This window comes from Pseudomonas sp. SWRI179 (assembly GCF_014268705.1).
In the GTDB taxonomy this organism is placed as follows: Bacteria; Pseudomonadota; Gammaproteobacteria; order Pseudomonadales; family Pseudomonadaceae; genus Aquipseudomonas; species Aquipseudomonas zanjanensis.
The window spans coordinates 111,549-161,226 of the sequence record NZ_JABWRA010000008.1 but is presented as its reverse complement, the minus strand read 5'-3'; the positions used below and the strand labels follow the sequence as shown (position 1 = coordinate 161,226).

General features: G+C 61.9%; 47 protein-coding genes (1 of these 47 running past the window's edge). 33 read left to right on the top strand and 14 right to left on the bottom strand.

From position 1 onward, the window contains the following. Window positions 1–197: 197 nt before the first annotated feature. On the bottom strand, window positions 198–1,439 hold the full coding sequence (locus HU767_RS07105; protein ID WP_186728980.1) for a transporter associated domain-containing protein: 1,242 nt from the start codon (window positions 1,437–1,439) through the stop codon (window positions 198–200). Between the two features lie 12 nt (window positions 1,440–1,451). Beyond that, window positions 1,452–2,264, bottom strand: a complete 813-nt coding sequence (gene ccsA, locus HU767_RS07100; protein ID WP_053118690.1) for a cytochrome c biogenesis protein CcsA — start codon at window positions 2,262–2,264, stop codon at window positions 1,452–1,454. 196 nt (window positions 2,265–2,460) lie between these two features. Here ccsA and ffh point away from each other — a divergent pair, with 196 nt between their 5' ends. The 11 genes from ffh to HU767_RS07045 all read left to right on the top strand — a co-directional run bounded on the left by ffh (window position 2,461) and on the right by HU767_RS07045 (window position 13,016). Further along, window positions 2,461–3,837: a signal recognition particle protein gene (ffh, locus tag HU767_RS07095; protein ID WP_003198085.1), complete on the top strand. Its 1,377-nt coding sequence runs from the start codon at window positions 2,461–2,463 to the stop codon at window positions 3,835–3,837. 251 nt (window positions 3,838–4,088) lie between these two features. Further along, window positions 4,089–4,340: a 30S ribosomal protein S16 gene (rpsP, locus tag HU767_RS07090; protein WP_003198088.1), complete on the top strand. Its 252-nt coding sequence runs from the start codon at window positions 4,089–4,091 to the stop codon at window positions 4,338–4,340. A 5-nt stretch (window positions 4,341–4,345) separates the two neighbouring features. Continuing rightward, window positions 4,346–4,882, top strand: a complete 537-nt coding sequence (gene rimM / locus HU767_RS07085) for a ribosome maturation factor RimM (RefSeq protein ID WP_186705437.1) — start codon at window positions 4,346–4,348, stop codon at window positions 4,880–4,882. After that, window positions 4,864–5,637: a tRNA (guanosine(37)-N1)-methyltransferase TrmD gene (trmD, locus tag HU767_RS07080; RefSeq protein WP_170845966.1), complete on the top strand. Its 774-nt coding sequence runs from the start codon at window positions 4,864–4,866 to the stop codon at window positions 5,635–5,637. Before rimM ends, trmD begins: the two co-directional genes overlap by 19 nt. 45 nt (window positions 5,638–5,682) lie before the next feature. Beyond that, window positions 5,683–6,033: a 50S ribosomal protein L19 gene (gene rplS, locus HU767_RS07075; protein ID WP_003175895.1), complete on the top strand. Its 351-nt coding sequence runs from the start codon at window positions 5,683–5,685 to the stop codon at window positions 6,031–6,033. A 133-nt stretch (window positions 6,034–6,166) separates the two neighbouring features. Next, window positions 6,167–7,063 (top strand): site-specific tyrosine recombinase XerD, encoded by an 897-nt coding sequence (gene xerD / locus HU767_RS07070; RefSeq protein WP_186705438.1) that lies wholly within the window; start codon window positions 6,167–6,169, stop codon window positions 7,061–7,063. A 312-nt stretch (window positions 7,064–7,375) separates the two neighbouring features. Next, window positions 7,376–8,107 (top strand): DsbC family protein, encoded by a 732-nt coding sequence (locus tag HU767_RS07065; protein WP_186705439.1) that lies wholly within the window; start codon window positions 7,376–7,378, stop codon window positions 8,105–8,107. 132 nt (window positions 8,108–8,239) lie between these two features. Further along, window positions 8,240–9,544, top strand: coding sequence for a homoserine dehydrogenase (locus HU767_RS07060; RefSeq protein WP_186705440.1), 1,305 nt, complete (start codon window positions 8,240–8,242; stop codon window positions 9,542–9,544). A gap of 103 nt (window positions 9,545–9,647) precedes the next feature. Next, complete coding sequence (thrC, locus tag HU767_RS07055) at window positions 9,648–11,057, top strand: threonine synthase (RefSeq protein WP_186705441.1); 1,410 nt, start codon at window positions 9,648–9,650, stop codon at window positions 11,055–11,057. Window positions 11,058–11,177: 120 nt separating this feature from the next. After that, window positions 11,178–12,566: a transporter substrate-binding domain-containing protein gene (locus tag HU767_RS07050; protein ID WP_186705442.1), complete on the top strand. Its 1,389-nt coding sequence runs from the start codon at window positions 11,178–11,180 to the stop codon at window positions 12,564–12,566. 162 nt (window positions 12,567–12,728) lie between these two features. Continuing rightward, entirely contained in the window at window positions 12,729–13,016 is a 288-nt protein-coding gene (locus tag HU767_RS07045; RefSeq protein ID WP_186705443.1) for a DUF3509 domain-containing protein, read from the top strand. A 474-nt stretch (window positions 13,017–13,490) separates the two neighbouring features. Here the strand turns inward: HU767_RS07045 and HU767_RS07040 are convergent, their stop codons facing one another. Further along, the gene (locus HU767_RS07040; protein ID WP_186728972.1) at window positions 13,491–14,690 is read right to left on the bottom strand and encodes a CaiB/BaiF CoA-transferase family protein; all 1,200 of its coding nucleotides are present in this window, start codon (window positions 14,688–14,690) and stop codon (window positions 13,491–13,493) included. A 146-nt stretch (window positions 14,691–14,836) separates the two neighbouring features. On the opposite strand from HU767_RS07040, the gene HU767_RS07035 reads away from it, so the two are divergent. From HU767_RS07035 to HU767_RS07025, 3 genes are all read left to right on the top strand, one after another. Next, on the top strand, window positions 14,837–15,379 hold the full coding sequence (locus tag HU767_RS07035; RefSeq protein ID WP_122568769.1) for a YaeQ family protein: 543 nt from the start codon (window positions 14,837–14,839) through the stop codon (window positions 15,377–15,379). A 157-nt stretch (window positions 15,380–15,536) separates the two neighbouring features. Further along, window positions 15,537–17,246 (top strand): single-stranded-DNA-specific exonuclease RecJ, encoded by a 1,710-nt coding sequence (recJ, locus tag HU767_RS07030; protein WP_186705445.1) that lies wholly within the window; start codon window positions 15,537–15,539, stop codon window positions 17,244–17,246. A 356-nt stretch (window positions 17,247–17,602) separates the two neighbouring features. Then, window positions 17,603–18,709, top strand: coding sequence for an NADH:flavin oxidoreductase/NADH oxidase (locus HU767_RS07025; RefSeq protein ID WP_186705446.1), 1,107 nt, complete (start codon window positions 17,603–17,605; stop codon window positions 18,707–18,709). A gap of 202 nt (window positions 18,710–18,911) precedes the next feature. Here HU767_RS07025 and HU767_RS07020 read toward each other — a convergent pair whose 3' ends face one another. Next, the gene (locus HU767_RS07020) at window positions 18,912–20,540 is read right to left on the bottom strand and encodes a glucan biosynthesis protein D (RefSeq protein WP_186728970.1); all 1,629 of its coding nucleotides are present in this window, start codon (window positions 20,538–20,540) and stop codon (window positions 18,912–18,914) included. 363 nt (window positions 20,541–20,903) lie between these two features. Between HU767_RS07020 and HU767_RS07015 the strand changes: the two genes are divergently transcribed. From HU767_RS07015 to HU767_RS07005, 3 genes are all read left to right on the top strand, one after another. After that, window positions 20,904–21,089 carry a hypothetical protein gene (locus HU767_RS07015; RefSeq protein ID WP_186705448.1) on the top strand — a complete coding sequence of 62 codons (186 nt, stop codon included), beginning with the start codon at window positions 20,904–20,906 and terminating at the stop codon, window positions 21,087–21,089. A gap of 160 nt (window positions 21,090–21,249) precedes the next feature. Continuing rightward, window positions 21,250–21,495 carry a type II toxin-antitoxin system PrlF family antitoxin gene (locus tag HU767_RS07010; RefSeq protein ID WP_186705449.1) on the top strand — a complete coding sequence of 82 codons (246 nt, stop codon included), beginning with the start codon at window positions 21,250–21,252 and terminating at the stop codon, window positions 21,493–21,495. After that, entirely contained in the window at window positions 21,495–21,896 is a 402-nt protein-coding gene (locus tag HU767_RS07005; RefSeq protein WP_186705450.1) for a type II toxin-antitoxin system VapC family toxin, read from the top strand. The genes HU767_RS07010 and HU767_RS07005 overlap by 1 nt, the downstream gene beginning before the upstream one ends. Before the next feature lie 63 nt (window positions 21,897–21,959). On the opposite strand, the gene HU767_RS07000 is transcribed toward HU767_RS07005, so the two are convergent. From HU767_RS07000 to HU767_RS06970, 7 genes are all read right to left on the bottom strand, one after another. Further along, the gene (locus tag HU767_RS07000) at window positions 21,960–23,384 is read right to left on the bottom strand and encodes a gamma-aminobutyraldehyde dehydrogenase (RefSeq protein ID WP_186705451.1); all 1,425 of its coding nucleotides are present in this window, start codon (window positions 23,382–23,384) and stop codon (window positions 21,960–21,962) included. A gap of 147 nt (window positions 23,385–23,531) precedes the next feature. Beyond that, the gene (locus HU767_RS06995; protein ID WP_186728968.1) at window positions 23,532–24,350 is read right to left on the bottom strand and encodes an ABC transporter permease; all 819 of its coding nucleotides are present in this window, start codon (window positions 24,348–24,350) and stop codon (window positions 23,532–23,534) included. After that, window positions 24,340–25,287, bottom strand: a complete 948-nt coding sequence (locus tag HU767_RS06990) for an ABC transporter permease (RefSeq protein ID WP_186705453.1) — start codon at window positions 25,285–25,287, stop codon at window positions 24,340–24,342. The genes HU767_RS06995 and HU767_RS06990 overlap by 11 nt, the downstream gene beginning before the upstream one ends. Window position 25,288: 1 nt before the next feature. Beyond that, on the bottom strand, window positions 25,289–26,326 hold the full coding sequence (locus HU767_RS06985) for an ABC transporter ATP-binding protein (protein WP_186705454.1): 1,038 nt from the start codon (window positions 26,324–26,326) through the stop codon (window positions 25,289–25,291). Between the two features lie 220 nt (window positions 26,327–26,546). Beyond that, entirely contained in the window at window positions 26,547–27,698 is a 1,152-nt protein-coding gene (gene ydcS, locus HU767_RS06980; RefSeq protein WP_186705455.1) for a putative ABC transporter substrate-binding protein YdcS, read from the bottom strand. Window positions 27,699–27,788: 90 nt separating this feature from the next. Next, window positions 27,789–29,246 carry a gamma-aminobutyraldehyde dehydrogenase gene (locus HU767_RS06975; RefSeq protein WP_186705456.1) on the bottom strand — a complete coding sequence of 486 codons (1,458 nt, stop codon included), beginning with the start codon at window positions 29,244–29,246 and terminating at the stop codon, window positions 27,789–27,791. A gap of 201 nt (window positions 29,247–29,447) precedes the next feature. After that, window positions 29,448–30,362 carry a LysR family transcriptional regulator gene (locus HU767_RS06970; protein ID WP_186705457.1) on the bottom strand — a complete coding sequence of 305 codons (915 nt, stop codon included), beginning with the start codon at window positions 30,360–30,362 and terminating at the stop codon, window positions 29,448–29,450. Between the two features lie 181 nt (window positions 30,363–30,543). Between HU767_RS06970 and HU767_RS06965 the strand changes: the two genes are divergently transcribed. The 15 genes from HU767_RS06965 to HU767_RS06895 all read left to right on the top strand — a co-directional run bounded on the left by HU767_RS06965 (window position 30,544) and on the right by HU767_RS06895 (window position 47,096). Next, complete coding sequence (locus HU767_RS06965) at window positions 30,544–31,254, top strand: tellurite resistance TerB family protein (RefSeq protein ID WP_186705458.1); 711 nt, start codon at window positions 30,544–30,546, stop codon at window positions 31,252–31,254. A gap of 238 nt (window positions 31,255–31,492) precedes the next feature. Then, window positions 31,493–33,115 (top strand): methyl-accepting chemotaxis protein, encoded by a 1,623-nt coding sequence (locus tag HU767_RS06960; protein WP_186728966.1) that lies wholly within the window; start codon window positions 31,493–31,495, stop codon window positions 33,113–33,115. Next, window positions 33,115–33,651, top strand: a complete 537-nt coding sequence (locus HU767_RS06955; protein ID WP_186705460.1) for a chemotaxis protein CheW — start codon at window positions 33,115–33,117, stop codon at window positions 33,649–33,651. Before HU767_RS06960 ends, HU767_RS06955 begins: the two co-directional genes overlap by 1 nt. Further along, the gene (locus HU767_RS06950) at window positions 33,648–34,913 is read left to right on the top strand and encodes a protein-glutamate O-methyltransferase CheR (RefSeq protein WP_186728964.1); all 1,266 of its coding nucleotides are present in this window, start codon (window positions 33,648–33,650) and stop codon (window positions 34,911–34,913) included. The genes HU767_RS06955 and HU767_RS06950 overlap by 4 nt, the downstream gene beginning before the upstream one ends. Continuing rightward, the gene (locus HU767_RS06945; RefSeq protein WP_186705462.1) at window positions 34,910–35,581 is read left to right on the top strand and encodes a chemotaxis protein CheW; all 672 of its coding nucleotides are present in this window, start codon (window positions 34,910–34,912) and stop codon (window positions 35,579–35,581) included. Before HU767_RS06950 ends, HU767_RS06945 begins: the two co-directional genes overlap by 4 nt. Beyond that, complete coding sequence (locus HU767_RS06940; RefSeq protein ID WP_186728962.1) at window positions 35,578–37,842, top strand: hybrid sensor histidine kinase/response regulator; 2,265 nt, start codon at window positions 35,578–35,580, stop codon at window positions 37,840–37,842. Before HU767_RS06945 ends, HU767_RS06940 begins: the two co-directional genes overlap by 4 nt. Then, a complete protein-coding gene (locus tag HU767_RS06935; RefSeq protein WP_186728960.1) occupies window positions 37,839–38,849 on the top strand; it encodes a chemotaxis response regulator protein-glutamate methylesterase in 1,011 nt (336 codons plus the stop codon). The genes HU767_RS06940 and HU767_RS06935 overlap by 4 nt, the downstream gene beginning before the upstream one ends. A 45-nt stretch (window positions 38,850–38,894) precedes the next feature. Next, a complete protein-coding gene (locus tag HU767_RS06930; RefSeq protein WP_186728958.1) occupies window positions 38,895–39,896 on the top strand; it encodes a diguanylate cyclase in 1,002 nt (333 codons plus the stop codon). Window positions 39,897–40,170: 274 nt separating this feature from the next. After that, window positions 40,171–41,266, top strand: a protein-coding gene (gene prfB, locus HU767_RS06925; RefSeq protein WP_095963568.1) for a peptide chain release factor 2 whose coding sequence is annotated in 2 segments (ribosomal slippage) — window positions 40,171–40,242 and window positions 40,244–41,266 — 1,095 coding nt in all. Because the reading frame shifts where the segments join, the coding sequence is not laid out codon by codon here. A gap of 108 nt (window positions 41,267–41,374) precedes the next feature. After that, entirely contained in the window at window positions 41,375–42,877 is a 1,503-nt protein-coding gene (gene lysS, locus HU767_RS06920; RefSeq protein WP_186705466.1) for a lysine--tRNA ligase, read from the top strand. Between the two features lie 101 nt (window positions 42,878–42,978). Then, the gene (locus HU767_RS06915) at window positions 42,979–43,695 is read left to right on the top strand and encodes a TetR family transcriptional regulator (RefSeq protein WP_053118752.1); all 717 of its coding nucleotides are present in this window, start codon (window positions 42,979–42,981) and stop codon (window positions 43,693–43,695) included. A gap of 150 nt (window positions 43,696–43,845) precedes the next feature. Then, complete coding sequence (locus tag HU767_RS06910; protein ID WP_186728951.1) at window positions 43,846–44,400, top strand: hypothetical protein; 555 nt, start codon at window positions 43,846–43,848, stop codon at window positions 44,398–44,400. Window positions 44,401–44,436: 36 nt separating this feature from the next. After that, the gene (locus HU767_RS06905) at window positions 44,437–45,714 is read left to right on the top strand and encodes a flavohemoglobin expression-modulating QEGLA motif protein (RefSeq protein ID WP_003185001.1); all 1,278 of its coding nucleotides are present in this window, start codon (window positions 44,437–44,439) and stop codon (window positions 45,712–45,714) included. A gap of 150 nt (window positions 45,715–45,864) precedes the next feature. Further along, entirely contained in the window at window positions 45,865–46,770 is a 906-nt protein-coding gene (locus tag HU767_RS06900; protein WP_186705468.1) for an alpha/beta hydrolase, read from the top strand. Continuing rightward, window positions 46,767–47,096, top strand: a complete 330-nt coding sequence (locus HU767_RS06895; RefSeq protein ID WP_030139524.1) for a hypothetical protein — start codon at window positions 46,767–46,769, stop codon at window positions 47,094–47,096. The genes HU767_RS06900 and HU767_RS06895 overlap by 4 nt, the downstream gene beginning before the upstream one ends. A 192-nt stretch (window positions 47,097–47,288) precedes the next feature. Here HU767_RS06895 and HU767_RS06890 read toward each other — a convergent pair whose 3' ends face one another. The 3 genes from HU767_RS06890 to HU767_RS06880 form a co-directional block, all read right to left on the bottom strand. Beyond that, complete coding sequence (locus tag HU767_RS06890) at window positions 47,289–48,077, bottom strand: OmpA family protein (RefSeq protein ID WP_186728987.1); 789 nt, start codon at window positions 48,075–48,077, stop codon at window positions 47,289–47,291. A 51-nt stretch (window positions 48,078–48,128) separates the two neighbouring features. Continuing rightward, window positions 48,129–48,542 carry a DUF4398 domain-containing protein gene (locus tag HU767_RS06885; protein ID WP_186705469.1) on the bottom strand — a complete coding sequence of 138 codons (414 nt, stop codon included), beginning with the start codon at window positions 48,540–48,542 and terminating at the stop codon, window positions 48,129–48,131. A gap of 285 nt (window positions 48,543–48,827) precedes the next feature. Continuing rightward, window positions 48,828–49,172, bottom strand: a complete 345-nt coding sequence (locus HU767_RS06880) for a pilin assembly protein (protein ID WP_186705470.1) — start codon at window positions 49,170–49,172, stop codon at window positions 48,828–48,830. A gap of 180 nt (window positions 49,173–49,352) precedes the next feature. On the opposite strand from HU767_RS06880, the gene ppc reads away from it, so the two are divergent. Further along, on the top strand, window positions 49,353–49,678 hold the beginning of the coding sequence (gene ppc, locus HU767_RS06875; protein ID WP_186728949.1) for a phosphoenolpyruvate carboxylase. It continues 2,305 nt past the right edge of the window; 326 of the gene's 2,631 nt are visible here — the first part of the coding sequence; it begins with the start codon at window positions 49,353–49,355; its stop codon lies beyond the right edge, outside the window.

Sequence of the window (49,678 nt, the reverse complement as noted above, 5' to 3'; positions counted from 1 at the left end):
TCAGCCAGGTGCTGGCGTGGCATAACAGCTCGGTGCCGGCAGTCCTCTAATTACCCACCGTGGCGAGGGAGCTTGCTCCCGCTGGGCTGCGAAGCGGCCCTGAAACCATATCACTCGGTGTATCAGGTAAGTTGGGGGCTGCTTTTGGGGCTGCTGCGCAGCCCAGCGGGAGCAAGCTCCCTCGCCACGGTGGGTAATTAGAGGACTGCCGGCACCGAGCTGTTATGCCACGCCAGCACCTGGCTGACGCGGTTGTCCACGGTTTCGATGATTTCCAGCCGATAACGGCCGATCTTCAGGCAGACCGGACTTTCGGGAATGGTTTCCAAGGCTTCGGTCACCAACCCATTGAGGGTCTTGGGGCCGTCGCAAGGCAGGTGCCAGCCCAGGGTCCGGTTCAATTCGCGGATCGACGCCGCGCCATCGATCATCAGGCGGCCGTCGGGCTGGGGATGAACGTGGGGATTGTCGAGGCTGTGCTCGCTCTCGAATTCACCGACGATTTCTTCGAGGATATCTTCCAGGGTGACAATACCCAGCACTTCGCCGTATTCGTCCACCACCATGCCCAAGCGCCGCTGCTGCTTGTGGAAATTCAACAGTTGCAGCTGCAGTGGCGTGCTTTCGGGCACGAAGTAAGGCTCGTGGGAAGCGGTCAGCAGCGCTTCCTTGGTCAGGCTCGCGTCCGCCAGCAAATGACGGATCTGGCGGGTGTTGAGCACCGCTTCGACCTGGTTGATGTCACTGTGAAACACCGGCAGGCGGGTACGCCGGTTCAGGCGCAGCTGTTCGATGATGTCGCCGATGGGGTCGTCGAGGTTGATCCCATCGACCTCGCTACGGGGTACGAGGATATCGTTGACGGTGATGTTGTCCAGGGCGTGGATGCCGGAAATCGGATGCAGCCGGCTGCTGCCGTGCTCGGATTCCTGCTCGCTACGCGGTGGCGCGGGCATTTCGTCGTCGCTCTGCTGCACCATGCCGGGCTTGCGAGCGAAGGGGCGCAGCAACAACTGGCTGGCGCTATTCAGCAACCAGGCAAACGGGTAGAGGATCTTCAGCGGTATGCCCAGCAAGGTGTTGCCCAATGCCAGCACCGCGTCGGGCTGACGGCTGGCCAAGGTCCGCGGCAGGTAGTCGGCGAACACCAGCAGGGCGGCGCTGGTGCCGAGCCAGGCGACCCACGGGCCGTTTTCCAGCCAGGTAAAAATGGCCAGCAACGTGCCGATGACCACGGCCAGGGCGCGACAGAGGGTATTGCACAGGATCAGGCTGGCCAGCGGGAAGGTCAGCGCCGCCAGCGGTCTGTCACTGGCGCGCGAGGCTGTGCGCTGGGCCAGCAGGTATTGCTGGGCGGCTTCGATGGCCGTGAACAGGGCCGACCAGAGGATCAGCACCACCAGCACGGCGAACAACGGCGCTACGGGCAACGTATCCATCAGGGCCGTCCGTCAGATATGCAGGATGTATTCACGAACCAGCTTGCTACCGAAGTACGCCAGCATCAGCAGGCAGAAACCGGCCAGGGTCCAGCGAATCGCTTTGTGTCCACGCCAGCCGAGGCGGTTGCGGCCCCACAGCAGCACGCTGAACACGACCCACGCCAGGCACGCCAGCAAGGTCTTGTGCACCAGGTGCTGGGCGAACAGGTTCTCGACGAACAGCCAGCCGGAGATCAGCGACAGCGACAGCAGGGTCCAGCCGGCCCAGAGGAAGCCGAACAACAGGCTTTCCATGGTTTGCAGCGGCGGGAAGTTGCGGATCAGCCCGGACGGGTGCTTGTGCTTGAGCTGGTGATCCTGCACCAGCAGCAACAAGGCCTGGAACACGGCGATGGTGAACAGGCCGTAGGCGAGGATCGACAGCAGGATGTGGGCGAGGATGCCTGGCTCTTCGTCGATGATCTGCACGGTGCCCGACGGCGCGAACTGCGCCAGCAGCACCGTGGCCAGTCCCAGCGGGAACAGCAGCACCAACAGGTTCTCCACCGGGATGCGCGAGCAGGCCAGCAGCGTCAGGGCGATCACGGCGACGGCGATCAGGCTGGCGGCGTTGAAAAAATCCAGGCCCAGGCCGATCGGCGTCATCAGGTGAGTATAAAGGCTGGCCGCGTGGCCGAGCACGGCCAGCACGCCAAGCGTGACCAGCAGGCGTTTGTTCGCCTTGGCGCCGGTGGCCAGGCGTGTGCCTTGATAGAGGGTCGCAGCGGCATAAAGGCAAGCGGCGGCGAGGGTGGCAAGCAAGCTGGGTGACAAGGGGAGCATAAATCCTGTTAGGCAAGCCCGAAAGGCGCTGAGTTTGGCATAGAACCCCCTCCACACGAAAGACCACTGCAAGGTGTACGCCGCACGCTTCTTCGCTATAATCCGCGACCTGCCCACGCCGCAGGCTCGCCGAGCACATTTTTCACGGTCTGGGCCGCCATTATCCCGGTCTCATCTGGGCCTGAAAGGATCGCGCATGTTTGAAAACCTAACCGACCGTCTCTCGCAGACGCTGCGCCATGTCACCGGCAAGGCGAAACTGACCGAGGACAACATCAAAGACACCCTGCGCGAAGTGCGCATGGCGTTGCTCGAAGCCGACGTCGCCCTGCCGGTGGTCAAGGACTTCGTCAATTCGGTCAAGGAACGCGCCGTCGGCACCGAAGTGTCGCGCAGCCTGACGCCGGGCCAGGCGTTCGTGAAGATCGTCCAGGCCGAGCTCGAAAGCCTGATGGGCGCCGCCAACGAAGACCTGAACCTCAGCGCCGTACCGCCAGCGGTCGTGCTGATGGCCGGCCTGCAAGGCGCGGGCAAGACCACGACAGCCGGCAAGCTGGCGCGCTTCCTTAAAGAGCGCAAGAAGAAGTCGGTGATGGTAGTGTCGGCGGACATCTACCGTCCGGCGGCGATCAAGCAACTGGAAACCCTGGCCAACGACATCGGCGTGACGTTTTTCCCGTCCGACCTGAGCCAGAAGCCAGTGGACATCGCCCAGGCGGCTATTAAAGAAGCAAAACTGAAATTCATCGACGTGGTCATCGTCGATACCGCCGGTCGCCTGCACATCGATGAAGAGATGATGGGCGAGATCAAGGCGCTCCATGCCGCGATCAACCCGGTGGAAACCCTGTTCGTGGTCGATGCCATGACCGGCCAGGACGCGGCCAACACCGCCAAGGCGTTCGGTGACGCGCTGCCGCTGACCGGCGTGATCCTGACCAAGGTCGACGGTGACGCCCGTGGCGGTGCCGCGCTGTCGGTACGTGCCATCACTGGCAAGCCGATCAAGTTCATCGGTATGGGCGAGAAGAGCGAAGCGCTCGAGCCGTTCCACCCCGAGCGTATCGCCTCGCGCATCCTCGGCATGGGCGACGTGCTCAGCCTGATCGAGCAGGCCGAGCAGACCCTCGACAAGGACAAGGCCGACAAACTGGCCAAGAAACTGAAGAAGGGCAAGGGCTTCGACCTCGAAGACTTCCGCGACCAGCTGCAACAAATGAAGAACATGGGCGGCCTTGGCGGCCTCATGGACAAACTGCCGAACATCGGTGGCGTGAACCTGGCGCAGATGGGCAATGCCCAGGGCGCGGCTGAAAAGCAGTTCAAGCAGATGGAAGCCATCATCAACTCCATGACCCCGGCCGAGCGCCGCGACCCTGAGCTGATCAGCGGTTCGCGCAAGCGCCGCATCGCCATGGGTTCCGGCACCCAGGTGCAGGACATCGGCCGCTTGATCAAGCAACACAAGCAGATGCAGAAGATGATGAAGAAATTCTCCGCCAAGGGCGGAATGGCCAAGATGATGCGCGGCATGGGCGGTATGTTGCCCGGCGGCGGCATGCCGAAAATGTAAAGAATCTGCGCCGGCTGTCATGTCGGCGTTGCCCCGCACGGATGCGGGGATCTCCAGCAAACCCGCGCTACGTGGGAGCTGACCTGCCGTTTTTCATGACGGCTCTATGGCAAATCTTGATCGCATGGCGCCAGGCGCCGGAAAAAGACATTTGCAAAAGTCCGGATATTCCTTAGAATATGCGGCCTTTCGGGCACCTATGCCCGCTGTGCATTTAGATTTGCAGCACCGACTACAGGAACGATGTTCACATGCTAACAATCCGTCTTGCCCTTGGCGGCTCCAAAAAGCGCCCGTTTTACCACCTGACCGTAACCGACAGCCGCAACCCGCGTGACGGTTCCCACAAGGAGCAGGTTGGTTTCTTCAACCCTGTTGCCCGTGGTCAGGAAGTTCGTCTGTCCGTGAACCAAGAGCGCGTAGCCTACTGGCTGAGCGTTGGTGCACAACCTTCTGAGCGCGTTGCTCAGTTGTTGAAGGAATCGGCTAAGGCTGCGGCCTGAGCAATATGAACGCGACGCCAAAAGATGCCGGTGATTTGATCGTTGTCGGCAAGATCTATTCTGTACATGGCGTTCGCGGCGAAGTGAAGGTGTATTCCTTTACTGATCCGATCAAGAACCTGTTGGAGTACAAAACCTGGACGCTCAAGCGCGAAGGTAGCGTGAAACAGGTGGAGCTGGTCAGCGGACGCGGGAACGACAAGTTCCTGGTCGCAAAGCTCAAGGGTCTCGATGATCGTGAAGAAGCACGTCTTCTGGCCGGTTATGAGATCTGCGTGCCGCGCAACCTGTTCCCTGAACTGACCGACGGCGAGTACTACTGGTACCAGCTGGTGGGTCTGAAGGTCATCGACCACCTCGGGCAATTGCTCGGGAAAATCGATCACCTGCTCGAGACCGGTTCGAACGATGTCATGGTGGTCAAGCCTTGCGTCGGCAGCCTGGATGATCGCGAACGCCTGTTGCCCTATACCGAGCAATGCGTGTTGGCCGTCGACCTTGCCGCAGGCGAGATGAAGGTGGAATGGGATGCGGATTTCTAAACGTGGCTAATTTGCGCGTTGAAGTCATCACATTGTTTCCCGAGATGTTTTCCGCCATCAGCGAGTACGGCATAACCAGCCGCGCGGTGAAACAGGAGCTGTTGCAGCTCACCTGTTGGAATCCGCGGGACTACACCACGGATCGACATCACACTGTGGACGATCGCCCGTTTGGCGGTGGCCCGGGCATGGTGATGAAGATCAAGCCCCTGGAAGATGCGCTGGTTCAGGCCAGGACGGCAGCCGGGGAGGGTGCGAAGGTGATCTACCTGTCGCCCCAAGGCCGCCAGCTGACTCAGTCGGCGGTACGCGAGCTGGCAAATTCGGATGCATTGATCCTGATTGCCGGCCGTTATGAAGGCATTGACGAGCGTTTCATTGAAGCTCATGTCGATGAAGAGTGGTCGATTGGCGACTATGTACTGTCTGGCGGCGAGCTGCCGGCGATGGTCCTGATCGATGCGGTTACACGACTGCTGCCTGGAGCTTTAGGGCATGCAGATTCCGCCGAGGAAGATTCCTTTACGGATGGTCTGCTGGATTGCCCGCACTACACCCGACCGGAGGTGTATGCGGATCAGCGTGTTCCCGACGTGTTGCTAAGTGGCAACCACGCGCACATCCGGCGTTGGCGTTTACAGCAGTCCCTTGGTCGGACCTATGAACGACGCGCCGATCTTCTGGAAAGCCGCTCGCTTTCTGGAGAAGAGAAGAAGCTGCTCGAGGAATACATCCGCGAGCGGGACGATAGTTAACAACGTATCGATGGTGAGTCCGACGACTTGCCTTAGGAGCACAGCATGACTAACAAAATCATCCTTGCACTCGAAGCAGAGCAGATGACCAAAGAAATCCCTACCTTTGCCCCGGGCGACACCATTGTCGTTCAGGTGAAAGTGAAGGAAGGCGACCGTTCCCGTCTGCAAGCGTTCGAAGGCGTCGTTATCGCCAAGCGTAACCGTGGCGTGAACAGTGCATTCACCGTTCGTAAAATCTCCAACGGTGTCGGCGTAGAGCGTACTTTCCAGACCTACAGCCCGCAAATCGACAGCATGGCTGTCAAGCGTCGCGGTGACGTACGTAAAGCCAAGCTGTACTACCTGCGTGACCTGTCGGGTAAAGCAGCTCGCATCAAGGAAAAACTGGCTTAAGTCCAGCTTCCGATGCAAAAAAAAGCAGCCTGCGGGCTGCTTTTTTGTTGCCTGCGATTTGTGCTTTGAGCACCCTGCATAGCTTCATTTCCATTTTCGATGCCGTGTGTGCCCGCATCTTTCAAGAGTCTTTATGCCTGCCATCGATCATCCGCTGATAGACCAGTTTCTCGATGCCCTGTGGCTGGAGAAGGGGCTGTCCGATAACACCCGCGGTGCCTACCGCAGCGATTTGGCACTGTTTAACGGTTGGTTGCAGGAAAATAACCTGGAACTGATCAATGCCGGCCGGGAGTTGATCCTCGATCACTTGGCGTGGCGCCTGGAGCAGAACTACAAACCGCGCTCGACGGCACGGTTTCTCTCCGGCTTGCGTGGGTTCTATCGCTATTTACTGCGGGAAAAGCTCATCGCGGTGGATCCGACCTTGCGCGTGGAAATGCCGCAGCTGGGACGTCCGCTGCCCAAGTCCCTGTCGGAAGCCGATGTGGAGGCGTTGCTGGCGGCGCCCGACCTCAGTGAGGCCATCGGCCAGCGCGACCGGGCCATGCTGGAAGTCTTGTACGCCTGTGGCCTGCGGGTCACCGAGCTGATCAGCTTGACGCTGGAGCAAGTCAACCTGCGCCAGGGTGTGCTGCGGGTGATGGGCAAGGGCAGCAAGGAGCGCCTGGTGCCGATGGGCGAGGAAGCGATTGTCTGGGTCGAGCGTTACATGCGCGATGCCCGTCATGAACTGCTGGGTGGGCGTCCCAGCGATGTGCTGTTCCCCAGCCTGCGCGGCGAGCAGATGACCCGCCAGACCTTCTGGCACCGCATCAAGCACCAGGCCAAGGTGGCCGGGGTCAACAAATCCCTCTCGCCCCACACCTTGCGTCATGCCTTCGCCACACACCTGCTCAACCACGGCGCCGACCTGCGGGTGGTGCAGATGCTGCTTGGCCATAGCGACTTGTCCACTACCCAGATCTACACCCATGTGGCTCGGGCACGGTTGCAGGACTTGCATGCCAAGCATCATCCCCGCGGCTGAATGAAGTCCCCTGTGGGAGCCTTTGGGAGCAAGCTTGTGGGAGCAAGGCTTGCCCGCGATGAACGATAACGCGGTTCAGTTGTTACACCGTAGCGTGGCCATCGCGGGCAAGCCTTGCTCCCACAGGTACCTCCCACAGGACAGTTCCCACAGGACAGTTCCACAGGGCAGCCTCCAGCAATGTCTTGCGTCAGCGGCATTCGGTCACGCCAGCCTTCTGTGGTAGGCTTTGTCGGTTTGCACAGTGGGCGGTTGGAACCCGAATCTGCGGGTCGGTGTTTCCCGTCTCATTTGTTCGCCTCAGGAGTCCCCATGCGTTTGATCCAGATGTTCACCGCCGCCGCCATTGCGTTGGCCAGTACCTTTGCCATCGCCGACGACGCGGCCGACAAGGCTATCCGCAAAAGCCTGGAAAACCTTCAGCTCGACGTGCCGATCGACACCATTTCGGCCAGTCCCATGGCCGGCCTGTATGAGGTCAAGCTCAAGGGCAGCCGCGTGCTTTATGCCAGCGCCGACGGCCAATACATCGTCCAGGGCAACCTGTTCGAGCTCAAGGACGGCAAGCCGGTCAACCTCACCGAGCTGACCGAGCGCCAAGGCATTTCCAAGTTGATCAACGGCATTCCGGTCGCTGAAACCGTGGTTTATCCGGCCATCGGCGAAACCAAGTCCCACATCACCGTGTTTACCGACACCACCTGCCCGTATTGCCACAAGCTGCACGCCGAAGTGCCGGAACTGAACAAGCGCGGCATCGAAGTGCGTTATGTGGCATTTCCGCGCCAGGGCCTGGGCTCGCCGGGTGATGAGCAGTTGCAGGCGGTCTGGTGCTCCAAGGACAAGAAAGCGGCCATGGACAAGATGGTCGACGGCAAGGAAATCAAGGCCGCCCAGTGCGAGAATCCGGTTTCCAAGCAGTTTGCCCTCGGACAGTCAATAGGTGTGAACGGTACGCCGGCGATTGTTTTGGCCGATGGTCAGGTAATTCCGGGCTACCAGCCAGCGCCACAAGTGGCCAAACTGGCCCTCGGCGCGAAATGATCATGGGCGATCCGCTTTTGAAGATCACGGCTCGGCGAAAACTTTCGTCGGGCCGTTAAACACAGAGTCGCGTTGCTGCGCGGCTGTATTTCACGGCCGACCTTGCGTCGGCCGTTTCATGGGGAGTCAAGAGTGAATCCGGTCAAAGTAGGCATCTGTGGGTTAGGTACCGTCGGTGGCGGCACCTTCAACGTACTTCAGCGCAACGCCGAGGAAATTTCTCGTCGTGCCGGGCGTGGGATCGAAGTGGCACAAATTGCCATGCGCACGCCAAAGCCTCAGTTCCAGACGACCGGTATTGCGATTACCAACGATGTGTTCGAAGTGGCCACGAACCCTGAGATCGACATCGTCATAGAGCTGGTGGGCGGCTATACCGTTGCCCGCGAGTTGGTACTCAAGGCCATCGAGAATGGCAAGCATGTGGTCACCGCGAACAAGGCGCTTATCGCTGTTCACGGTAATGAGATTTTCGCCAGGGCCCGCGAGAAGGGTGTGATCGTGGCGTTCGAAGCCGCCGTGGCCGGTGGCATCCCGGTGATCAAGGCGATCCGCGAAGGCCTGTCGGCCAACCGTATCAACTGGGTCGCGGGGATCATCAACGGCACCGGCAACTTCATCCTCACCGAGATGCGCGAGAAGGGTCGCACCTTCGAAGACGTGCTCGCCGAAGCCCAGGCCCTCGGCTACGCAGAGGCTGATCCGACGTTCGACGTGGAAGGCATCGACGCCGCGCACAAGCTGACGATCCTGGCGTCCATTGCGTTCGGTATTCCGTTGCAGTTCGACAAGGCCTACACCGAGGGCATCACCAAGCTGACCACCGCGGACGTGAACTACGCCGAAGCCCTGGGCTATCGCATCAAACACCTGGGCGTGGCGCGCAGCACCGCCAGCGGCATCGAGCTGCGCGTGCACCCGACGCTGATCCCGGCCGACCGCCTGATCGCCAATGTCAACGGTGTGATGAACGCGGTGATGGTCAACGGCGATGCCTCTGGCTCGACGTTGTTCTACGGCGCTGGCGCGGGCATGGAGCCGACGGCTTCTTCAGTCATTGCCGACCTGGTGGACGTGGTTCGCGCCATGACCTCCGACCCGGAAAATCGCGTGCCGCACCTGGCCTTCCAGCCAGACTCGTTGTCGGCTCACCCGATTCTTCCGATCGAGGCGTGCGAAAGCTCCTACTACCTGCGCATCCAGGCCAAGGACCATCCGGGCGTGCTGGCCCAAGTGGCGAGTATCCTCTCGGAGCGCGGCATCAACATCGAGTCGATCATGCAGAAGGAAGTCGAGGAACACGACGGCCTGGTGCCGATGATCCTGCTGACCCACCGTGTGGTCGAGCAGAACATCAACGACGCGATCGCGGCGCTGGAAGCGCTCCAGGGTGTCGTTGGGCCGGTGGTCCGTATCCGCGTTGAACATTTGAACTAAGCAGCTACAAGCTTCAAGCTGCAAGCTCCAAGTCAAAGCAGATCCGCTTTTACTTGCAGCTTGTAGCTTACAGCTCGCAGCTCAAACCGAAGGTTTGCCCCCTATGCGCTATATCAGCACCCGCGGCCAGGCACCGGCCCTGAATTTCGAAGATGTCCTCCTGGCCGGCCTGGCCACGGACGGCGGTCTCTATGTGCCGGAAAACCTGCCGCGTTTCACCCAGGAAGAAATCGCTTCCTGGGCCGGCCTGCCGTATCACGAGCTGGCGTTCCGGGTCATGCGCCCGTTTGTCACCGGCAGCATCCCGGACGCCGATTTTAAAAAGATCCTGGAAGAGACCTATGGCGTCTTTTCCCACAATGCCATCGCGCCGCTGCGTCAGCTCAACGGTAACGAATGGGTCATGGAGCTGTTCCACGGCCCGACCCTGGCGTTCAAGGACTTCGCCCTGCAACTGCTCGGTCGCCTGCTGGACTACGTGCTGCAAAAGCGTGGCGAGCGCGTGGTGATCGTCGGTGCCACCTCTGGCGACACCGGTTCGGCGGCCATCGAAGGCTGCAAGCATTGCGAGCACGTCGACATTTTCATCCTGCACCCGCACAACCGGGTCTCGGAAGTGCAGCGTCGGCAGATGACGACCATTTTTGGCGATAACATCCACAACATCGCCATCGAAGGCAACTTCGATGACTGCCAGGAAATGGTCAAGGCCAGCTTCGCCGACCAGAGCTTCCTCAAGGGCACGCGGCTGGTGGCGGTGAACTCGATCAACTGGGCGCGGATCATGGCCCAGATCGTCTATTACTTCCATGCGGCCCTGCAGCTGGGCGGTCCGGCCCGTTCCGTATCGTTCTCGGTGCCGACCGGCAACTTCGGCGATATCTTCGCCGGGTACCTGGCGCGCAACATGGGGCTGCCGATCAACCAGTTGATCGTCGCCACCAACCGCAACGACATCCTGCACCGCTTCATGAGCGGCAACCAGTACGTCAAGGAAACCCTGCACGCCACGCTGTCGCCTTCGATGGACATCATGGTGTCGTCGAACTTCGAACGCCTGCTGTTCGACCTGCACGGTCGCAACGGCGCGGCGATCGCCGGCCTGATGGACAGCTTCCGGCAGGGCGGCGGTTTCAGCGTCGAGCCTGAGCGCTGGACCGAAGCCCGCAAGTTGTTCGACTCCCTGGCCGTGAACGATGAGCAGACCTGCGAAACCATCGCCGAGGTGTTCGAGCAGAGCGGTGAGTTGCTCGATCCGCACACGGCCATCGGTGTCAGGGCCGCTCGTGAGTGCCGTCGCAGCCTGGACATCCCGATGGTGATCCTGGGCACGGCTCACCCGGTCAAGTTCCCGGAAGCGGTGGAGAAAGCTGGTGTAGGAAAAGCGCTCGAACTGCCTGCGCATCTTTCTGATTTGTTTGAGCGAGATGAGCGATGCACCGTGTTGCCCAACGACTTGAAAGCCGTGCAGGCCTTTGTCAGCCTGCATGGCAATCGCGGCAAGCCACTCTGACCGCTTAAATCTGTCACATTTTGAAGCCCGTCTCCTGACGGGCTTTCTTGTTTCTGCATGCCAAACTGGCCGGGTTTTCGCCCTTGGAGGGATGGGCGAGTCATCTCGAAGGAAATGCAGATGTCGTTTTTTATCAAAGGCAAGCCAGCCCTGGGCTGGGTAATGGTCCTGGCCCTGATGTACTGGACGCAGGGGGGCGGTGCGGCGCCGCTGAGCGCTTTCGAAACGCCACCGCGCAACCCTGGCGAACGGCTGGTGCTGGACGCGCAAGAGTTGAAGTGGGTCAAGGAGAACCCCCGGGTCATCGTGGCCACCATGCAGTTTCCGTTGTACTTGTTCAAGAATGAGCAGGGACAGTGGAGTGGGTTGAACCACGATATTCTCCAGCGTATCGCGCACCTGAGCGGCCTCGAGTTCGTGCATCGGGAGTCGTTCTCCCCCGGTGAGTTGTTGACGATGCTGGAGAATGGCGAGGCCGACATGACGACCCTGCTGGCGATGAATGAAGAACGTCGGGATTTCCTCAGTTTCAGCCATGCGTTCGGTGGTTTCGGCTGGGTATTCGTCGGCCGAGACGGGGAATCGTCCCTTCATTCGCTGGGGCAGCTCGAAGGGAAAGTCCTGGCATTACCGGCACGCCATGCATTGGAAGCGGAAATCCGGCGCGATTACCCGACGATCACATTACGCACGACCAAGACCTCTGGCGAGGCGCGGGCGCTGGTAGAGAGCCGGGAAGCCTTTGCCACTATCGAAAATGAAACCGGGGTGCATCTCTACCCGGCCGGGCAATTGCAGGTCGGCAGCGGCCTTGAGGGCAAGTGGGAACCGGATTACCTGGCGGTACGCCAGGACCTGACCGTGTTGCTGAGTATCTTGAATAAAGCCCTGGAAGCCTTCCCGGCCGAGGACATGCGTGCGCTGCGTTCGAAATGGTTGTCCGGCACGACCCCAGTCCAGGCGCCCACGATCTGGACGCGGATGTCCAGCTGGGGTTACTGGTGTGTGACCGTGGTCGTGGTGTTTGGCCTCTTGTCCCTGCTGTGGAACCGTCGCCTGCAGATACAGATCGACCAACGCCTCAACGCCGAAGCGGTCCTCAAGGATCAGTTGATGCTCCAGCGGGCCTTGATGGATGCCATTCCCGACCCGATTTTCATCCGTGATCTGGAAGGCCGCCTGATCATGTGCAACAAAAGCTATGAAGAGCAGTTCGCGACCCGCTTCGAAAAACTGCGGGGCACGCGGCTGACCGACTCGGCATCATTCCCGCCGGCCACCGCCGAGCTGCTGCATGGGGAAGTGATGGATCAATTGCGCACCGGCCAGTCTCGGTTCGTCGACCGGCAATTGATGTTCAGCGGCGGATTGCGGGAAATCTATCATTGGTCGGTGCCGTTCTATGGGGCCGATGGGCACCTGCGTGGCATTCTGGGGGGCTGGACCGATGTCGGGCGCCGGTGGCGCCGTTGCGACAGGGGCTTGGCTGTGCCGGCCGTCAGCCCGTAACGGCGCCCGGAGAAGGCTGTTGTTTGACTGTCATATTGGACGCGCATGCTCGGTTGAACAGGTTGAGGCGTGCCGGTTCGGTGCGCTGACGAACTTTCTGCTGCGGCCCACGGTCATTGACTGTGTACATGCAGTTGTTTCGGACTATTGAAGGGTGAGCGAATGGAAAGTATCAGCCTATTGCTGAATGAAGCCTTGAGCCCGTACCAGGTCTCGCTGACTCCCTCCGGTGCCAAGGGCGAATGCCGGGTAACGCTGAGGAATGCCAGCGGGAGCATCATCGTCGAGCGAGTGTTCAATCAGGCCCAATTGGCCGACAAGCGTCAGTTGACCGACGTGGTCGATGGCCTGCATCGCGATGTGCTGATTGCCGAGGGTCGCCTTGAGCCCTGTGTGATTGCGGCATTGCGCAATCTGGCGCGCGACAAGGTCATGGTCGCGGCGAATTGACCGGGTTTTGTGGGAACCTTCCTACGTCCTGATGAGTCAGACCTTTTACCAGCAAGAGCAAGCATTGTGCTCCGGTGCTTGTCGCTTGTTGTACTAACCATGATTGGTTACGTTTAACCCCGAGTCGTCTCCCCACTTCTCGGGGTTTCTTTTTGCCCGGCTTTTATGTGTTTAGCGTGTTCTGTCAGGCCCTGGTGGAGCTTTTGTGGGCCCAACTGTGGGAGCGAGCCTGCTCGCGATTGCGGCGGCACATTCAGCATTGATGCAAGCAGACACACCGCTATCGCGAGCAAGCTCGGCTCCCACAGGGATCGGCGGCGGACACTGATCTTATAAACGACCCAAAACCTGTGTGGAAGCGAGCCTGCTCGCGATTGCGGTGTGCCAGTCAACATCAAGTCGTCTGACCCGACGCTATCGCGAGCAGGCTCGCTCCCACAGTTTGATCTTCAGTGGCTGCCCTCCTGCGGTCTGTCAAATGGCCCCGTCGCTACGCAGCTTGGCGATCTGCTGCGCGTCGTAGCCCAGTTCGCCGAGCACCTGGGCATTGTGTTCACCCAATGCCGGCCCGACCCATTCGGAGGTGCCCGGGGTGTCGGAGAGTTTCGGTACGATTCCTGGCATCTTGAACGCCTTGCCGTCCGGCAGCTTGGCCTGCAGGAACATTTCACGGGCCAGGAATTGCGGGTCGCTGAGCATGTCTTCGGCGCTGAAGATCCGGCTGGCCGGTACCCCGGCCTGGTTCAGTTGGTCGATAACGCTGTCGAGCGGCAGCCCGTTGACCCAGCGATCGATGACGCCGTAGAGCTCATTGCGCCGGCTGTCACGGCCATCATTGCTGGCCAGTTGCGGGTCATTGGCCAGGTCGTCACGCCCGATGATCTGCATGAAGCGCTTGAAGATCGCATCGCCGTTGGCGCCAATCTGCACGTGCTTGCCGTCGGCGCTGGTGTGGATGGACGAGGGGGTGATGCCGGGCATGATGTTGCCGGTGCGCTCGCGGATGAAGCCGAACACGTCGAACTCCGGCACCATGCTTTCCATCATGGCGAAAATCGCCTCGTACAAAGCCACGTCCACCACTTGCCCGGTTCCGCCGTTGACCTCGCGGTGACGCAGGGCCATCAATGCGCCAATCACGCCCCACAGGGCGGCGATGGAGTCGCCGATGGAAATCCCGGTGCGCACCGGCGGGCGGTCTTCGAAACCGGTGATGTAGCGCAGGCCGCCCATGGATTCGCCCACCGCGCCAAACCCCGGCTGGTCTTTCATCGGCCCGGTCTGGCCAAAGCCCGAAAGCCGTACCATCACCAGCTTCGGGTTCAGTGCATGCAGAACATCCCAGCCCAGGCCGAGCTTTTCCAACACGCCGGGGCGAAAATTCTCGATCAGGATGTCGGCTTCTCCGATCAGTTTCTTCAGGATCGCCAGGCCTTCGGGGTGCTTGAGGTTCAAGGTCAGGGACTTCTTGTTGCGTGCCTGGACGAACCACCACAAGGATGTGCCTTCGTACAGCTTGCGCCATTTGCGCAGCGGATCACCGCCATCGGGGGATTCGACCTTGATGACGTCGGCACCGAATTCGCCGCAGATTCGCGAGGCGAAGGGCCCGGCGATCAAAGTGCCGAGTTCGATGACTTTGACGCCGGCAAGGGGTTTGGCAGTAAGCGACATGACGGATCCTGTAGGACAAAGCAGAACGGATAGAGCGTTTTATCATAGGCCAGGGCCGGTCGCCGCAGGTTGATGGTCGGCAATTCGTGGATTGCCCGCGTCATCGGTTAGACTTGCCGCCTTTCCTCGTATCAAGAAGCCCGTTCATGGCCCAGCCGTCCACGACCTACAAGTTTGAACTGAACCTCACCGACCTCGACCGCAATGTGTACGAAAATGTGAAGCAGACCATCGCCCGCCACCCTTCGGAAACCGAAGAGCGCATGACCGTGCGCCTGCTGGCCTACGCGTTCTGGTACAACGAGTTGCTGGCATTTGGTCGTGGTCTGTCAGACGTCGATGAGCCTGCGCTGTGGGAAAAAAGCCTGGATGACCGGGTGCTGCACTGGATCGAAGTCGGTCAGCCGGATGCCGATCGGCTGACCTGGTGCTCGCGCCGGACCGAGCGCACCAGCCTGCTGGCCTACGGCAGCCTGCGGGTGTGGGAAGGCAAGGTGATTCCGGCGGTCAAGAACCTGAAGAACGTCAACATCGCCGCCGTGCCCCAGGAAGTGCTCGAAACCCTGGCCAAGGACATGCCCCGGGTGATCAAGTGGGATGTGATGATCAGCGAAGGCACGATTTTCGTGACTGACGACCGTGGCCAGCATGAAGTCCAGCTCCAATGGTTGCTGGGCGAACGCGGTTGAGCCATTGACAGGTATTGAGTGAACTCATTGTGGCGAGGGAGCTTGCTCCCGCTTGGGTGCGCAGCGCCCACAATCAAGGGGGCCGCTACGCAGCCCAGCGGGAGCAAGCTCCCTCGCCACGGTCCAGGACCAAAAAGTAGAGAAATGTCCGTCCCCCATGCGTATAGAACCCCGCCAACTGCCCGACACCCTGCCGTTCCTCGGTGACTTGCCGCCCCTGTTGACCCGCCTGTACGCAGCACGCGGCGTGCAGTCCGAGGCCGAACTGGACAAGAGCCTGGCGCGCTTGATTCCGTTCCAGCAGCTCAAGGGGATCGACGCCGCGGTGGATCTGCTGGTGACGGCGCTGGAGCAACGCCAGCGGATCCTGATCGTCGGGGATTTCGATGCCGATGGCGCGACGGCCAGCACGGTGGGCATGTTGGGCTTGCGGCTGCTGGGTGCGGCCCATGTCGATTACCTGGTGCCCAATCGCTTCGAATATGGCTATGGGCTGACCCCGGAAATCGTCGAAGTCGCCCTGGCCCGCGAACCGCAATTGCTGATCACCGTGGATAACGGCATTTCCAGTGTGGAAGGCGTGGCGGCGGCGAAAGCGGCGGGGCTTCGGGTGCTGGTCACCGACCACCACTTGCCGGGCCTCGAATTGCCGGCGGCCGACGCCATCGTCAATCCGAACCAGCCGGGCTGCGAGTTCCCGAGCAAGGCCCTGGCTGGTGTCGGGGTTATTTTTTATGTGCTGATGGCGCTGCGGGCGCGTCTGCGCAGCCTGGGCTGGTACGCCAGCACCCCTCAGCCGAACATTGGCGAATTGCTCGACCTGGTGGCCCTGGGCAGCGTGGCCGACGTGGTACCGCTGGACGCGAATAACCGGATCCTGGTGCACCAGGGCCTGGAACGGATTCGCGCCGGACGCGCCCGGCCCGGCATCAAGGCGATCCTGGAAGTGGCCAAGCGCGACGCAGCGCGGATTACTTCCACTGATCTCGGATTTATCCTCGGGCCGCGTCTGAATGCGGCCGGGCGCCTGGACGACATGAGCCTGGGCATCGAATGCCTGCTCACCGACGACCCGGCCCTGGCGCGGGAAATGGCGGCGCAACTGGACGGCATGAACCAGGACCGCAAATCCATCGAGCAAGGCATGCAGCGTGAAGCCCTGGCCCAGCTCAAGGACCTGCCGGTGGAGTCGATGCCATTCGGCTTGTGCCTGTTCGATCCGCAGTGGCACCAAGGGGTGATCGGCATCCTCGCCTCGCGGATGAAAGAACGTTATTTCCGGCCGACCATCGCCTTTGCCGACGCCGGCGACGGCTTGCTCAAGGGCTCGGGGCGCTCGGTGCCGGGCTTCCACATTCGCGATGCGCTGAGCGTCGTGGCGGCGCAGCATCCGACGCTGATCAGCAAGTACGGCGGTCACGCCATGGCGGCGGGGCTGACGCTGCCGGAGGCGAATTTTCCATTGTTCGCCGAAGCGTTCGATGCGGAAGTGCGCCGGCAACTGCGCGAAGAAGACCTGACCGGCCGGCTGTTGTCGGATGGCACCCTGGCGGTGGAGGAGTTTCATCTGGAACTGGCCCGGGCGCTGCGGCATGCCGGTCCCTGGGGCCAGCATTTCCCGGAGCCGATGTTCCATGGCGTGTTCCAGTTGGTCGAGCAACGCGTGGTGGGCGAACGGCACCTGAAGGTCATCCTCAAGAGCGAATGCGGCTCGGTGAAGCTCGACGGCATTGCCTTCGGCATCGACCGCGAGATCTGGCCCAACCCTACCGTGCGCTGGGTGGAGCTGGCCTACAAGCTCGACCTCAACGAGTTCCGCGGCCAGGAAACGGTGCAGTTGATGATTGCCCATATCGAGCCGCGGTAGGCGATACGCCGATCGGCCTTTGTGGCGAGGGAGCTTGCTCCCGCTGGACGCGACAGCGTCCCCTTGCAATGTGATGGCTGGAACTCAGGGGGCCGCTTCGCAGCCCAACGGGAGCAAGCTCCCTCGCCACGAGATGCAAGCAGCCTTGAGCGAACGTCGTTGCGTCACACCGTCGGTTTTTAAGTTCTGAACCCTCCGTCCTCGCGGGTTGTCGACTAGGCTCTAAGCACTGCTTGATAGCCCTTGTGACGTCTTGTCGAATTTTTTGCCCGCGGGGGCGGGTGTTGTACCTTTTGTCACTCGTCGACTGTTCAAACAGAACCCTGGAGCCTGCCCACTGATTCGAGAGGTGCCCCATGAGTCTGCTGCTGGAACCCTATACCCTTCGCCAATTGACCCTGCCCAATCGCATCGCGGTATCGCCGATGTGCCAGTATTCGAGCACCGATGGCCTGGCCAACGATTGGCACCTGGTGCACTTGGGCAGCCGCGCCGTGGGCGGTGCCGGCCTGGTGTTCACCGAAGCCACCGCCGTGACCGCCGACGGTCGCATCACCGCCCAGGACCTGGGGCTGTGGAACGATGAACAGATCGAACCCCTGCAACGCATCACCCGGTTCATCACCGCCCAAGGGGCCGTGCCGGGCATCCAACTGGCCCATGCCGGACGCAAGGCCAGCACCTGGCGTCCCTGGCTGGGCAAGCATGGCAGCGTCAAACCGGCGGACGGCGGCTGGGTGCCGGTCGGCCCGTCGCCGATTGCCTTCGATCCGCAACACACCCAGCCGGTGCAGTTGGACGAAGGACAGATCGCCGATCTGATCCAGGCCTTCGTGGAGGCGGCCAAGCGCGCCCTCACGGCCGGCTTCAAGGTGGTCGAGGTCCACGCGGCCCATGGTTATCTGCTGCATCAATTCCTGTCGCCGTTGAGCAATCAGCGGCGCGACCAATACGGCGGCTCGTTCGAAAACCGTATCCGGCTGGTGCTGCAAGTTACCAAAGCGATCCGGGCGGTATGGCCTGAAGAGCTGCCGGTGTTCGTGCGCGTCTCCGCCACCGATTGGGTCGAGGACGGTTGGAACCCGGACGAAACCGTGGAACTGGCGCGGCGCTTCAGGGCGCTGGGGGTGGACCTGATCGATGTGTCATCGGGCGGCACGGCCGCCAATGCGGAAATTCCCACCGGCCCGGGTTACCAGACACGCTTTGCCGAGCGGGTGCGCAAGGAGTCGGAAATCGCCACCGGCACCGTCGGCATGATCACCGAACCGGCCCAGGCCGAGCACATCCTGCGCACTTGCCAGGCCGACATCATTTTCCTGGCCCGGGAATTGTTGCGTGATCCTTACTGGGCCCTGCATGCCGATGATGACCTGGGCGGCCGCAAGGCCACGTGGCCGGCGCAATACCAGCGGGCCACCCATCGGGACCAGCCGATTCATGAGTCGGATTTGCGGGACTAAGGGCCTGATAAAACAGAAAGCCCCGGTCGTCATTGGCCGGGGCTTTTTGGCTTCTTTGAAATCGTTGGTGTTTGTACTGCCGTCTTCGCGAGCAAGCCCGCTCCCACAGGGATCGGGTGTGGATCACAAACTCTGTGGATAACACAAGCTCACTGTGGGAGCGGGCTTGCTCGCGAAGGCGTCATCCCTGACGCAGCAGGGCTCAGGGATACTTACGCTTATCCGGCGCCGGCGGGAAGTACTGGTACAACCAGGTCTCGCTCAAGGTCCGGTCCTTGCTGCGAATGAACAGGCGCATCTGTACCGGGTCCACGCGGTCGTCGGTCGGGTACCAATCGAAGGTGATGCGATAGCCCTTGATCGCATCCAGCACCAACACGTTGAAGTCCTTCACTTCGCCGTGGGAGCAGGTCACCACCGGTTCGATGCCGGTGCCCGGCGGCAGTTGGTCGAGGCCACCGCCGCTGAAGTCCACGGCGAAACGGCGTGCCCAGACGGTCGGGTAATGCTCGCCCGGTGCCCAACCTTCGATGAAGCCGCCCATGCCTGAACGGGTGGCGTCGACATGGGCCAGGTCGGTGCTGACCGGCGGCAGGGCGCTCCAGTAGAGCTTGTAGCCATAGTTCAGCGAGTCACCGGCGGCCACCGGTTTTTTCGGCGTCCAGAACGCGACGATGTTGTCCAGGGTTTCGCCGGTAGTCGGAATCTCCAGCAGGTCTACCGAGCCTTCGCCCCAGGCCGTCGTCGGTTCGACCCACAGGCTCGGACGCTTGCTGTACCAGTCCACGGTGTCCTGGTAGCTGGCAAAGTCGTGATCGGTCTGCACCAGGCCGAAGCCTTTTGGGTCCTTGTCGGCGAACGCATTGAATTGCAGGGTGGCGGGGTTGTTCAACGGACGACAGACCCACTCGCCGTTGCCGCGCCACATGGCCAGACGGTCGGAGTCGTGGATTTGCGGGTGAATGGTGTCGCACATGCGCCGCTCGACGGTGCCGCAACTGAACATGCTGGTCATGGGGGCGATACCCAGTTGCTCGATGGCGGTACGGGCGTTGATGTGTGCGTCGATCTCCATCACCACCCGGGTCGGCTGGCAATCGATGTCGAACCGATAGGCACCGGTAGCACTGGGGGAGTCGAGCAGGGCGTAGACCACGAAGCGGGTGCTGTTCTTGTCCGGGGTTTCGAACCAGAATTTAGTGAAGTCCGGGAATTCCTCGCGCTTCTTGGCGTAGGTGTCGATGGCCAGGCCGCGGGCCGACAGCCCGTACTGGCCACTGGCGTCCACCGCGCGGAAATAGCTGGCGCCCAGGAACGAAACGATGTCGTGCCGATCCAGCTCCGGCGCCTTGAAGACGCGAAAGCCGGCGAAGCCCAGGTCACCCGTCAATTGCGAGGTGTTGACCGTGGTTTTCTCATAGTTGAACAGCTCCGGACGGAAGTGCACCTCACGGGCCATACGTGTCTTCGGATCGACGCTGTACATGCGCACCGGCTGCTTGAAGCCCATGCCGACGTGGAAAAACTGTGCATCCAGTTGCCGCCCGTCCAGATCATTCCATAACGAATGGTTGACGTCGTACTGGATGGCGTTGAACTGCAGCGGCGACATCTGGGCCAGGGTCGGTGGCAGGACTTGCTTGGTGTCGACGTAGCGGCTCTCGGCTAGCCGCTTGGCCTGTTCCTTCAAACCGTTGAAGTCGAAGGGACGGGCTTCGCCGTCGGCGGTCTGTTCGGCGGCCCAGGCGCGTGCGGCCATGAGCCCGGAGGCCGATAGCCCGGTGTAGGCGGCGAAGGCCATGGAGGCCTTGAGCAGATTCCTGCGGTGCATAAATACAACCTTTCTCGAAACAGCCCCGAGCCGATCCTGGCCACAGCGACTGATAAAGGAGTTCGGACATGCCTTTGGCCAAACGCGACGAACGTTAGAACAGATGCCTGAGAGCTGGATCGGTTCACCGAGGCGCAAAATCATAGGGGAAATACAGGCTTGGAGAGATAGGAAAGCGTGGCATGGTTAAATTTTCTTACAGTTATTTCTTTTTTTATGCCGATTCCCTGTTTTTTTGACTAATTACTCTAAAACTCCCTTTTCACGCTTTGAATCCTCCCTATTCTTTAGCGTGACAGACGATCCAACCCGGGTTCCAGACGGCGCTATCAGGTCAACCTCGACGTACAGAAGGACAAACTCATGACAAAAATACAGGGCATCACCGAAATGCTGGGGATCTTTCCAGGCCTGACCCACCCGCGCAGGACACGCCGGCTCAGCCTGGAAGAAATGAGATTGGTCGAGCGTTATCGGGAGTTGTCGGAAAACGACCGCATCGCCATGCGTTACCTGGTGGATGCGATGCGCAGTGTTTCGCGGTTTTGACCAGAGACCCTACAGCTTTTAAATGGCCTCGCAATTTTCCTACCAACGAGTGGGAATTTTCAAACGAGGCCAAGCACATCGGCCTACCGTCAGCGGCGGTTGCAGGCCTGAGCGTGAAGTATTACCTTTCTATGCGAAGTAATACTTTGAGGAGAATACAGTGCCGACGACTATGACCAGCAAAGGACAAGTCACCATTCCCAAACCCATTCGCGACGCGCTGCACTTGATTCCTGGCTGTGCGGTAGAGTTCAGCATCAATGCACAGGGCGAGGTAGTGCTGCATGCAGGTAAGCCCGGAACAGCCGAGGCAGCTATCGGTGATCGCTTTGAAGCTGTCCGTGGCAGGGCGGATATCAAATGGCGCACAGACGATCTAATGGCCCTGTTGCGTGGTGAAGACTGATGATATTGGTCGATACCAACGTCTTGATCGATGTGCTGGAAGATGATCCGGTTTGGGCTGATTGGTCCATCGAGCAGATGCGTGCCCAATCCAAAATTCACAATTTGGTAATCAATCCAGTTATTTATGCTGAACTGTCCCAGACATTTTCTACCTTCGAAGCGTTGAATGAGGTTGTCGAAGAGATGGGGCTGCTAATGCAGGAGGTACCTCGTCCAGCGTTGTTTTTGGCAGGGAAGGCTTTTGTGCGTTATCGAAAGGTGGGCGGTAGCAAAAATAATGTGTTTGCCGATTTCTTCATCGGTGCCCATGCGGCTGTCAAGCGTCTTCCTTTGCTTACGCGTGATGCGAAGCGTTACCGAAGTTATTTTCCTTCGGTGCAGTTGGTGGTGCCATCGTGAGATGCGCTTCACCACGACCAGTATCGTCCCCTTGGTCGTGGTGTAATCGCAATTAGCATTGGCTCAATGCTTGAACATCACATGCCGCACCACCGTGTAATCCTCCAGCCCATACATGGACATGTCCTTGCCATAGCCGGAACGTTTCTGACCGCCATGGGGCATTTCGCTGACGAGCATGAAGTGAGTGTTCACCCAGGTGCAGCCGTATTGCAGGCGTGCCGACAGGCGATGGGCACGGCCGATGTCGGCGGTCCATACCGATGAGGCCAGGCCGTAGTCCGAATCGTTGGCCCAGGCCAGCACTTGCGCTTCGTCGAGGAACGGAGTGACGGATACCACCGGCCCGAAGACTTCCCGGCGGACAATTTCGTCATCCTGCTGGGCGTCGGCCAGCACCGTCGGTTCGAAGAAGAACCCGTTGCCGTCCACGGCCTTGCCACCGGTGATTAGGCGGATATGCGGCTGGGCGATTGCTCGTTCGACAAAAGCGGCCACGCGGTCGCGGTGCTGGGCGGTGATCAGTGGGCCCATCTCGGTGTCTGGTGCGGTTTGCAGGCCGTATTTGATGCTGCCTACCGCGGCGCCGAGTTTCTCGACGAACCGGTCGTAGATACCTTGCTGGGCATAGATGCGGCAGGCGGCGGTGCAGTCCTGGCCGGCGTTGTAGAAACCGAAGGTGCGGATGCCTTCCACGGCCGCGTCAATGTCGGCGTCGTCGAAGATGATCACCGGGGCTTTACCGCCCAGTTCCATGTGCATGCGCTTGACGCTGTCGGACGTGCTGGAAATGATGTTCGAGCCGGTGGCGATGGAGCCGGTGAGCGACACCATGCGCACTTTCGGGTGAGTGACCAGCGGGTTGCCGACGGTTTGCCCGCGTCCGAAGATCACGTTAAGCACGCCGGCGGGGAAAATCTCCGACGCCAGTTCCGCCAGGCGCAACGCCGTCAATGGGGTCTGCTCCGACGGCTTGAGCACCACGGTATTGCCGGCGGCCAGGGCCGGGGCGATTTTCCAGGCGACCATCATCAGCGGGTAGTTCCACGGCGCGATGGAGGCGATGACCCCCACCGGGTCGCGACGGATCATCGAGGTGTGCCCGGGCAGGTATTCGCCGCCCGCCGAACCGCTCATGCAGCGACTGGCGCCGGCAAAGAAACGGAACACGTCGGCAATCGCCGGGATCTCGTCGTTCAGCGCGGCGCTGAAGGGTTTGCCGCAGTTATCCGACTCCAGCTTCGCCAGCTCCTCGCCGTGGGCTTCGATGGCATCGGCCAGCTTGAGCAGCAACAAGGAGCGGTCCTTGGGTGGCATTTGCGACCAGGCTTCGAAGGCGTTGTCGGCGGCACGCACGGCGGCATCGACCTGGGCTTCGCTGGCTTCATTGATCTCCACCAGCACCCGGCCCAGCGCCGGGTTGAACACCGCCTGGCCAGGGCCTTCGCCGTTCACCAGATGGCCGTTGATCAGCAGTTTGGTTTGCATGTCCATGTCCTCTTGATTCTTGCTTTTGATCTGGGTGGGAGCGGGCTTGCTCGCGAAGGCGGCGTGTCAGTCGACGCAAATGTTGGATGACACACCGCCTTCGCGAGCAAGCCCGCTCCCACAAGGGATCCGGTTCCACAGTGACATTTACTTCCCGCCACTCCCCGCCACGCTCTCACCCCCACGGGTCAGGTAATACGCGCCCAATATCGGCAGCATCGTGACCATCATCACCAGCATCGCCACCACGTTGGTCACCGGCACGTCGCGTGGGCGGCTGAGCTGGTTGAGCAGCCACAGCGGCAGGGTGCGTTCGTGGCCGGCGGTGAAGGTGGTGACGATGATCTCGTCGAACGACAGCGCAAACGCCAGCATCCCACCGGCCAGCAGGGCCGACCCCAGGTTAGGCAAGATGATGTAGCGAAAGGTCTGCCAACCGTCGGCGCCCAGGTCCATCGAGGCTTCGATCAGGCTGTGGGAAGTACGGCGCAGGCGGGCGATGACGTTGTTGTAGACGATCACCACGCAGAAGGTTGCATGGCCGACGATGATGGTGAACATCCCCGGTTCGATGCCCAGGGTCTTGAAGGTCGCCAGCAGTGCTATGCCGGTGATGATCCCCGGCAAGGCAATTGGCAGGATCAGCATCAGCGAAATGCCCTGTTTGCCGAAGAAATCGCGGCGGTACAGCGCCGCCGAGGCCAGGGTGCCAAGCACCATGGCGATCAGCGTGGCGATGGCCGCGATCTGCAACGACAGCTTGATCGCCTCCAGCACGTCCGGGCGTGAGAAGGCGACGCTGAACCACTTCAGGGTCAGGCCCTTGGGCGGAAAACTGAACGCCGCATCTTCAGTATTGAAGGCGTAGAGGAAGATGATCAGGATCGGAAAGTGCAGGAACACCAATCCGCCCCACGCCGTAATCCGCAAGCCCCACGAGGCTCGGTCTTGAGAGTCAGAGTGCATCGAATGCCCCCAGTCGCTTGACGACGGATAGATAGATCGCGATCAGCACGATGGGTACCAGGGTGAACGCCGCGGCCATGGGCATGTTGCCGATGGCGCCTTGCTGGGCGTAGACCATGCTGCCGACGAAGTAGCCCGGTGGGCCTACCAGTTGCGGCACGATGAAGTCCCCCAGGGTCAGCGAGAAAGTGAAGATCGAGCCGGCGGCAATGCCGGGGATCGACAGTGGCAGGATCACTTGCATGAACGTCTGGCGCGGCCTGGCGCCCAAGTCCGCCGAGGCTTGCAGCAGCGACGGCGGCAGACGCTCCAGGGACGCCTGGATCGGCAGGATCATGAACGGCAGCCAGATGTAGACGAACACCAGGAAACGCCCCAGGTGTGAGGTGGACAAGGTGCTGCCGCCCACGCCCGGGATCCCCAGCACGAACTGCAGCACCGGCCCCAGGCCCAGGTGCTGGACGAACCACTGCGCCACGCCGCCCTTGGCCAGCAGCAGCGTCCAGGCATAGGCCTTGACGATATAGCTGGCCCACATTGGCAGCATGACTGCGATGTAGAAAAACGCCTTGGTCTTGCCGCGGGTGTAGCGCGCCATGTAGTAGGCGATCGGGAACGCGACGATGGCGCTGGCGATGGACACCGCAATGGCCATGCTCAGGGTGCGCAAAATGATGTCGAAGTTCGACGGCTGGAACAGCGCCGTGAAGTTCGCCAGGGTCAGGTCCGGCGTCACCGCCATGGTGAAGTCATCGAAGGTGTAGAAACCCTGCCACAGCAAGGTCAGCAGCGAGCCAAGGTAGATCGCGCCGAACCACAGCAGCGGCGGCACCAGCAATAGCGACAGGTACAGGTTGGGCCGTCGGTACAGCAGGTTGGAAAAACGCCGCAGCGGCGAACCGGGTGCAGGCGTTGGAGCGATGGCCAGCGTGTTCATCTCACACCTCGCCACTGACGGCGTCGTGCAGCGTGACCATCGCCTCACGGGCCCAGCGAACGCTCAGCTGTTGGCCGGCCTGGTGCGGGGCTGCGTTGTCCTGCCACTGTGTGTTGGCCTGGCTGAGGTTCAGGGTCTGGCCGTTGGCAAGTTTCAGCTCATAGCGTGTGGCGCTGCCCTGGTACTGGATGTCGTGCAGCAGGCCGTGGACTTCGACCTCACCATTGGCCAACGGGCCCTCGGCGAAACGCACGTGTTCCGGACGGATCGAGAACGGCTGTGGATAACCGCTCAGTTCCCGTGCCAATTCGCCACGAATCACGTTGGAGGTGCCGACGAATTCGGCGACGAAGGTGGTCGCCGGTTTCATGTACAGGTTGCGTGGCGTATCGACTTGTTCGATGCGGCCCTTGTTGAACACCGCCACGCGGTCGGACATCGACAGCGCTTCGGTCTGGTCGTGGGTGACGAAAATGAAAGTGATGCCCAACTGGCGCTGCAGTTTCTTCAACTCGCCCTGCATCTGTTCACGCAGCTTCAGGTCCAGGGCGCCCAAGGGCTCATCGAGCAACAGTACCCGCGGCCGATTGACCAGCGCACGGGCCAGGGCCACCCGTTGACGCTGGCCGCCGGAGAGCTGCACCGGCTTGCGTTCGCCGTAGCCGCCCAGGGCGACCATCTCCAGGGCCTCGTCGGCGCGCTGGATGCGCTCGGCCTTGGCGACGCCTTTGACCTTTAAGCCGTAGGCGACGTTGTCGCGCACGTTCATGTGGGGGAAGAGGGCGTAATCCTGGAACACCGTGTTGACGTCCCGCTGATACGGCGCAAGCCCCGTGGCTTCCTCTCCGTGGATGCGGATCGAGCCGGCACTGGGTTGTTCAAACCCGGCGATCAGCCGCAGGCAGGTGGTCTTGCCCGAGCCGGACGGGCCCAGCATGGAAAAGAACTCGCCGTCCTGGATGTCGATGGAGACCCGGTCTACGGCCTTTACATCGCCGAACTGCCGGGATACCTGGGTGAACTGGACTGCAAGCGTCATGGTGCGGGGCTCCAGAAAGCGGGGCGGGTATGAAATCTCAACGATTGGCAGGCGATCCCGTGGCGAGGGAGCTTGCTCCCGCTGGGTGGCGCAGCCGCCCCAAAACCAGGCGATGCGGTGTGTCAGCTAATACCGCGTCGGTCCGTTTTGGGCGTGCTTCGCACACCAGCGGGAGCAAGCTCCCTCGCCACAAGGGCCGCTCCCATTTATGTGCTGGGGTTTAACGCCCACCCATGATCGCAATGTAATCCTGGGTCCAGCGGCTGTACGGCACGAACTTGCCGCCCTCGGCCTGTGGGGTTTTCCAGAAGGCGATCTTGTCGAATTGATCGAAGCCGTTGGTCTTGCAGCCTTCGGCGCCCAGCAGCTCGCTGCCCTTGCACGCCGCCGGCACCGCTGGCAACGAACCGAACCACGCGGCCACGTCACCCTGGACTTTCGGTTGCAGCGACCAGTCCATCCACTTGTACGCGCAGTTGGGGTGCTTGGCCTCGGCGTGGAGCATCGTTGTGTCGGCCCAGCCGGTGGCGCCTTCTTTCGGAATGGTCGAGGCGATCGGTTGCTTCTCGTTCATCAGGCCGTTGACCTGATAGGGCCAGGCGCCGGACGCCACCACGCCTTCGTTCTTGAAATCGCTCATCTGTACCGTGGTGTCGTGCCAGTAGCGGTGGATCAACGGCTGCTGGGCCCGAAGCAGTTCCAGCACGGCCTTGTACTGGGCTTCGTCGAGTTGGTACGGGTCCTTGATGCCTAGTTCAGGCTTGGCGGTCTTGAGGTACAGCGCCGCGTCGGCGATGTAGATCGGACCATCGTAGGCTTGCACGCGCCCTTTGTTCGGCTTGCCGTCGGGCAATTCCTGGGCATTGAACAGCACGCTCCAACTGGTGGGCGCTTGCTTGAACACCTCGGTGTTGTACATCAGCACGTTCGGGCCCCATTGGTACGGGGTGCCGTAGGTCTGCTGGTTGACCACGTACCACGGCGCATCTTTCAGGCGCGGGTCGAGGTTTTTCCAGTTGGCGATCAGCGCGGTATTGATCGGCTGCACGCGCTTGCCGGCAATCAGCCGCAACGAGGCGTCGCCCGAGGCGGTGACCAGGTCGTAGCCGCCCTTGGTCATCAGGCTGACCATTTCATCGGACGTGGCGGCGGTTTTCACATTGACCTTGCAGCCGGTTTCCTTCTCGAACCCCGTGACCCAGTCGTAGGCCTTGTCGCTTTCTCCGCGTTCGATGTAACCCGGCCAGGCGACGATATCCAGTTGGCCCTCGCCGGCACCGACGGCCTTGAGCGGCTCGGCGGCCTGGAGGCTGACGCTGGTCAGCAGCGCTGTGGTGAGTGCACTGAGCAATGCGGTCTTGTGCGCGTACATGGAAATCCCTCTTGCTTTAATTATGGTCGGGGCAGTGTTCGAACAGGATGAAACGCCATGGTTGGCCTGTTATTAGAGTAGTGCTGTTATCTAGAGATGCTGGCCGTGACGGGCCATGATATGGCGCACCACGCTGTAGTCCTGGAGCGAATCGCTGGACAGGTCCTTACCGTAGCCGGAACGTTTCAGGCCGCCGTGGGGCATTTCGCTGACCAGCATGAAATGGCTGTTGATCCAGGTGCAGCCGTATTGCAACCGCGCCGCCACCTGCATGGCCTTGTCCAGGTTCTGGGTCCATACCGAGGACGCCAGGCCGTATTCCGAATCATTGGCCCATTCCACCGCCTGGCTGAGTTCGTCGAAGCGGGTCACGGTCACGACCGGGCCGAACACCTCGCGCTGGACGATTTCATCGCTTTGCTTGCAGCCGGCCAGCAGGGTGGGTTGGTAATAGAAGCCAGCACCGGAATGCACCGCCGCCCCGGTGATGCGCTCGATGTGCGGCTGGCCGAGGGCGCGCTCGACAAAACTGGCCACGCGGTCGCGCTGGCGGGTGCTGATCAGCGGGCCGATCTCATTGTCGGCGTCGCGCTTGCCGGCAAAGCGCAGGCTGCTGACCGCCGCGCCGAGCTCGGCCACCAGCCGGTCGTGAATTCCGCCCTGGGCGTAGATCCGGCACGCCGCGGTGCAATCCTGCCCGGCGTTGTAATAGCCGTAGGTGCGCACGCCTTCGACCACGGCTTGGATATCGGCGTCGTCGCACACGATCACTGGCGCCTTGCCGCCCAGTTCCAGGTGTGTGCGCTTGAGGGTTTTTGCGGCTGCCTGGAGGATTTTCTGCCCGGTGACGATATCGCCCGTCAGCGAAACCATGCGCACTTTAGGATGGCTGACCAGATGGCTGCCCACCCCTTCGCCACCGCCGCAGAGGATATTGATCACGCCCCGTGGCAGGAGCCGGGCCAGCATCGGCGCCAAGGCCAGGATCGACAACGGCGTGTGCTCCGAGGGCTTGAATACCAATGTGTTGCCCGCGGCCAGGGCCGGGGCGATTTTCCAGGCGGCCATCATGATCGGGTAGTTCCACGGCGCGATGGACGCCACGACGCCGATCGGGTCGCGGCGCACCATGCTGGTATAGCCGGGCAGGTATTCGCCACTGAGCTGGCCGGTCTGGCAGCGCACGGCACCGGCGAAGAAACGAAAGACATCCACCGTGGCGCTCAGGTCATCCTGGCGCGCCAGGTGCAGCGGCTTGCCGCAGTTCAGGGCTTCGAGGCGGGCCAGCTCATCGGCGTTCTGTTCGATGGCGCTGGCGATGTCCAGCAGCAGGTTCGAGCGTTGCTGTGGCGTGGTGCGCGACCAGCCGTCGAAGGCGCGGTGGGCGGCGAGGATCGCGGCTTCCACCTGCTCGGTACTGGCCTCGGCGATGTGAGCCACGACTTCGCCGGTGGCCGGGTTGAGGATCGGCTCGACAACGCCTTCACCGGGAACGAGTTCCCCGTCGATCAGCAACGCGGTGCACAACGGGGTTTGCGTGCCAGCCATGTTCGCCTTCTCTTTTTTAGAGGTGACTACTGCTATCAGTTACAACATAAAACCTGTGGGAGCGAGCCTGCTCGCGATAGCGGTCTATCTGTATCACCGCTTCGCGAGCAGGCTCGCTCCCACAATGGATTGCGGCGATGCAGCAAGACTAGTGCTCAGCCTCAATGCCGACAAATTCGAAATACTCAAGGCTGCATTCGATTAAATAGATGGCTTGCGTCCGCCATGAGGCTGTTCCCGGGCCACCGCCAGGAACGGGTCGACCGACGCCGGTCGCGCCGTGCCCCGGCGCCAGGCCAGGCCGACGTCGAGGGTCTGGTTGAGGTCGGCAATCGGTCGCGCTTCGATGATGTCGCCTTCCAGCGACCAGGGGCGGTAGGTCATGTCCGGCTGGATCGACACGCCCAACCCCGCCGCTACCAGGCTGCGCACTGCTTCGGTCGAGGCGGTGCGCAGGGTGACCCTGGGTTGCAGGCCGGCGCCGCGCCAAAGGCGCTGGGCGTTGCGGTCCATTTCGTCGACGTTCAGTTGGATCAGCGGCTCGCGGGCCACATCGGCCAGGTGGATGCTGTCGTGCTCCAGCAAGGGATGCTGCGCCGGTAGCCACAAACGGTGCGGCGAATGCGTCAGGACTTCGGTCTGCAGGGCGTGGCGGTCCTCCAGGTTGGACAGGATCAGCACCCCGACGTCGATTTCGCCGCTGACCAGCAAATGTTCGATGTACGGCCGCTCGTCCTCCATCACGCGGATCTCCACGTTGGGGTAGGCGCGCTGGAAGCGGGTCAGCAGGTCCGCCAGGTAATAACCGGCGACCAGGCTGGTGACGCCAATGGTGACTTGGCCAGCCACCTGGTCGGTGCTTTGTTGCAGGCTGCGCTTGGCGTTGTCGACCGTGGCCAGGATCAGGTGGGCCTGGCGCAGGAATTGATGGCCCTGGTGGGTCAGGGTCATGCCCTTGGCGTGGCGGTTGAACAGGCTGACGCCGATGTCTTGCTCCAGTTGCTGGATGGCCAGGGTCAAGGTGGATTGGGAAATGAACGCCGTTTGCGCCGCGGCGGAGATGGAGCCGGTTTCGGCCACCGCGATGAAATGGCGGATCTGACGCAGAGTCATCATGGACGCGTACCGGTGGGCGGATTTATCGATGTGCTGGAGTGTATATCGTTTTTTTAGAAGGAAAGGAACGTGCACCGCTGGGGGCGTCAGGCAACATCTGGAAGCAATCTCGCCAACGGCGTCGGGCACTTTCGATCTAGGCTGGGGGCCTTACGTTGACCCGAAAATGTGGAGGCAACAAATGAACACCCGTGGATTGCTCGATCAGCTTCTCAAGTCCGGCCAGGAAATGTTGCAGAACAAGGCTGGCGGTTCACAGGGCAAGTCGTCCGGTGGCCTGGGCGGTTTGCTCGGCGGCTCCGGCAACCTGGGCGGGATGCTTTCCGGCGCGGGTGGCGGGGCACTGGCCGCCGGGGCCATGGGCCTGTTGCTGGGCAACAAGAAAGCCCGCAACTTCGGCGGCAAGGCCCTGGCCTATGGCGGCCTGGCGGCCTTGGGCGTGATCGCCTACAAGGCCTATGGCAACTGGCAGGCCCAGCAGGGCAACGCGCCGAAAACCGAACCGCAGACCCTCGACCGCGTGCCCCCGGCGCAGGTCGAGCAGCACAGCCAGGCGATCCTCAAGGCGCTGGTGGCGGCGGCCAAGGCCGACGGCCATGTGGACGAGCGTGAGCGGCAATTGATCGAAGGCGAGTTCACCAAGCTCGACAACGACCAGGAGCTGCAACACTGGCTGCATGCTGAACTCAACAAGCCCTTGGACCCCACCGACGTCGCCCGTGCCGCCAGCACCCCGGAAATGGCCGCGGAAATGTACATCGCCAGCGTGATGCTGGTAGATGAGGAAAACTTCATGGAGAAGTCCTACCTCGATGAACTGGCGCGCCAACTCAAGCTGGAGCCGGGGTTGAAGGTGGAACTGGAAAAACAGGTGCGCCAGGCGACTGTATAAAGCCGCATCAACGCTATTCCTTGTGGGAGCGAGCCTGCTCGCGATGGCGCCCGGTCAGTCGCAGCATGGTTGACTGACACTCCGCTTTCGCGAGCAAGCCCGCTCCCACAGGGGCGGGTTCCATTTCTTCAAGTACCGGTGAGCCTCGGCTCAATCAGAATCCTCCCACGCCGCCATACAGACGCCGCGCCGCCCTCGGCTATACTCCCCAGCATTTTCAAGTGCCCGAGGTTTTACTGTGAAGAATTGGACATTGCGCCAACGCATCCTGGCGAGTTTTGCGGTGATCATCGCCATTATGCTGCTGATGGTGGTTGTCTCGTATTCACGGTTGCTGAAAATCCAGGACAGTGAAGAAAAGGTCCGGGCCGATGCGGTTCCGGGGGTGTATTTCAGCTCGATGATCCGCGGCGGCTGGGTCGACAGCTACGTCCTGACCCAGCAAATCGTCGGCCTTTCCGGGAATCGGGAAATCACCGCCGAGGACAAGGCCCGCTACCAGGGTTTCGAGCAGCACTTGCGCGAAGAAATACAGAACTATCAAAAACTGATCCAGGACCCGGCCGACCAAGTCTCTTTCGACGAGTTCGAGGTCAACCACCAGGACTTCAACAAGGCCCTGGCGAAGGTCCTGGACCTGTATCAGCGCAAGGATTACGACGGGGCGCGACTGGCGCTGAACACCGAGCTGACGACGGCGTGGCTCGACGGTCGCGGACACTTGAACCAGATCATCGAGCGCAATCGCGAGCTGGCACAAAGCGCCACCCTGACCATTGGCGATGCGGTGACGGCGGCCAAGGTCGCCATGGGCCTGTCGTTCCTGGTCGCGCTGATCGTCGCGGTACTCTGTGGCCTGCTGCTGATGCGGGCGATCATGGGGCCGATGAACCGCATCGTCGAGATCCTCGAGATCATGCGCAGCGGTGACCTGAGCGGACGCCTGAACCTGGCGCGCAAGGACGAATTCGGTGCCGTGGAAACCGGCTTCAACGACATGATGGCCGAACTGACCTCGCTGGTATCCCAGGCCCAGCGCTCATCCGTGCAGGTCACCACCTCGGTCACCGAAATTGCCGCCACCTCGCGCCAGCAGCAGGCCACGGCCACGGAAACCGCCGCCACCACCACCGAGATCGGCGCGACGTCCCGGGAAATCGCCGCCACCTCCCGGGACCTGGTGCGCACCATGACCGAAGTTTCCACCGCCGCCGACCAGGCCTCGGTGGCCGCCGGCTCTGGCCAGCAAGGCTTGGCGCGCATGGAGGAAACCATGCATTCGGTGATGGGCGCCGCCGACCTGGTGAACGCCAAGCTGGCGATCCTCAACGAGAAGGCCGGCAACATCAACCAGGTGGTGGTGACCATCGTCAAAGTGGCCGACCAGACCAACCTGTTATCCCTCAACGCCGCCATCGAGGCCGAGAAGGCCGGTGAGTACGGGCGCGGTTTCGCCGTGGTGGCCACGGAAGTACGGCGCTTGGCCGACCAGACCGCCGTAGCGACCTATGACATCGAACAGATGGTGCGCGAGATCCAATCCGCGGTATCGGCCGGTGTGATGGGCATGGACAAGTTTTCCGAGGAAGTGCGCCGTGGCATGGCCGAAGTGCAGCAGATCGGCGAGCAACTGTCGCAGATCATCCATCAGGTCCAGGCTCTGGCGCCGCGGGTATTGATGGTCAACGAAGGCATGCAGGCCCAGGCCACTGGCGCCGAACAGATCAACCACGCCCTGGTGCAACTTGGCGATGCCAGCAGCCAGACCGTGGAGTCCCTGCGCCAGGCCAGCTCCGCCATCGACGAGCTGAGCCAGGTCGCCGTGGGGCTGCGCAGCGGCGTCTCGCGTTTCAAAGTCTGATGGGCGAGCTCGAGACCCGGCGTGGCGTCGCAGCGACGGCCCGCCAGACGTTGTTCCTGGTGTTCTGCATCGGCAACGAACGTTACGCCCTGCAGGCCACCGATGTAGTGGAAGTGCTGCCGCGCCTGCCCCTCAAGCCGATCGCCCGGGCGCCGTCCTGGGTGGCGGGGGTGTTTGCCTGGCGCGGCACCGTGGTGCCGGTGATCGACCTGTGCGCCCTGACGTTCGGCCGGAGCGCCGAACCCCGGACCAGCACGCGTCTGGTGCTGGTGCGTTATCAAGGCGATACACAACAAACCGGGCAAGTCCTGGGATTGATCCTGGAACAGGCGACCGACACCCTGCGCTGTGATCCGGTCGATTTCAAACCCTATGGCCTGGACAATCGGCAGGCGCCGTACCTTGGACCGGTCCGCGAAGATGCCCTTGGGTTGCTGCAATGGGTGCGGGTCAATGACCTGCTCGACGAATCCGTTCGAGCGCTGCTGTTTCCTGCTACGCCGCTGAGCCTCGACGACCTCGAGGCAGCGCCATGAACAACGACCAACGGTTTTTCGATTTTCTCAAGGAGCGCATCGGCCTCGATGTGACCTCCGTCGGCACCGCGATCATTGAGCGCGCCGTGCGCCAACGGATCAGTGCCGTGCCTGGGCGAACCGCCGATGAGTATTGGCAGGCCCTGCAGCATTCGGCCCCGGAACAGCAGGCGTTGATCGAAGCGGTGATCGTCCCGGAGACCTGGTTCTTCCGCTACCCCGAGTCCTTTGCGACCCTCGCCAGGCTGGCCGTCAAGCGCCTGGCGGAGATCAAGCACCTGCGTGCGCTGCGCATCCTCAGTTTGCCGTGCTCCACCGGCGAAGAACCCTATTCCATCGCCATGGCCTTGCTCGACGCCGGCTTGGGGCCCCATCAATTCAAGGTGGACGGCATGGACGTCAGCCCGCTGTCGGTGGCGCGGGCCAAGGACGCGCGTTACGGCAGGAATTCCTTTCGGGGCGCCGACCTGGGTTTTCGCGAGCGGCACTTCGACGCCGAAGACGAAGGCTACCGCCTCAGCGAACGGGTGCGCGAACAGGTGCGCTTGCAAGTAGGCAACCTGCTGGATCCGGCCTTGCTGGCGAACGAGGCCCCCTACGACTTTGTGTTCTGTCGCAACCTGCTGATCTATTTCGACCAGCCGACCCAGCAGCAGGTGTTCGAGGTGCTCAAGCGCTTGACCCATCAGGACGGCGTGCTGTTTATCGGCCCTGCCGAAGGCAGCCTGCTGGGGCGCCTGGGCATGCGCTCGATCGGGATTGCCCAATCATTCGCTTTCAGCCGTCAGGGGGCGCCGGAGCCACAACCGTTGCCGGCCTTGATACCTCCGCCGCTACCGATTCGTCAGCCAGCGCCTCGTGTCATCCCGCCGGTGGTTCGGCCGCGGCCGTTTGCCGCGAGCGTGACACCGATTGCCCCACCCAAGAGCAGCGACGCCGCGAGCTTGCTGGCCAATATCGCGGCCCTGGCCAACGGCGGCAAAAGCGCCGAAGCCCGCGCGGCATGTGAAGAATACCTGCGCAGCCACGCGCCGAACGCCCAGGTGTTCTATTGGTTGGGCCTGCTCAGCGACATGGCCGGTAGCGCGCTGCAAGCCCAGGGTTTTTATCGCAAGGCGCTTTATCTTGAACCGCAACACGCCGAGGCCCTGGTGCATCTGGCGGCGCTGCTGGCTTCCCAGGGAGACGCGGCCGGAGCCCGTCGGTTGCAGGAACGCGCCGCCCGCAGCGGGCGCACGGCAGACAGTGAGCACAAACGATGAGCGGTTCGGCTTCCTACACCATCACCCATGACGATGCCCAGGCCATCGACGATTGCTGGAACCGCATCGGCGTGCATGGCGATAAATCCTGCCCGCTGTTGGTCGAGCATATTCATTGCCGCAATTGCTCGGTGTATTCGGCGGCCGCGACTCGGCTGCTCGACCGTTATGCCTTGCCGCAGGATCAGCGGGATTTGTCCCTGGCCCCGGTAGACAACGATGTGGTCACGCGCTCGTTGCTGATGTTCCGCCTCGGCGAGGAATGGCTGGGCCTGACCACGCGCAGCCTGGTGGAAGTGGCGCCGTTGCAGCCGATTCACTCGTTGCCCCACCAACGCTCACGGGCCCTGCTGGGCGTGGCGAATGTGCGCGGGGCGCTGGTGGCCTGCCTGTCGCTGGTGGAGCTGCTGGACCTGGAGCCCGGCGCGGCGGCGGTGGCCGGTACACGGGTCATGCCGCGCATGTTGATCGTCGCGGCCAAGGGCGGGCCGGTGGTGGTGCCGGTGGATGAGGTGGACGGCATCCACGCCATCGATGAACGTATTTTGGCGAACGCGTCGCCGTCGGCGGGCAAGTACACCCGTGGCGTGCTGCCGTATAAGGGGCGCAGCTTGCGCTGGTTGGATGAAGAACAGTTGCTGACCGCCGTGGCCCGGAGCCTGTCATGACCCCCGACCAAATGCGCGACGCCTCGCTGCTGGAACTGTTCAGCCTGGAAGCCGAAGCCCAGGTCCAGGTGCTGAGCACCGGCCTGCTGGCCCTGGAGCGCGATCCGACCCAGGCCGAGTACCTTGAGTCATGCATGCGCGCGGCGCACTCCCTCAAGGGTGCGGCGCGCATTGTCGGGGTGGATGCCGGGGTTAGCGTGGCCCACGTGATGGAAGATTGCCTGGTCAGCGCCCAGGAGCGGCGCCTGGTGCTGGGCGCCGAGCACATCGACGCCTTGCTGCAAGGCACCGACTTGCTGACGCGCATCGCCACCCCCGGCAACAGCGTTGGCGCGCCGGACATCGACGCCTATGTGGCGTTGATGGGGCGCCTGCTCGATCCCAACGCTGCACAACAACCAGTGCAGGTACCGACAAAAATCGAGACGCCTGTCGAACCCGTCAGCGTCGAGCCGTCCGTGCCGGAACCGCTCGCCGCAACGGAGCCTGCCCCCAAGCGCAAACGGGTCACCGAAGGCGGCGAGCGGGTCTTGCGGGTCACGGCCGAACGCCTCAACAGCTTGCTCGACCTGTCAAGCAAGTCCCTGGTGGAGACCCAGCGCCTCAAGCCTTGGCTGGCGGCGATGCAACGGCTCAAGCGCCAGCAAGGCACCGGCTTGCGCGCCCTTGAAGAGCTGAACCTGCACCTCAAGGACCACGCCCTGAGCCTGCAAGCCCAGGAAGCCCTGGGCGATGCTCGCCGCTTGCTCGCCGAAACCCAGCAGTTGCTGGCGCAGAAAACCGCCGAGCTGGATGAGTTCGCCTGGCAGGCCAGCCAGCGGGCGCAGGTGCTGTACGACACAGCGCTGGCCTGTCGCATGCGGCCGTTCGCCGATGTCCTGTCGGGCCAGGCACGCATGGTCCGTGACCTGGGCCGCAGCCTGGGCAAACAGGTGCGTCTGGAGATCGAAGGCGAGAAAACCCAGGTCGATCGCGACGTGCTGGAACAGCTCGAAGCGCCACTGACCCACTTGCTGCGCAACGCCGTGGACCACGGCATCGAAACCCCGGAACAACGGGTACTGGCCGGCAAGCCCGCCGAAGGCCTGATCCGCTTGCGCGCTTCTCATCAAGCCGGCCTGCTGGTCTTGGAGCTGGCGGACGATGGCGCCGGGGTGGACCTGGAGCGGGTGCGCCGCAGCATCGTCGAGCGCGGCCTTTCTCCTGAGCCAACCGCCGCCAGCCTGAGCGAGGAGGAACTGCTGACCTTCCTGTTCCTGCCCGGTTTCAGCCTGCGCGACACAGTCACCGAAGTGTCCGGGCGCGGCGTTGGCCTGGACGCCGTCCAGCACATGGTCCGGCAGTTGCGCGGGGCGGTGGTGCTGGAGCAGACGGCGGGCGAGGGCAGTCGTTTCCATCTCGAGGTGCCGCTGACGCTGTCGGTGGTGCGCAGCCTGGTGGTTGAGGTCGGCGGTGAAGCGTACGCCTTCCCCCTGGCCCACATCGAACGCATGTGCGACCTGGCGCCGGAAGACATCGTCCAGGTCGAAGGGCGCCAGCATTTCTGGCACGAAGGCCGGCATATCGGCTTGGTCGCCGCCAGCCAGTTGCTCAATCGCCCATCGACGCAGAACGGCAGCCAGACCCTCAAGGTCGTGGTGATCCGCGAGCGCGAGACGATCTACGGCGTGGCGGTGGAGCGGTTCATCGGCGAGCGCACCCTGGTGGTCCTGCCCCTGGACGAGCGCCTGGGCAAGGTCCAGGACATTTCCGCCGGGGCCTTGCTCGACGATGGCTCGGTGGTGTTGATTGTCGATGTCGAAGACTTGTTGCGGTCGGTGGACAAGCTGCTCGATACCGGGCGTCTGGAGCGCATCGCCCGGCAAAACCAGGCCCAGGCACCCCGCAAGCGGATCCTGGTGGTGGACGATTCCCTGACCGTGCGTGAGCTGCAACGCAAGTTGTTGCGGGGTCGCGGCTATGACGTAGCAGTGGCGGTGGATGGCATGGATGGCTGGAATGCATTGCGCTCGGAGGATTTCGATTTGTTGATCACGGACATCGACATGCCACGCATGGACGGCATCGAACTGGTGTCGCTGTTGCGGCGCGACAACCGCTTGCAATCGCTGCCAGTGATGGTGGTGTCCTACAAGGATCGCGAAGAAGATCGTCGCCGTGGCCTCGACGCCGGCGCCGACTATTATCTGGCCAAGGCGAGTTTCCACGACGACGCCTTGCTCGACGCCGTGGTCGAATTGATCGGAGGGGCACGCGCTTGAAGATCGCCATCGTCAATGACATGCCCCTGGCGGTCGAGGCCCTGCGCCGCGCCCTGGCGTTCGAGCCGACGCACCAACTGGTCTGGGTCGCCGCCAACGGTGCCGAGGCAGTGCAGCGTTGCGCCGAATACACCCCGGACCTGATCCTGATGGACCTGTTCATGCCGATCATGGATGGCGTGGAGGCTACCCGGCGGATCATGGCCGACAGCCCATGCGCTATCGTGATTGTGACCGGAGACAGCCAGCAGAATGTCCACCGGGTGTTCGAGGCCATGGGCCATGGCGCGCTGGATGTGGTCGATACCCCGGCCCTGGGCGTCGGTAACCCGGCGGACGCTGCTGCGCCGCTGCTGCGCAAGATCACCAACATCGGCTGGCTGATCGGTGAGCGCAACAAGCGTGAGCGCCCCGCACCGACGGCCCAGCGCGCGGCGGTGTCGCGCAAGAGCCTGGTGGCCATCGGGTCGTCGGCCGGCGGGCCCGCGGCGCTGGAGGTGTTGCTCAAGGCCCTGCCGCGAGACTTTGCCCCGGCGATCGTGCTGATCCAGCATGTGGACGAGGTGTTCGCCGCGGGCATGGCCGCATGGCTGGGCAGTGTGTCGGGCCACACGGTGCGCCTGGCCCGGCACGGCGAGACGCCGCAAAGCGGCACGGTGTTGCTGGCCGGGACCAACCATCACCTGCGTTTGTTGAAGGACGGCACCCTGGCCTATACCGCCGAGCCGGTGAACGAGATCTACCGGCCCTCCATCGACGTGTTTTTTGAAAGTGTCGCCCGGTACTGGAGCGGCGACGCGGTGGGCGTATTGCTCACCGGCATGGGCCGCGACGGTGCGCAAGGGCTTAGACTCATGCGCCAGCAGGGCTATGTGACCATCGCCCAGGACCAGCGCAGCAGTGCGGTGTACGGCATGCCCAAAGCGGCGGCCGCCATCGACGCCGCCGTCCATATTCTTGCCCTGGACGCCATTGCGCCACGGCTGTTGGAGATTGTGACCCCATGAAGAACCCCGCGAACCTTGCCCCAGGCCGTACCCAGGTAAGCCATCATGACTGATTTGCAGCTCGACGAATTCAAGCGCGATGAGAACGCCGCCATGGTCCTGCTCGTCGACGACCAGGCGATGATCGGCGAGGCGGTGCGGCGCGGGCTGTCGAATGAAGACAACATCGACTTCCACTTCTGCTCCGATCCCCACCAGGCCATCGCCCACGCGGTGCGCATCAAGCCGACGGTGATTCTCCAGGACCTGGTGATGCCCGGCCTCGACGGCCTGAGCCTGGTGCGCGAGTACCGTAACCATCCGTCCACCCGCGATATCCCGATCATTGTCCTGTCCACCAAGGAGGACCCGCTGATCAAGAGCGCGGCGTTCGCCGCCGGGGCCAACGACTACCTGGTCAAATTGCCGGACAACATCGAGCTGGTGGCGCGCATCCGCTATCACTCGCGTTCCTACATGATGCTGTTGCAGCGCGACGCGGCCTATCGCGCATTGCGGGTCAGCCAGCAGCAATTGCTCGACACCAACCTGGTGCTGCAACGCTTGATGAACTCCGATGGCCTGACCGGGCTGTCCAACCGCCGGCACTTCGATGAGTACCTGGAACTGGAATGGCGCAGGGCGATGCGCGACCAGAGCCAACTGTCACTGCTGATGATCGACGTGGACTACTTCAAGTCCTACAACGACAACTTCGGCCACTTGGAAGGCGACGAAGCCCTGCGCAAGGTCGCCACGGCCATCCGCGAGGCGTGCAGTCGGCCGTCCGACCTGCCGGCCCGCTACGGCGGCGAGGAGTTCGCCCTGGTGCTGCCCGGCACCTCGCCAGGCGGCGCCCGGCTGATGGCCGAGAAACTGCGCCAGAGCGTCGTCGCCCTGAAAATCCCCCACGCCACGCCCGACGGCGGCGAAAACCTGACCATCAGCATCGGCGTCTCGACCTTCACTCCCCAGCAGGGTGGCGACAGCCGTCAGCTGATCTCGGCGGCGGACAAGGGGTTGTACCTGGCCAAGCACAATGGGCGTAATCGGGTTGGGGTTGAATAAGCCATCCTGAATGTCGGCAGGGATGCCTTTGTGGCGAGGGAGCTTGCTCCCGCTGGGGCGCGCAGCGGCCCTGAAACCAGTTGGCTCGGTGTGCCAGGTCGATTGAGGGGGCCGTTTTGGGGCTGCTGCGCAACCCAGCGGGAGCAAGCTCCCTCGCCACAGGGGCCGGACGCTGAACCTCATTGCCCCTAAAGCCGCCAGGCGGGCTGCCGCTGGCGCTTGATTACGTTATACTCGCCGGCTTTCAAAAGTTCGCCAACGAGTGCTGCCCGCCATGGAAATCAACCCGATCCTTAACACCATCAAGGACCTGTCCGAGCGCTCCGAAACTATTCGGGGGTATCTTTGACTACGATCAAAAGCATGAGCGCCTGACCGAAGTCAATCGCGAGCTTGAAGATCCGAATGTCTGGAACAACCCTTCGTACGCCCAGGAGCTGGGCCGCGAGCGTTCTGCGCTGGCGCAGATCGTCGAGACCCTGGACGAGCTGTCCAGCGGCCTGGCCGATTGCCGCGACCTGCTGGACATGGCTGTCGAAGAGAACGACGAAGGCGCGGTCGGCGATGTCGTCGCCGAGCTGACCCGCCTGGACGAGAACCTCGCCAAGCTGGAATTCCGTCGCATGTTCAGCGGCGAGATGGACATGAACAACGCCTACCTGGACATCCAGGCCGGTTCCGGCGGCACCGAAGCCCAGGACTGGGCCAACATCCTGCTGCGCATGTACCTGCGCTGGGCCGACAAACGCGGTTTCGACGCTACCATCATGGAGCTGTCGGCCGGTGAAGTCGCCGGGATCAAGGGCGCCACCGTGCACATCAAGGGCGAATACGCCTTTGGCTGGCTGCGGACCGAGATCGGCGTGCACCGCCTGGTGCGCAAGAGCCCGTTCGACTCCGGCAACCGTCGCCACACCTCGTTCTCGGCCGTGTTCGTTTCGCCGGAAATCGATGACAACATCGAAATCGAGATCAACCCGGCGGACCTGCGCATCGACACCTACCGTTCCTCCGGGGCCGGTGGCCAGCACGTCAACACCACCGACTCGGCCGTACGGATCACCCACGTACCGACCAACACCGTGGTCAGTTGCCAGAACGAACGTTCCCAGCACGCCAACAAAGACACCGCGATGAAGATGCTGCGGGCCCGCCTGTACGAGCAGGAAGTGCAGAAGCGCAACGCGGCGTCCCAGGCCCTGGAAGACACCAAGTCGGACATCGGCTGGGGTCACCAGATCCGTTCGTACGTGCTCGACGCCTCGCGGATCAAGGACCTGCGGACCAGTATCGAACGCAGTGATTGCGACAAGGTGCTCGACGGCGATATCGATGAATACCTGATCGCCAGCCTCAAACAAGGGCTGTAACGCGACACCCATGCGGCGGACGGGCCACGCTTGCACAGAAAGCGCGGCTCGCCCGCAAACTCCGGCCCGGGCCGGGGGCAACGAACCTGTGATGGAATCCTTAAAGACATGAGCGACCTAGAACTCGACCCGCAAGCCCTGCAACAGGAAGAAAACTCCCTGATCGCCCTGCGCAAGGAAAAGCTTGCTGCCGAGCGCGCCAAGGGCCAGGCCTTCCCCAACGACTTCCGCCGCGATTCGTACTGCGACGCCTTGCAGAAGAAGTACGCGGACAAGACCAAGGAAGAGCTGGCCGAGGCGGCGATTCCAGTCAAGGTGGCCGGTCGTATCATGCTCGACCGTGGTTCGTTCATGGTGATCCAGGACATGACCGGGCGCATCCAGGTCTACGTCAACCGCAAGACCCTGCCGGAAGAAACCCTGGCCGCCGTCAAGACCTGGGACCTGGGCGACATCATCTCCGCCGAAGGCACCCTGGCCCGTTCCGGCAAGGGCGACCTGTACGTCGAGATGACCAACGTGCGCCTGCTGACCAAGTCCCTGCGCCCGCTGCCGGACAAGCACCACGGGCTGACCGACACCGAACAACGCTATCGCCAGCGCTACGTCGACCTGATCGTCAACGAAGACGTGCGCCAGACCTTCCGCGTCCGCTCGCAAGTCATCGCCCACATCCGCAGCTTCCTGATGAAGCGTGACTTCCTGGAAGTCGAGACGCCGATGCTGCAGACCATCCCCGGCGGCGCGGCGGCCAAGCCGTTCGAAACCCACCACAACGCCTTGGACATGGAAATGTTCCTGCGCATCGCGCCGGAGCTGTACCTCAAGCGTCTGGTGGTCGGTGGCTTCGAAAAAGTCTTCGAGATCAACCGCAACTTCCGTAACGAAGGCGTTTCGACCCGGCACAACCCCGAGTTCACCATGCTCGAGTTCTACCAGGCCTACGCCGACTACGAAGACAACATGGACCTGACCGAGGAACTGTTCCGCGAGCTGGCGCAGTTGGTCCTGGGCACTACCGACGTGCCGTACGGCGACAAGGTGTTCCACTTCGGCGAGCCGTTCGTGCGCCTGTCGGTGTTCGACTCGATCCTCAAGTACAACCCTGAACTGACTGCCGATGACCTGAACGACATCGACAAGGCCCGCGCCATCGCCAAGAAGGCCGGCGCCAAGGTCCTCGGCTTCGAAGGCCTGGGCAAGTTGCAAGTGATGATTTTCGAAGAACTGGTCGAGCACAAGCTGGAACAGCCGCACTTCATCACCCAGTACCCGTTCGAAGTGTCGCCGCTGGCCCGTCGCAACGACGAGAACCCAAGCGTGACCGACCGTTTCGAGCTGTTCATCGGTGGTCGTGAAATCGCCAACGCCTACTCCGAGCTCAACGATGCCGAAGACCAGGCCGAGCGTTTCATGGCCCAGGTGGCCGACAAGGACGCCGGCGACGACGAAGCCATGCACTACGATGCCGACTTCGTGCGCGCCCTGGAGTACGGCATGCCGCCGACCGCTGGCGAAGGCATCGGCATCGATCGCCTGGTGATGTTGTTGACCAACTCACCGTCGATCCGGGATGTGATCCTCTTCCCGCACATGCGGCCCCAAGCGTAATTGTTTCAAATAAAAAGCCGCCTCGATGGGCGGCTTTTTATTGCCTGTCTGGTACAAACGTATCAATTGGTTACTTTTTCAAAGAGCGAGGAAGACCTGTCGTGAATCGTGCAATGGCTTCAGAAGGTGCAGCGGGCGTCGCCACGGCTGTCGCTGAAAGTGTTCAGTACCAGGGCCGCAAGGCCAGCCGACAGGGCAGTGAGCAGCGTCGCCAGGAGATTCTCGACGCGGCCATGCGCATCGTGGTGCGCGATGGCGTGCGTGCGGTGCGTCACCGTGCGGTGGCCGCCGAAGCGGGCGTGCCGCTGTCGGCCACTACGTACTATTTCAAGGACATCGACGATTTGCTCACCGATACCTTCGCCCAGTATGTGGAACGCAGCGCGGCGTTCATGGGCAAGCTGTGGGCCAACAACGAAGGCCTTCTGCGGGAAATGGTCGCCTATGGTGACGGCAGCGCCCAGTCGCGCTCGCAACTGGCGGACGACATCGCGCGGATGACCGCCGACTACGTGCGGCATCAACTGGACAGCCGTCGCGAGTACCTGATGGCCGAGCAGGCCTTTCGTCAGGAAGCGCTGCTCAACCCACGCCTGGCGGAGTTGGTGCGTTCCCACCAGCAGATTTTGCTGCATGGCACGTGTCAGTTTTTCCAGGTTTTAGGCTCCCGCGAACCGCAACAGGATGCCAAAGTGTTGACGGCGATTATCGGACGGATGGAATATCAGGGCTTGCTCAATGGCGCCGAGCCGGTAGCCGATGAAGACATGCTCGGCATCCTGACCCGCTACATGCACCTGGTATTGGCGTCGGTGTGATCCAGATGGGTTCACCACAGCCCTTGTGGCGAGGGAGCTTGCTCCCGCTGGGCTGCGCAGCAGCCCCTTTTTTGTGAGCGCTGCGCACTCAAGCGGGAGCAAGCTCCCTCGCCACAGGGGATAAAGCGACCTGTGCCATAGGGAGTTCAAATGAAAGCCTGGCCTGCCGTTGTACTGGCCGCGTCGTTGCTACTGCTCAGTGGTTGCCTGGTGTCCTTCAAGGCGCCGTTACCCAACAGCGAAGCCGCGCCCGATGGCCTGCTCGGCCAATGGACCAGCACCAATGCCTGGGGCGAACCGTTGAACCTGGAGCTGACGCAAGTCGGCAAGCACCGCTACCAGGCCATCAGCTACTTCAGGGCCCAGCCCCATGAGCGCGAAGCCGTCCCCTTGACCGTCTCCCGTCATGGCAGTCGCTGGTACCTGTCGGCCAAGGTGCCGGCCCGCTACGGTGGACATTTCCTGATCGCCGGTTTCGAATTGACCGATAAACAGGAACTGGTGGTCTACAACCTGGACCTGGAGCAGATCAACCAGGCCATCGGCCAGAAGATCCTCAGCGGCCAGCCGAACCAGAGCGAAGAAGGCGACGGTGTGCTGGTGGACAGCGACATGAACAAGGTTTTCAACTACCTAGACGACCCGGCCAATTCCGATGTGTTTTCGGAAGCCGTGCGTTACCAGCGACTGGCCAAATCCCAATAATTGCAACAAGCGGACGTTTTTTCACAGGAGTTTTCGGTGGACGATTACCAGCAGACGATACGCACCTTGTCCGATCGCATTGTGCTGGCGCAAACGCCGATTCGCATTCTCGACGCGGTGAAGTGGGACGAGAACATCCGCAAGGGGTTCCTCAAGGCCAAGGGCAAGGAAATGCCTGCGGTGGATCGCGACTATTACCTCAACCGGCCCCTGTCTTTTGATTCCAGCAAAGTAAAGCTGGAGTTCCAGAACATCGAGCGTGACATCACCCGCCAACTGGGGCAGTTCAACCCGGTGGGCCAGATCATGCGTCGCATGTGCAAGGAATACCGCATGGTGGTGCGCATGCTCGAAGCGCGTGGCACCGAGGATTTCGGGCTGATTTCCCAGGAGCTCTATGGCGCTGCCTCCGATGCCTTCCACGCCGGCGACCCGACCCTGGCCGACCTGGGCCTGATGCTCTCCGACTACCTGAACAACATCGATGGCCGTGGCGACCTCAAGGACGAGCCGAAGGTCCTCAGCGCCAAGGAAGCCGTCAGCCTGTTGCAGCATCGCCTCAACCGGGTGTTCGGCGAAGCCGAGGAAACCATCCGCGTGTTCGAGTCCGATGGCATCGTCGCCGACGCGGCGGCGGGCGCCGACTACATCAAGATCCGCACCGATGCGATGTTCAACGAGCGCGACGTACGGGCGCTGGAGGTCCACGAAGGGCTGGTGCACGTCGGCACCACCCTCAATGGGTTGAACCAGCCGATCTGCACCTTCCTGTCCAAGGGCCCGCCCTCATCCACGGTGACCCAGGAGGGCCTGGCGATCCTGATGGAGATCATCACCTTCGCCTCCTACCCGAGTCGCCTGCGCAAACTGACCAACCGCACCCGGGCCATTCACATGGTGGAGGAGGGCGCCGATTTCCTGCAGGTCTTCGAGTTCTTCCGCGAGCAGGGTTTTGAAATGGCCGAAAGCTACGGCAACGCCAGTCGGGTGTTCCGTGGCTCGGTGCCCACCGGGCTGCCATTCACCAAAGACTTGTCCTACCTCAAGGGCTTCATCATGGTTTACAACTACATTCAGTTGGCCGTGCGCAAAGGCAAGCTGGAGCAGGTGCCGCTGCTGTTCTGCGGCAAGACCACCCTCGAGGACATGCGCACGTTGCGCCAGTTGGTGGACGAAGGCCTGGTGGTGCCGCCTAAATACTTGCCTGAGCAATTCCGCGACATGAATGCCCTGTCGGCCTGGATGTGTTTCTCCAACTTCCTGAACCATCTGAGCCTGGACCGGATCGAAGCGGATTATTCCAATATTCTTTAATCACAACACCGTCCCCCTGTGGGAGCGGGCTTGCTCGCGAAAGCGGTGTGTCAGCTAAGGATAATATTGACTGACACACCGCCTTCGCGAGCAAGCCCGCTCCCACAAAGGACGGTGTTCCAACTCTGATTTTTTGCGAGGCTTCACCGGATGCGAACCCTCGGCATCATCTGCCTGCTGCTGGCCCTGGGCGGTTGCAGCTCCCTGCTGTTCTACCCCGAACGCGGCCTGCCGTTTACCCCGGAGCGGGCCAGGCTCGAGTACCGCGACGTCACCCTGACCACCGCTGACAATCTCAAGCTCCGGGGCTGGTGGCTGCCCGTCAAACCAGGCGTGGAGATCAAGGGCACGGTCCTGCATTTGCACGGCAACGGCGGCAACCTGGCGTGGCACCTGGGCGGGAGCTGGTGGTTGCCAGAGCAGGGCTACCAAGTGTTGATGGTCGATTATCGGGGTTATGGCGTGTCCGAAGGCGAGCCGAGCCTGCCGGCGATCTACCAGGACATCGACGCGGCGTTCCAATGGCTCGACCAGTCGCCCGAGGTCCAGGGCAAGCCGCTGGTGCTGCTCGGTCAGAGCCTGGGCGGCGCGCTGGCGGTGCATTATCTGGTCGAACATCCCCAGCGCCAACGGCAGCTCAAGGCCCTGGTGCTCGATGGCGTGCCCGCCAGCTATCGCGACGTCGGGCGTTTTGCCCTGAGTACCTCGTGGCTGACCTGGCCGTTCCAGGTGCCGTTGTCCTGGCTGGTGCCGGACGGTGACAGCGCGATCAGCTCCGTGGCGCAGTTGAACGGCGTGCCGAAGTTGATCTACCACAGCCTCGACGACCCCATCGTGCCCCTTTCCAATGGCATCCGCTTGTATCAAGCTGCGCCGCCGCCGCGGGTCCTGCAGTTGACGCGGGGCGGCCATGTGCAGACCTTCGCCGACCCGACGTGGCGCACCGTGATGCTGCGCTACCTCGACGATCCCCGGCACTTTGACGGCCTGCGCCGCCTGGGCGAGGTCCCGAACTACCCGAAATCACCCGTTGAACCACCAGAGAACCCGCAATGAGCGAAGAACGTAACGCCATCCCCCTGATCATCACCGGTATCTGCAGCATCCTGGGCACCGTCGCAGTGCTGTGGTACTACGGCTACCTGCATTTCGCCAAGCCCGAGGATGCGTTGCTGCTCAACCAGTTCACCATGCTCAAGACCGTGCCGGGGGAGGATTACAAAGTCTCCTTGGAACCGGCGCCGCAGGTCGCCCAGTGCATTGATGGCGTGCTGGTGTTGTTCGACACCGAGCAGAAAGGCCTGACCGGTGTGTTGATCAACGAGAAGAAACGCGCGGTGCGGTGCATGGGGCAGGAAACACCACAAAAACTGCAGCCGTAATCCAATCCCAACGACACCACAAATCTCCTGTGGGAGCGGGCTTGCTCGCGAAGGCGGTGTGTCAGTCACTGCATAGGTAGCTGGCCGGACGCTTTCGCGAGCAAGCCCGCTCCCACAAGGGGATTTGTGTTGGCCGATAAAAAGCCCCGCCTGACTTCAATCAGGCGGGGCTTTTTGGTTTTACTCAGCCGATCAGTTGGCGCTCATGGTCGAGCGCGGGGCCACTGGCTGGTTGTCGTTGGAGATGGTCACTTCCACGCGACGGTTCATGGCGCGGCCCGAGACGCTGGTGTTGTCGGCCACCGGGAACTCCTTGCCGTAACCCTGGGTCACGATGCGGGCCGGGTCCACGCCCATTTTTACCAGGGCGGTACGCACCGAGCTGGCGCGGCGTTCGGACAGCGATTGGTTGTAGGAATCCGAGCCGGTGCTGTCGGTGTAGCCTTCAATGATCACCTTGCGGTCCGGGTTTTCCTGGAGGAACTGCGCCAGTTTGCTCACATTCGTCATGCCGCTGGTGCGCAGGTCGGACTTGTTGGTGGCGAACAGCACGTCGCCGAAAGTCACCAGCGTACCGCGCTCGGTCTGCTTGGCGTTGAGGCTGTCTTGCAGTTGCTTGATCTGCGCGTTGCGCGCGTCGAGCAGGGCACGGGCGCGTTCGTCACCAGCGTTTTTCAGTTCGGCTTCGGCATTGCGCAGGGCGATGGTCTGCTTGGCCACTTCGACGCGCTGGTTGGTCAGGTAGGCCAGTTGGTCGACCTTGGCTTCGTCTTCCCGGTCCAGGTAGGCCTTGTCGGCCTTGGCCAGGAAATCCGCCGCGTCCTTGGTTTCCAGGGCGGCCACTTTGGTCGCCGCCGGGTCGGCTTGCAGGCCGTTGTAATTGGTCCGCGCCTGTTCAAGATTGGCGTTCGGGTCGTGGGAGCAAGCGGCCAGGGCTACGCAGGCAGCGAGCAGGGCGGGCATCATCAAGTGTTTGTGCATCATAGTCTGTCGTCCTTTTATCAATGAGAAGTACGTCGTGGCGTGAACGGTCTACTGAACCTTGTTCATGCCTTCCTGACGCAGTTCCTGAACCCCTTTCTGAGAGTCCTTGAGGGCTTGTTCGGCCTTGGCGGCCTGGGCCTTGCGCTCGGCGACGCGGGCATCCCATTCGGCTTGTTCGGCCAGTCGCTTGGCTTCTTCGTAGTTCTCGTCATGCATGGCGATTTCGGCTTGCTTGAGCTTGTCCTGGGCCGATTTCATTTCCACGGCGGCAAATTCGGTACCACCGGCGCTGACGGCGCTGTTGACCGCCGACTGGGTCACCGCGTACTGCTCCGAAGGTGGGTTACCGGCGCAACCGGCGAGAATGAAGCTGCTACCGATCGCCAGGGCAGCCAACTTCAAGCCGCGCAGGCCACTGGATGAGGGTTTGGCAGTGCAGGTATTCATAGGCTTCAACTCCATTGGAAAACTCCTGAAAAAACGACAAATCCATGCTGGGACCGAAGCCATGACGTCTGGTTTGGTGTTGGCGCCAAGGCGCGTTTATTTAAACGACCGTTCCAGTATGGTTACTCGGTGTGACCCGAGGCGTTTTTCAAAAGTTCAGCGAGGATGGCCATTCGCCAAAAGAATTACTGACTGATCGGTCAGCGGCAGAAAAGCTGAACTTTCAAGGCGCGCAGCGGTATTCCCGGCGTAGGTGGGAAAGGCCCCGCGCCGGAAAACCGCAACCTGGAGTGAAGGGAATCAGTGTTTGGATTTGTCGTTCTGCGAGGAAAGTTCGTGCAGATGCCGGCGCGACAGGGCGAGGAATCGTGGGGTCGGTCCTACGTCTTCATACAGCGGGTCACCTTCCTCATCGGTGGCGACAACTTGCGAACCCTTGATGTAGGGGAAGCTGGCTTCAAGCTCTTCCAATGCGGCCCCGATCAGCTCGCCCAGCAGCTCCTCGGGCTGGCGCTTGGGGTACATGTCGCAGATCGCAGCCAGGCGTGCGGCGGCTTCGACGTCCAGGTGGATCGTGTAGCCCGTCTGGGTCAGGCGGCCCTTGGCGTTTGCTTCCCAATGCTGGGCAAGTTCACGAATTTTCATGATGACCTCAATCAGCCTGCTCGGGGCAGGCGCGGTGAGTGACAAGCCGTTGTGTGGCTTACCCATGAGACTAGCTTTGTTGTGCAAGGTTTAAAGTCCCTTCGTCGCTTGTCATAAGCGACGGGCATCGGCACTCTCTGATCCAAGAGCTGTCCGGACTTTTTTGCTGGAGAAATGCTGATGACCGATATCGATGCCCGCTTGCGCGAGGATGTCCACCTGCTTGGCGAACTGCTGGGCAATACCATCCGCGAACAGTACGGGGACACGTTTCTCGACAAGATCGAGCAGATCCGCAAGGGCGCCAAGGCTGACCGACGCGGTTCCGTGGATGCCGAACTCAGTGCCAGCCTCAATCAACTGAGCGAGGACGAACTGCTGCCGGTGGCGCGCGCGTTCAACCAATTCCTCAACCTCGCCAACATCGCCGAACAGTACCAACTGATCCATCGCCGCGAAGAAGCGCAACCGGCGCCTTTCGAGGCACGGGTCCTGCCTGAGTTGCT

Coding starts and splice junctions, on each gene's coding strand:
- HU767_RS06895 (WP_030139524.1), top strand. CDS start 46,767: ATGAGCGAAGAACGTAACGCCATCCCCCTGATCATCACCGGTATCTGC.
- HU767_RS07105 (WP_186728980.1), bottom strand. CDS start 1,439: ATGGATACGTTGCCCGTAGCGCCGTTGTTCGCCGTGCTGGTGGTGCTG.
- HU767_RS06950 (WP_186728964.1), top strand. CDS start 33,648: ATGAACAACGACCAACGGTTTTTCGATTTTCTCAAGGAGCGCATCGGC.
- HU767_RS06910 (WP_186728951.1), top strand. CDS start 43,846: ATGAAAGCCTGGCCTGCCGTTGTACTGGCCGCGTCGTTGCTACTGCTC.
- HU767_RS06995 (WP_186728968.1), bottom strand. CDS start 24,350: ATGCACTCTGACTCTCAAGACCGAGCCTCGTGGGGCTTGCGGATTACG.
- lysS (WP_186705466.1), top strand. CDS start 41,375: ATGAGCGACCTAGAACTCGACCCGCAAGCCCTGCAACAGGAAGAAAAC.
- HU767_RS07065 (WP_186705439.1), top strand. CDS start 7,376: ATGCGTTTGATCCAGATGTTCACCGCCGCCGCCATTGCGTTGGCCAGT.
- ccsA (WP_053118690.1), bottom strand. CDS start 2,264: ATGCTCCCCTTGTCACCCAGCTTGCTTGCCACCCTCGCCGCCGCTTGC.
- rplS (WP_003175895.1), top strand. CDS start 5,683: ATGACTAACAAAATCATCCTTGCACTCGAAGCAGAGCAGATGACCAAA.
- HU767_RS07035 (WP_122568769.1), top strand. CDS start 14,837: ATGGCCCAGCCGTCCACGACCTACAAGTTTGAACTGAACCTCACCGAC.
- HU767_RS07015 (WP_186705448.1), top strand. CDS start 20,904: ATGACAAAAATACAGGGCATCACCGAAATGCTGGGGATCTTTCCAGGC.
- thrC (WP_186705441.1), top strand. CDS start 9,648: ATGCGCTATATCAGCACCCGCGGCCAGGCACCGGCCCTGAATTTCGAA.
- HU767_RS06900 (WP_186705468.1), top strand. CDS start 45,865: ATGCGAACCCTCGGCATCATCTGCCTGCTGCTGGCCCTGGGCGGTTGC.
- HU767_RS06955 (WP_186705460.1), top strand. CDS start 33,115: ATGGGCGAGCTCGAGACCCGGCGTGGCGTCGCAGCGACGGCCCGCCAG.
- HU767_RS07045 (WP_186705443.1), top strand. CDS start 12,729: ATGGAAAGTATCAGCCTATTGCTGAATGAAGCCTTGAGCCCGTACCAG.
- rimM (WP_186705437.1), top strand. CDS start 4,346: ATGAACGCGACGCCAAAAGATGCCGGTGATTTGATCGTTGTCGGCAAG.
- HU767_RS06940 (WP_186728962.1), top strand. CDS start 35,578: ATGACCCCCGACCAAATGCGCGACGCCTCGCTGCTGGAACTGTTCAGC.
- HU767_RS06945 (WP_186705462.1), top strand. CDS start 34,910: ATGAGCGGTTCGGCTTCCTACACCATCACCCATGACGATGCCCAGGCC.
- HU767_RS07025 (WP_186705446.1), top strand. CDS start 17,603: ATGAGTCTGCTGCTGGAACCCTATACCCTTCGCCAATTGACCCTGCCC.
- HU767_RS06885 (WP_186705469.1), bottom strand. CDS start 48,542: ATGGAGTTGAAGCCTATGAATACCTGCACTGCCAAACCCTCATCCAGT.
- HU767_RS06965 (WP_186705458.1), top strand. CDS start 30,544: ATGAACACCCGTGGATTGCTCGATCAGCTTCTCAAGTCCGGCCAGGAA.
- HU767_RS07050 (WP_186705442.1), top strand. CDS start 11,178: ATGTCGTTTTTTATCAAAGGCAAGCCAGCCCTGGGCTGGGTAATGGTC.
- HU767_RS07005 (WP_186705450.1), top strand. CDS start 21,495: ATGATATTGGTCGATACCAACGTCTTGATCGATGTGCTGGAAGATGAT.
- HU767_RS06890 (WP_186728987.1), bottom strand. CDS start 48,077: ATGCACAAACACTTGATGATGCCCGCCCTGCTCGCTGCCTGCGTAGCC.
- HU767_RS07000 (WP_186705451.1), bottom strand. CDS start 23,384: ATGCAAACCAAACTGCTGATCAACGGCCATCTGGTGAACGGCGAAGGC.
- rpsP (WP_003198088.1), top strand. CDS start 4,089: ATGCTAACAATCCGTCTTGCCCTTGGCGGCTCCAAAAAGCGCCCGTTT.
- trmD (WP_170845966.1), top strand. CDS start 4,864: ATGGGATGCGGATTTCTAAACGTGGCTAATTTGCGCGTTGAAGTCATC.
- HU767_RS06930 (WP_186728958.1), top strand. CDS start 38,895: ATGACTGATTTGCAGCTCGACGAATTCAAGCGCGATGAGAACGCCGCC.
- HU767_RS06975 (WP_186705456.1), bottom strand. CDS start 29,246: ATGGCTGGCACGCAAACCCCGTTGTGCACCGCGTTGCTGATCGACGGG.
- xerD (WP_186705438.1), top strand. CDS start 6,167: ATGCCTGCCATCGATCATCCGCTGATAGACCAGTTTCTCGATGCCCTG.
- HU767_RS06970 (WP_186705457.1), bottom strand. CDS start 30,362: ATGATGACTCTGCGTCAGATCCGCCATTTCATCGCGGTGGCCGAAACC.
- ydcS (WP_186705455.1), bottom strand. CDS start 27,698: ATGTACGCGCACAAGACCGCATTGCTCAGTGCACTCACCACAGCGCTG.
- recJ (WP_186705445.1), top strand. CDS start 15,537: ATGCGTATAGAACCCCGCCAACTGCCCGACACCCTGCCGTTCCTCGGT.
- HU767_RS06990 (WP_186705453.1), bottom strand. CDS start 25,287: ATGAACACGCTGGCCATCGCTCCAACGCCTGCACCCGGTTCGCCGCTG.
- ffh (WP_003198085.1), top strand. CDS start 2,461: ATGTTTGAAAACCTAACCGACCGTCTCTCGCAGACGCTGCGCCATGTC.
- HU767_RS07020 (WP_186728970.1), bottom strand. CDS start 20,540: ATGCACCGCAGGAATCTGCTCAAGGCCTCCATGGCCTTCGCCGCCTAC.
- HU767_RS07040 (WP_186728972.1), bottom strand. CDS start 14,690: ATGTCGCTTACTGCCAAACCCCTTGCCGGCGTCAAAGTCATCGAACTC.
- HU767_RS06985 (WP_186705454.1), bottom strand. CDS start 26,326: ATGACGCTTGCAGTCCAGTTCACCCAGGTATCCCGGCAGTTCGGCGAT.
- HU767_RS06880 (WP_186705470.1), bottom strand. CDS start 49,172: ATGAAAATTCGTGAACTTGCCCAGCATTGGGAAGCAAACGCCAAGGGC.